Annotated in this window: 50 protein-coding genes and 2 pseudogenes (2 of these 52 only partly in view); 19 read left to right on the top strand and 33 right to left on the bottom strand. The window is 73.1% G+C overall.

The window, feature by feature from the left end:
* The 5 genes from ACBJ32_RS03775 to ACBJ32_RS03755 all read right to left on the bottom strand — a co-directional run.
* Nucleotides 1-203, bottom strand: the 5' end (the start) of a protein-coding gene (locus ACBJ32_RS03775) for a helix-turn-helix transcriptional regulator (RefSeq protein ID WP_375125422.1). The gene continues 262 nt to the left of window position 1, outside the view; the window shows 203 of its 465 coding nt (coding positions 1-203); it begins with the start codon at nucleotides 201-203; the stop codon falls past the left edge of the window.
* Nucleotides 204-509: 306 nt separating this feature from the next.
* Nucleotides 510-1,550 carry a LacI family DNA-binding transcriptional regulator gene (locus ACBJ32_RS03770; RefSeq protein WP_375125421.1) on the bottom strand — a complete coding sequence of 347 codons (1,041 nt, stop codon included), beginning with the start codon at nucleotides 1,548-1,550 and terminating at the stop codon, nucleotides 510-512.
* A gap of 481 nt (nucleotides 1,551-2,031) precedes the next feature.
* On the bottom strand, nucleotides 2,032-3,564 hold the full coding sequence (locus tag ACBJ32_RS03765) for an FAD/NAD(P)-binding protein (protein ID WP_375125420.1): 1,533 nt from the start codon (nucleotides 3,562-3,564) through the stop codon (nucleotides 2,032-2,034).
* A 209-nt stretch (nucleotides 3,565-3,773) separates the two neighbouring features.
* Nucleotides 3,774-5,432 carry an ABC transporter ATP-binding protein gene (locus ACBJ32_RS03760; protein ID WP_375125419.1) on the bottom strand — a complete coding sequence of 553 codons (1,659 nt, stop codon included), beginning with the start codon at nucleotides 5,430-5,432 and terminating at the stop codon, nucleotides 3,774-3,776.
* Nucleotides 5,429-7,057 carry an ABC transporter ATP-binding protein/permease gene (locus ACBJ32_RS03755; RefSeq protein ID WP_375125418.1) on the bottom strand — a complete coding sequence of 543 codons (1,629 nt, stop codon included), beginning with the start codon at nucleotides 7,055-7,057 and terminating at the stop codon, nucleotides 5,429-5,431. Before ACBJ32_RS03755 ends, ACBJ32_RS03760 begins: the two co-directional genes overlap by 4 nt.
* 163 nt (nucleotides 7,058-7,220) lie before the next feature.
* Here ACBJ32_RS03755 and ACBJ32_RS03750 point away from each other — a divergent pair, with 163 nt between their 5' ends.
* From ACBJ32_RS03750 to ACBJ32_RS03735, 4 genes are read left to right on the top strand one after another with little or no spacing between them, the layout of a single operon-like run.
* The gene (locus ACBJ32_RS03750; protein ID WP_375125417.1) at nucleotides 7,221-8,183 is read left to right on the top strand and encodes an ABC transporter substrate-binding protein; all 963 of its coding nucleotides are present in this window, start codon (nucleotides 7,221-7,223) and stop codon (nucleotides 8,181-8,183) included.
* The gene (locus ACBJ32_RS03745) at nucleotides 8,180-9,193 is read left to right on the top strand and encodes a FecCD family ABC transporter permease (protein ID WP_375125416.1); all 1,014 of its coding nucleotides are present in this window, start codon (nucleotides 8,180-8,182) and stop codon (nucleotides 9,191-9,193) included. Before ACBJ32_RS03750 ends, ACBJ32_RS03745 begins: the two co-directional genes overlap by 4 nt.
* The gene (locus ACBJ32_RS03740; protein ID WP_375125415.1) at nucleotides 9,190-10,284 is read left to right on the top strand and encodes an iron chelate uptake ABC transporter family permease subunit; all 1,095 of its coding nucleotides are present in this window, start codon (nucleotides 9,190-9,192) and stop codon (nucleotides 10,282-10,284) included. The genes ACBJ32_RS03745 and ACBJ32_RS03740 overlap by 4 nt, the downstream gene beginning before the upstream one ends.
* Nucleotides 10,281-11,054 carry an ABC transporter ATP-binding protein gene (locus ACBJ32_RS03735; protein WP_357878795.1) on the top strand — a complete coding sequence of 258 codons (774 nt, stop codon included), beginning with the start codon at nucleotides 10,281-10,283 and terminating at the stop codon, nucleotides 11,052-11,054. Before ACBJ32_RS03740 ends, ACBJ32_RS03735 begins: the two co-directional genes overlap by 4 nt.
* Nucleotides 11,055-11,218: 164 nt before the next feature.
* Here the strand turns inward: ACBJ32_RS03735 and rpmF are convergent, their stop codons facing one another.
* From rpmF to rpmB, 3 genes are read right to left on the bottom strand one after another with little or no spacing between them, the layout of a single operon-like run.
* Complete coding sequence (rpmF, locus tag ACBJ32_RS03730; protein ID WP_357878798.1) at nucleotides 11,219-11,386, bottom strand: 50S ribosomal protein L32; 168 nt, start codon at nucleotides 11,384-11,386, stop codon at nucleotides 11,219-11,221.
* 2 nt (nucleotides 11,387-11,388) lie between these two features.
* The gene (rpsN, locus tag ACBJ32_RS03725; RefSeq protein ID WP_357878801.1) at nucleotides 11,389-11,688 is read right to left on the bottom strand and encodes a 30S ribosomal protein S14; all 300 of its coding nucleotides are present in this window, start codon (nucleotides 11,686-11,688) and stop codon (nucleotides 11,389-11,391) included.
* The gene (gene rpmB / locus ACBJ32_RS03720) at nucleotides 11,688-11,924 is read right to left on the bottom strand and encodes a 50S ribosomal protein L28 (protein ID WP_375125414.1); all 237 of its coding nucleotides are present in this window, start codon (nucleotides 11,922-11,924) and stop codon (nucleotides 11,688-11,690) included. Before rpmB ends, rpsN begins: the two co-directional genes overlap by 1 nt.
* A gap of 80 nt (nucleotides 11,925-12,004) precedes the next feature.
* Between rpmB and ACBJ32_RS03715 the strand changes: the two are divergent.
* Nucleotides 12,005-12,220, top strand: a pseudogene (locus tag ACBJ32_RS03715) (ATP-binding cassette domain-containing protein); the annotation flags it as partial.
* A gap of 92 nt (nucleotides 12,221-12,312) precedes the next feature.
* Here ACBJ32_RS03715 and ACBJ32_RS03710 read toward each other — a convergent pair.
* The 3 genes from ACBJ32_RS03710 to ACBJ32_RS03700 form a co-directional block, all read right to left on the bottom strand.
* A complete protein-coding gene (locus ACBJ32_RS03710) occupies nucleotides 12,313-12,582 on the bottom strand; it encodes a WGxxGxxG family protein (RefSeq protein WP_375125413.1) in 270 nt (89 codons plus the stop codon).
* A 131-nt stretch (nucleotides 12,583-12,713) separates the two neighbouring features.
* Entirely contained in the window at nucleotides 12,714-13,574 is an 861-nt protein-coding gene (locus tag ACBJ32_RS03705; protein WP_375125412.1) for a lysophospholipid acyltransferase family protein, read from the bottom strand.
* The gene (locus ACBJ32_RS03700) at nucleotides 13,571-14,287 is read right to left on the bottom strand and encodes a GNAT family N-acetyltransferase (protein WP_375125411.1); all 717 of its coding nucleotides are present in this window, start codon (nucleotides 14,285-14,287) and stop codon (nucleotides 13,571-13,573) included. The genes ACBJ32_RS03705 and ACBJ32_RS03700 overlap by 4 nt, the downstream gene beginning before the upstream one ends.
* A 369-nt stretch (nucleotides 14,288-14,656) precedes the next feature.
* Between ACBJ32_RS03700 and fusA the strand changes: the two genes are divergently transcribed.
* Nucleotides 14,657-16,666, top strand: a complete 2,010-nt coding sequence (gene fusA, locus ACBJ32_RS03695) for an elongation factor G (RefSeq protein WP_375125410.1) — start codon at nucleotides 14,657-14,659, stop codon at nucleotides 16,664-16,666.
* Here the strand turns inward: fusA and ACBJ32_RS03690 are convergent.
* The 6 genes from ACBJ32_RS03690 to ACBJ32_RS03665 form a co-directional block, all read right to left on the bottom strand.
* Entirely contained in the window at nucleotides 16,663-17,163 is a 501-nt protein-coding gene (locus tag ACBJ32_RS03690) for a GNAT family N-acetyltransferase (RefSeq protein ID WP_375125409.1), read from the bottom strand. The genes fusA and ACBJ32_RS03690 overlap by 4 nt on opposite strands.
* 59 nt (nucleotides 17,164-17,222) lie before the next feature.
* On the bottom strand, nucleotides 17,223-19,805 hold the full coding sequence (locus ACBJ32_RS03685; protein ID WP_375125408.1) for a M14 family zinc carboxypeptidase: 2,583 nt from the start codon (nucleotides 19,803-19,805) through the stop codon (nucleotides 17,223-17,225).
* The gene (locus ACBJ32_RS03680; protein ID WP_375125407.1) at nucleotides 19,805-21,841 is read right to left on the bottom strand and encodes a M14 family zinc carboxypeptidase; all 2,037 of its coding nucleotides are present in this window, start codon (nucleotides 21,839-21,841) and stop codon (nucleotides 19,805-19,807) included. Before ACBJ32_RS03680 ends, ACBJ32_RS03685 begins: the two co-directional genes overlap by 1 nt.
* Before the next feature lie 50 nt (nucleotides 21,842-21,891).
* Nucleotides 21,892-22,950 (bottom strand): alpha/beta hydrolase, encoded by a 1,059-nt coding sequence (locus ACBJ32_RS03675; RefSeq protein WP_375125406.1) that lies wholly within the window; start codon nucleotides 22,948-22,950, stop codon nucleotides 21,892-21,894.
* Nucleotides 22,951-23,045: 95 nt separating this feature from the next.
* Nucleotides 23,046-23,846, bottom strand: coding sequence for an IclR family transcriptional regulator C-terminal domain-containing protein (locus tag ACBJ32_RS03670; protein WP_375125405.1), 801 nt, complete (start codon nucleotides 23,844-23,846; stop codon nucleotides 23,046-23,048).
* A 49-nt stretch (nucleotides 23,847-23,895) separates the two neighbouring features.
* On the bottom strand, nucleotides 23,896-25,329 hold the full coding sequence (locus tag ACBJ32_RS03665; RefSeq protein WP_375125404.1) for an amidohydrolase family protein: 1,434 nt from the start codon (nucleotides 25,327-25,329) through the stop codon (nucleotides 23,896-23,898).
* Between the two features lie 157 nt (nucleotides 25,330-25,486).
* Here ACBJ32_RS03665 and ACBJ32_RS03660 point away from each other — a divergent pair, with 157 nt between their 5' ends.
* Genes ACBJ32_RS03660 through ACBJ32_RS03640 form a run of 5 tightly spaced genes read left to right on the top strand, consistent with a single transcriptional unit; the run spans nucleotide 25,487 to nucleotide 29,093 of the window.
* Nucleotides 25,487-26,638 carry a CaiB/BaiF CoA transferase family protein gene (locus tag ACBJ32_RS03660; protein WP_375125403.1) on the top strand — a complete coding sequence of 384 codons (1,152 nt, stop codon included), beginning with the start codon at nucleotides 25,487-25,489 and terminating at the stop codon, nucleotides 26,636-26,638.
* Nucleotides 26,631-27,572, top strand: a complete 942-nt coding sequence (locus tag ACBJ32_RS03655) for a citryl-CoA lyase (protein WP_375125402.1) — start codon at nucleotides 26,631-26,633, stop codon at nucleotides 27,570-27,572. Before ACBJ32_RS03660 ends, ACBJ32_RS03655 begins: the two co-directional genes overlap by 8 nt.
* A gap of 20 nt (nucleotides 27,573-27,592) precedes the next feature.
* A complete protein-coding gene (locus ACBJ32_RS03650; protein ID WP_357878845.1) occupies nucleotides 27,593-28,459 on the top strand; it encodes an extradiol ring-cleavage dioxygenase in 867 nt (288 codons plus the stop codon).
* The gene (locus tag ACBJ32_RS03645; RefSeq protein WP_375125401.1) at nucleotides 28,456-28,815 is read left to right on the top strand and encodes a hypothetical protein; all 360 of its coding nucleotides are present in this window, start codon (nucleotides 28,456-28,458) and stop codon (nucleotides 28,813-28,815) included. Before ACBJ32_RS03650 ends, ACBJ32_RS03645 begins: the two co-directional genes overlap by 4 nt.
* Nucleotides 28,815-29,093 carry a hypothetical protein gene (locus tag ACBJ32_RS03640; RefSeq protein ID WP_375125400.1) on the top strand — a complete coding sequence of 93 codons (279 nt, stop codon included), beginning with the start codon at nucleotides 28,815-28,817 and terminating at the stop codon, nucleotides 29,091-29,093. Before ACBJ32_RS03645 ends, ACBJ32_RS03640 begins: the two co-directional genes overlap by 1 nt.
* Nucleotides 29,094-29,101: 8 nt before the next feature.
* Here the strand turns inward: ACBJ32_RS03640 and ACBJ32_RS03635 are convergent, their stop codons facing one another.
* The gene (locus tag ACBJ32_RS03635; RefSeq protein WP_375125399.1) at nucleotides 29,102-29,965 is read right to left on the bottom strand and encodes an LLM class F420-dependent oxidoreductase; all 864 of its coding nucleotides are present in this window, start codon (nucleotides 29,963-29,965) and stop codon (nucleotides 29,102-29,104) included.
* 154 nt (nucleotides 29,966-30,119) lie between these two features.
* Between ACBJ32_RS03635 and ACBJ32_RS03630 the strand changes: the two genes are divergently transcribed.
* Nucleotides 30,120-30,605 carry a hypothetical protein gene (locus tag ACBJ32_RS03630; RefSeq protein ID WP_375125398.1) on the top strand — a complete coding sequence of 162 codons (486 nt, stop codon included), beginning with the start codon at nucleotides 30,120-30,122 and terminating at the stop codon, nucleotides 30,603-30,605.
* A gap of 77 nt (nucleotides 30,606-30,682) precedes the next feature.
* On the opposite strand, the gene ACBJ32_RS03625 is transcribed toward ACBJ32_RS03630, so the two are convergent.
* The 3 genes from ACBJ32_RS03625 to ACBJ32_RS03615 form a co-directional block, all read right to left on the bottom strand.
* Nucleotides 30,683-31,321: an aspartate/glutamate racemase family protein gene (locus tag ACBJ32_RS03625; RefSeq protein ID WP_375125397.1), complete on the bottom strand. Its 639-nt coding sequence runs from the start codon at nucleotides 31,319-31,321 to the stop codon at nucleotides 30,683-30,685.
* A gap of 77 nt (nucleotides 31,322-31,398) precedes the next feature.
* Entirely contained in the window at nucleotides 31,399-32,289 is an 891-nt protein-coding gene (locus tag ACBJ32_RS03620; protein WP_375125396.1) for a hypothetical protein, read from the bottom strand.
* Entirely contained in the window at nucleotides 32,286-33,866 is a 1,581-nt protein-coding gene (locus ACBJ32_RS03615; RefSeq protein WP_375125395.1) for an L-fuculokinase, read from the bottom strand. Before ACBJ32_RS03615 ends, ACBJ32_RS03620 begins: the two co-directional genes overlap by 4 nt.
* 61 nt (nucleotides 33,867-33,927) lie before the next feature.
* Here ACBJ32_RS03615 and ACBJ32_RS03610 point away from each other — a divergent pair, with 61 nt between their 5' ends.
* Nucleotides 33,928-34,701, top strand: coding sequence for a DeoR/GlpR family DNA-binding transcription regulator (locus ACBJ32_RS03610; RefSeq protein ID WP_375125394.1), 774 nt, complete (start codon nucleotides 33,928-33,930; stop codon nucleotides 34,699-34,701).
* Between the two features lie 221 nt (nucleotides 34,702-34,922).
* The gene (locus tag ACBJ32_RS03605; protein WP_375125393.1) at nucleotides 34,923-37,235 is read left to right on the top strand and encodes a rhamnogalacturonan lyase; all 2,313 of its coding nucleotides are present in this window, start codon (nucleotides 34,923-34,925) and stop codon (nucleotides 37,233-37,235) included.
* A 65-nt stretch (nucleotides 37,236-37,300) separates the two neighbouring features.
* Here ACBJ32_RS03605 and ACBJ32_RS03600 read toward each other — a convergent pair whose 3' ends face one another.
* The 4 genes from ACBJ32_RS03600 to ACBJ32_RS03585 all read right to left on the bottom strand — a co-directional run bounded on the left by ACBJ32_RS03600 (nucleotide 37,301) and on the right by ACBJ32_RS03585 (nucleotide 40,677).
* A complete protein-coding gene (locus ACBJ32_RS03600) occupies nucleotides 37,301-38,251 on the bottom strand; it encodes a phosphotransferase family protein (protein WP_375125966.1) in 951 nt (316 codons plus the stop codon).
* 109 nt (nucleotides 38,252-38,360) lie between these two features.
* A complete protein-coding gene (locus ACBJ32_RS03595) occupies nucleotides 38,361-38,933 on the bottom strand; it encodes a hypothetical protein (protein WP_375125392.1) in 573 nt (190 codons plus the stop codon).
* Nucleotides 38,934-39,193: 260 nt separating this feature from the next.
* A complete protein-coding gene (locus ACBJ32_RS03590; protein WP_357878877.1) occupies nucleotides 39,194-39,937 on the bottom strand; it encodes a hypothetical protein in 744 nt (247 codons plus the stop codon).
* A 26-nt stretch (nucleotides 39,938-39,963) separates the two neighbouring features.
* Nucleotides 39,964-40,677, bottom strand: coding sequence for an ABC transporter ATP-binding protein (locus tag ACBJ32_RS03585; protein ID WP_375125391.1), 714 nt, complete (start codon nucleotides 40,675-40,677; stop codon nucleotides 39,964-39,966).
* Between the two features lie 184 nt (nucleotides 40,678-40,861).
* Between ACBJ32_RS03585 and ACBJ32_RS03580 the strand changes: the two genes are divergently transcribed.
* Nucleotides 40,862-42,049 carry a sensor histidine kinase gene (locus tag ACBJ32_RS03580; RefSeq protein WP_375125390.1) on the top strand — a complete coding sequence of 396 codons (1,188 nt, stop codon included), beginning with the start codon at nucleotides 40,862-40,864 and terminating at the stop codon, nucleotides 42,047-42,049.
* 4 nt (nucleotides 42,050-42,053) lie between these two features.
* Entirely contained in the window at nucleotides 42,054-42,701 is a 648-nt protein-coding gene (locus ACBJ32_RS03575) for a response regulator transcription factor (RefSeq protein WP_357878886.1), read from the top strand.
* Between the two features lie 97 nt (nucleotides 42,702-42,798).
* Here the strand turns inward: ACBJ32_RS03575 and ACBJ32_RS03570 are convergent, their stop codons facing one another.
* Entirely contained in the window at nucleotides 42,799-43,824 is a 1,026-nt protein-coding gene (locus ACBJ32_RS03570) for a LacI family DNA-binding transcriptional regulator (RefSeq protein WP_375125389.1), read from the bottom strand.
* A 210-nt stretch (nucleotides 43,825-44,034) separates the two neighbouring features.
* Here ACBJ32_RS03570 and ACBJ32_RS03565 point away from each other — a divergent pair, with 210 nt between their 5' ends.
* A complete protein-coding gene (locus ACBJ32_RS03565) occupies nucleotides 44,035-46,344 on the top strand; it encodes a glycoside hydrolase family 3 N-terminal domain-containing protein (RefSeq protein ID WP_375125388.1) in 2,310 nt (769 codons plus the stop codon).
* A 13-nt stretch (nucleotides 46,345-46,357) separates the two neighbouring features.
* Complete coding sequence (locus ACBJ32_RS03560) at nucleotides 46,358-48,379, top strand: beta-galactosidase (protein WP_375125387.1); 2,022 nt, start codon at nucleotides 46,358-46,360, stop codon at nucleotides 48,377-48,379.
* Nucleotides 48,380-48,458: 79 nt separating this feature from the next.
* Here ACBJ32_RS03560 and ACBJ32_RS03555 read toward each other — a convergent pair whose 3' ends face one another.
* From ACBJ32_RS03555 to ACBJ32_RS03535, 5 genes and pseudogenes are all read right to left on the bottom strand, one after another.
* Nucleotides 48,459-48,827, bottom strand: a complete 369-nt coding sequence (locus tag ACBJ32_RS03555; RefSeq protein ID WP_375125386.1) for a hypothetical protein — start codon at nucleotides 48,825-48,827, stop codon at nucleotides 48,459-48,461.
* Between the two features lie 37 nt (nucleotides 48,828-48,864).
* The gene (locus tag ACBJ32_RS03550; protein WP_375125385.1) at nucleotides 48,865-49,206 is read right to left on the bottom strand and encodes a hypothetical protein; all 342 of its coding nucleotides are present in this window, start codon (nucleotides 49,204-49,206) and stop codon (nucleotides 48,865-48,867) included.
* Between the two features lie 87 nt (nucleotides 49,207-49,293).
* Nucleotides 49,294-50,253 (bottom strand): adenosine deaminase, encoded by a 960-nt coding sequence (add, locus tag ACBJ32_RS03545; protein WP_375125384.1) that lies wholly within the window; start codon nucleotides 50,251-50,253, stop codon nucleotides 49,294-49,296.
* Between the two features lie 91 nt (nucleotides 50,254-50,344).
* A complete protein-coding gene (locus ACBJ32_RS03540) occupies nucleotides 50,345-51,112 on the bottom strand; it encodes a class I SAM-dependent methyltransferase (protein ID WP_375125383.1) in 768 nt (255 codons plus the stop codon).
* Between the two features lie 274 nt (nucleotides 51,113-51,386).
* Nucleotides 51,387-52,349: pseudogene (locus ACBJ32_RS03535) on the bottom strand (RNA polymerase sigma factor); the annotation flags it as partial.
* Between the two features lie 149 nt (nucleotides 52,350-52,498).
* On the opposite strand from ACBJ32_RS03535, the gene ACBJ32_RS03530 reads away from it, so the two are divergent.
* Nucleotides 52,499-53,131, top strand: a complete 633-nt coding sequence (locus tag ACBJ32_RS03530) for a TetR/AcrR family transcriptional regulator (protein WP_375125382.1) — start codon at nucleotides 52,499-52,501, stop codon at nucleotides 53,129-53,131.
* Between the two features lie 127 nt (nucleotides 53,132-53,258).
* Here ACBJ32_RS03530 and ACBJ32_RS03525 read toward each other — a convergent pair whose 3' ends face one another.
* Together ACBJ32_RS03525 and ACBJ32_RS03520 are read right to left on the bottom strand one after the other, a co-directional pair.
* Nucleotides 53,259-54,362: a winged helix DNA-binding domain-containing protein gene (locus ACBJ32_RS03525; protein WP_375125381.1), complete on the bottom strand. Its 1,104-nt coding sequence runs from the start codon at nucleotides 54,360-54,362 to the stop codon at nucleotides 53,259-53,261.
* Nucleotides 54,363-54,378: 16 nt separating this feature from the next.
* Nucleotides 54,379-55,455, bottom strand: partial view of a wax ester/triacylglycerol synthase family O-acyltransferase gene (locus ACBJ32_RS03520; RefSeq protein ID WP_375125380.1) — the 3' portion only. Its footprint extends 354 nt past the window's final position; 1,077 of the gene's 1,431 nt are visible here — the last part of the coding sequence; its start codon lies off the right edge, out of view — the gene reads right to left on this strand; its stop codon occupies nucleotides 54,379-54,381.

The following is a 55,455-nucleotide window of genomic DNA, read 5'->3' as shown; positions in this document are numbered from 1 at the left end:
TACGCGTACGGCGACTCGCCGTACGCGCGCCGGAACTCGCGGCTGAGATGGCCGGCCGACATGTGCACGCCGCGGGCCAGCGCCTCGACATCCAGCGGCTGCGCGTACTCCCGGTCGATCCGGTCCCGTACGCGCCGCAGCCGCGCGAGGTCGTTCAGGTGGTGCGCCGTGGCCAGGGCGCGGCTCCACGAGGGGTGGCACATGGGACCTTCCTTTCGACCAGGTCCGCACGGGCGCCCGTGCGGTCACGCCGGCAGCCGGCTCACCGCGACGGTACGTCCGGACGCGTGATCTGCGCTTCTCGATTCCTGATCGCTCGCCAGGCACCGCCGGGCAGGAAGAAGGGAAGCCCAGGACATGGACGAGCAGTTGTACTCGCACGAAATGCCCCCTCCCGGGGCGCGCGGCCACCCCGCCGCCGACTGATCCTCCAGCCGTGCCGGCGACCGTGCCGACGGCGAAGGCGCCGGTGAGCGGCTCGCGGCGGGCAGCTCGCGGCCGGCGGCGGGCTACCGGGCCGCCGGAGGCGCTGTGGAGCGGCGGGCCACGAGGGTCGGCGTGACGGAGAAACGCACCGCGGCGGTGCGGCCGGCGATGCGTTCGAGCAGCAGCCGGCCGGCGGTCTTGCCCATGATGGCGCCGTCCTGGTCGATGCTGGTCAGCGCGACGTGCGCGAGGCCGGTGATGCGGGCGTTGTCGTAGCCGGCCACCGAGATGTCGCCGGGCACGGTCAGGCCCGCCTCGTGGATGGCGGCGAGGGCGCCGAAGGCGGCCTGGTCGGCGCCGGCGAAGACGGCGGTGGGGCGGGGGACGCGGGCCAGCAGCTCGCGGGTGCCCTCGTAGCCGCCCTCCTCGGTGTAGGAGGTGGCGGCGATGGCGATGTGCTCGGCCAGGCCGTGCTCGGTCATGACCCGCTCGTAGGTCGTGGCCCTGATCGTGTGCAGCAGGGTGGCGGTGCGGCCGCCGAGGGCGTCCTTCTGGGTGATGTGCGCGATGCGGCGATGGCCGAGCCCGATGAGGTGCTCGACCACCAGCTCGGCGCCGACCTCGTCGTCGTCGAGCACGCAGTCGTACAGGGCGGAGCGGTCATGGCGGCCGAGCACCACGAGGGGGGTGTCCTTGGCCAGCTTCTCCAGCTGCGCCCTGGGGCAGACCGGGGCGACCCAGAGCACGCCGTCCACCTGCCGGTCCACCAGCGCGTCGCTCGCCCGGCGCTCGTCGGCGGGGTCGCGGCCGCCGCTCTGCACCATGATGGCCTGGTAGCCGCTGGCGGAGATCTCCTCGGTCAGGCCGTCGATGATGTCGGCGAAGAACGGGTTGCGGATGTGCGGCAGCAGCACGCCGATGGTGAAGGTGCGCCCGCGCATGGCCCGGGCCGCGTGCTGCGGGCGGTAGCCGAGCTCGTCGATGGCGGCCTGCACCTTGGCCCGCATCGCCTCGCTGACGCCGTAGGCGTTGCGCAGCACCTTCGACACCGCGGTGGTGGACACCTGGGCGTGCCTGGCCACGTCCGTGATCGTCACCCTGCGCTGCCGGTCTCGTGTGACCATGTGCCGCCTCTCCTCGTCCCGACGTCGCCAGATTGTACGGATCCGCCGCTCCGAACGCGATGGGTAACGATACCCACCGCAGCCGGTCGGCACCCGTCCCTGTATCCCTCCCGGCGCGACCGACGATGGAAAACCGTTACCCATCGAACCTCGTGACGCTTGGCAGGTTACGCCACCACCCCCGCCGCGAAGGCCGGGGTTCGACCATCTGGCCGACGTGCACGCCAAGGGCTACACGCAGGAGGGCTTCGGTGCGGCCACCAACGACCAGGGCATCAAGATGCCGGCCGAGGGCAAGGGCGCGCACTACGCGATGCTCGGCTCCGAGCTGCCGCCGGTGATCGCCACGCTGCCGCGTCACCCCGCCGACGACCCGCTTGCGGGCGACACCGCCGTCAGCCCGCCCCTGTCGGCATGCGCCTCTCTCCAGGGTGTGCGTGAGGGCATGCCGGTCGCGGTTCGTGAAGGCCGGTCGCAGACGTCAGGCCGCCGCACGCACCAGCGCCCCGGAGACCTGGGACAGCACGGCCCGCGCCACCGCGTCGGCCCGGCGCGGCAGCGTCGCGGGGCGGTCGCCTCCCGTGCCGGCCGCGGCCAGGGCGCCCACGGCGAAGCGGCGGCCGTGGACGGAGCCGTCCCCGCCGACCAGCCGGCCGTCGGGGAGGCGCACGTCCAGCAGGCCCGCCGCTTCACGGCACTCGCCCCGCGCGTACAGGGCGGCGATCAGCGGGTCGGCGCAGCGGTCCAGGCGGGACCGGGGCCGCCGCGCCTCGATGAGCGTCCGTGCCGTCGTCGTGCCGGGAACGGTGGGGCCGCTCGCCCGCCAGCCGTCCTCGCCCTGCTCGATGCGCGGCTCGGCCCCGATGAAGGTGACGACCCCCGCCCTGGCCAGGGCGTGCAGCTCGGCCTGGCGGGCCAGGGACGGGCCGTCGGCCAGCAGGCCGAACAGCCCTTCGAACCAGGGATCGCCCGCCATGCGGAGGCGCGCGTCCAGCAGCGCGCGGACCAGCGCCAGGTCGGGGCTGAAGTTGGGGTCGGCCCGCCGCTCCAGGTCGGCCGCGAGGTAGCCGTGCATCCACCGTTGCAGCCCGGCCAGGTCGCCGAAGCGCATGCCGTGCAGCGGGCGTTCGAGCCGGTCCAGGTGGAGCCGGTCGGCGAAGCGCGGCACGGACCTGGTCACCAGGGCGCGCATCTCCTTGCCGCCCTGCTCGGCGCGGGCGAAGGCGGGCTCGAACGCCGCCCACGTCGTCCTCGTTCGGGACGGGTGGGCGGTGAACAGTTCCTGGTAGTAGGCGTACGCCAGCTCCTTGGCCGTCGCCTGCCGCGCGTCGCCTTCGTACGGGAACCTCCGTGGCCTGGATTCGCCGGTCAGGCGGTACCCGGGACGGGCGTGGCGGGGCACGCCGCGCCGCGAGCCCACGTACAGGAGGGGTTCGAAGCCGCCGGGCAGGTAGACCGGCTCGCCCCGGCGTCCCCGGGTGAAGCGGCCGCCGCGCCCGACGGTGAGCGGCGCCAGCAGGTCGGCGAACGCCCGTCCCGCACCGCGCACCAGCACCGGCTCGCCCGCGGGCACGTTCTCCAGGTCATGCTCCTGATCGGACCCACCGGGCAGGTGGAGCAGCCCGTGCCGGGCGGCGAAGGCCGCCTCCGGCTGCTGAGCGGGCTCGATCGGGACTCCGGGGCGGCCGTGGGCCAGCACCACGGCATCCGCCTCCAGGGTTCCGCCTCCCATGAGCCGTACGAGCTGCCTGCCGGCCGACTCGGTGAGCTCGATCGCCCGGTCACGGTGCACGCGCACCCGGACGCCGCACGGCGCGTCGCGCACGATCCGCTCCAACGCGTGCTCACCTGCCGGAGCGTCGCTCCCCGGCGGGCGTCCCGTCCCCGGCGGGCCCGGATCCACCACGTGGACCTCCATCGCCCGTCCCCTGCCCGGCGGTGCGGCGTTGGCGCAGATCCTGTCCACCACGCACGTCCCGGCCGGTCCCGCGCCGATCACCACGATCGCGCCCACCGCGCGTCCTCCCTGGATGAGTCCGTGTCGTCACTTCACCGGCGCGCCCCCTGCGGGCGTCCGGCGTCGCGCGCCCGCGGGGCGCCGGGCAGCGGTGACTTCATGATCATGACGCTACACACCGCCCTCCCGATAGTCAACTATCCCTACTGGATATACATGAATTACGGTGCGGGCGCCCCGGCCGTCCCGGCCGCTCACCACCGGCCTCACGGCCGGGGTGCGAACAGGTGGGACAGCCGCTCGCCGAGCTCGTCGTAGCAGCCTTCGGCGGCGACGCGTCCCTCTTCCAGCAGCACGATGTGGTCGGCCTGGCGGATGGTGGACAGGCGGTGGGCGATGACGAGCGTGGCCCGGCCCGCCGCGGCTTGCCGGAGCGCCTCGGTGAGGCGCTTCTCGTTGTCGGTGTCGAGGTTGGCCACCGCCTCGTCCAGCACGAGCACCGGCGCGCCCGTGGCGAGCGCCCGGGCGACGGCCACCCTGGCGCGCTGGCCACCGGACAGGGTGGCGCCTCGCTCGCCGACCGGCAGCTCGGGGTCGATGGCGAGCTGGGCGGTGCGCAGGGCGCCTGCCACCTCGGCGCCGGGGGCGCCGAGCCGGACGTTCTCCTCGATCGTGCCGGCGAACAGGCGCACGTCCTGCGGCACCACCGTGACGTGCCGGTGCGGTGCGGCGATCCGCGGCAGCGGCACGCCACCCACCAGGATGCGCCCGCCGTCCGGGTCCCAGTAGCGCAGCAGGAGCGACACGCAGGTGGACTTGCCCGCCCCCGAGGCCCCGACAAGGGCGACCGTCTTGCCGTACGGGATGCGGAAGGACACCCCGCGCAGCACTTCGGGCCCATCGGGGGTGTACCGGAAGCGCACGTCCTCGAAGACCACGTCCGGCCGGTCGGCCACCTGGAGCGGCTCGCGTGGCGGGGACACGTTGGCGGGCGCGGTGACCAGCGTGTGCACGCGGTCGGCCGCCGCGCGCAGCGTGCCGTACTCCTTGAGCAGCAGCGCCACCCGCGCCGCGGGGCCCAGCGCGCCGGCGGCCAGCACCATGGCCACCGGGGCGTCGGCCGGGGTGCGGATCACCGTGGCGACCAGGAGCAGCGTCCCGGCCGCCGCGACGGCGAGGAGCAGGTCGGTGAGGGCCGCCTCCACGCCGCCGCGGGCCGCGTTGGCCGCCTGGGCGCGGGCCAGCCGGCGGGTCTTGCGCGCCAGCAGGTCCCTTCGGCGTTCCAGCGCGCGGAAGGCGGTGAGCTCGGGCATGCCCTGGACGGTGTCGATGACGTCGGAGGTCAGCTCGGCGGTGGCGGCGCGCAGCTCGTCGCCCTGCCGGCGCGAGGCCTTGCGGAACCACAGCGGCACGGCCACCACGCACGCGGCCAGCGGCAGCGACACCGTCAGCAGCAGCGGATCGATCGTCGCCGCGGCCACACCGCCGGCGATCAGCACCGTGCCTGCCGTGATGAGCTGCGCCAGGGTGTGCGCGAACAGCCATTCCAGGGTCTCGATGTCCGACAGCACGGCCGCCGACAGGTCGCCGCTGCGGCGGCCGAGCAGGCGGGCCGGGGCGATCCTGGCGATCGCGTCGTACACCTGGCCTCTGAGCCTGGCCAGCACCAGGTACGCCAGGTCGTGCGCGACGTAGGTCTCCCACCAGGCGGCCAGCGTGGCTACGGCGACCAGCCCGCCGAGCACGGCCCCGGCCAGGTCGAGCGGCGCGCTCTGCCCGCTGATCGCCCGGCCGGCGAGCCAGGCGCCGGTGACGGCCGCGCCGAGCGCCGCGAGTTGCCCGAGCAGGTTCGAGACGAGGGTGGAGACGAAGGCGCGGCGGTGCGCGCCGACGGCGCCCGCGAGCCAGCGGATGGACGGGTTCATGCCACGGTCTCCAGAAGGGTGCCGTTCTCCAGGGTCACCACGTGGTCGGCCTGGCGGATGGTGTCGGGCCGGTGGGCGATCATCAGGCAGGTACGGCCGCGCCGCACCTCGGACAGGGCCTGCTCGGTGCGCGCGTCCACGTGCGAGGTGGCCTCGTCGAGCACCAGGACGGGGGCGCCGGCCAGCAGCGCCCGCGCGATGGCCAGGCGCTGCCGCTGCCCGCCCGACAGTGTCGCCCCGCGCTCCCCCAGCGGCGTGTCGTAGCCGTCGGGCAGCGCGGCGATGAAGTCGTGGGCGGCGGCCAGCCGGGCGGCGGCGACCAGGTCCTCGTCCGCGGCGTCCGGCCTGGCCAGGCGCAGGTTCTCGGCGACGGTGCCGTGGAAGAGGTAGGTGTCCTGCGCCACCACCGCGACCCCGCCGCGCAGGGTGTCGAGCGTGAGGTCGCGCACGTCGATCCCGCCGATCGTGATCCGCCCCTGGTCGGGGTCGTGGTGGCGGTGCAGGAGGGCGGCGAGCGTGCTCTTGCCCGCGCCGGACGGGCCGACCAGGGCGACGGTGCGGCCCGGCTCGACGGTGAAGGAGACGTCGCGGACGGCGGGCTGCCGGGAGCCCGGGTAGGTGAAGGTGACGTGCTCGAACGTGATGGCGGGCGCCGCGGGGAGGTCGCGCCGCGTGCCCCGGTCCTCGACAGCCGGAGACGCCGACAGCAGGGCCTCGATGCCGTCGACCGCCGTGATCCCGAGATATCCGGCGTGCCAGGCGTCGGAGAGCCCCTTCACCGGGCGGAAGCACTCCACGGCGATCACCAGGACCGCGAACACCTGCCACGCGCTGCCCGCGGTCGTGGCGGCGAGGATGGCCGCGGCCGTGCCCGCCTGGACGAAGAACGTGCTGATCCCGGTCTCCACCAGCGAGATCCTGAGCTGGCGCATGGTGGTCAGGTAGAGGTCGTGAGCCCGCCCGGCCAGCCGCGCGCCGAGCGTGCCGACGGCGCCGAACGCCCGCAGCGTCGCCATGCCCTGCATGGCCTCCAGGTAGTCGGAGGCGAGCGCGGCGAACGCGGCCCACCGGCCGCGCCCCCGCCGCAGCAGCGTCGCGTCCCAGAACCGCGGAACGATCAGGACCCCCGCCACCGCCACGGCCAGGACCGCCGCCGCCGGCACGTTGACCGTGAACAGCCAGCCGACCAGCGCCACCGGCACGCAGAAGGTGATGACGACCTGCGGCAGGTAGCGGCTGAAGTACGGGTCGAGCCCCTCCACGCCCTCGACCAGCGTGGTCTGCACGTTCCCGGTGCGGGCGCCGGCCAGGTGAGCGGGCCCCAGCCGGCCGAGGTGGACGATCAGCCGGTCGCGCAGCCTGGCCTTGATCAGCCCGCCGGCCCACATGGTCACGGCCTCCCTGGCCCACAGCAGCGCCGCCCGTGCCGCGATGACCGCCAGGGCCCAGGCCAGCAGGCGCACCGCGGCCATGGCGTCACCGCGCACCAGAGCCGCCAGGGCCGCGGTGAGCAGGAGGGCCTGGGCGACGTACGCGGCGCTGACGGCCAGGCCCAGCCCCACGCAGGCCGCGATGGGCCCGCTGACGCTGCCGGCCAGGTGCAGCAGCCGGCGATGAACGATCACGCGCTGTCCTTTCCGATCCGGCGGGAGGCACGAGCCGCCCTTGATGCGAAGGATCGTAAATGATAACTATTTTCACCGTCTAGGGTTGATAATGGTTTTCACAACTGGAGGTCCCATGCGCCGCGGCGCTCTCTCCCCCGGCGGGCAGCGATTCCGGCCGGCGATGAGGCGGTCCCTCATCGCCGTCGCCCTGCTCGCTCCGGTGGCGTCCTGTGGTCAGAGCGACCCCCCGACCGGCACCGCCGCCCCGGCGAGCCCGCGAGCCGCCGCGGTGACGGCCGCCCCGGTCAGCGCGGCTCTGACCGTCACCGATCCGCACGGCCGGGCGTTCACGCTGAAGAAGAAGCCCGAGCGCGTGGTGTGCCTGACCGGCCTGTGTGACGACGCCCTGGTCGAGCTGGGGCTGACCCCGGTGGCCACGACGACGCCCGAGCTGCTGGCGCGCCCCGACTACCTGGGCGCGAAGGGCGCCGAGGTCCCGGTCATCCCGGGCAGCTTCGGCGGCGAGGACGTCGCGAGGATCGCCGAGGCGGAGCCGGATCTGGTGATCGGCCTGGCCGGGGTGCACGACCAGCTCAGGACCGCCGTGGAGAAGTTCGCGCCGCTGTGGGTGGTCCAGGTGAAGTCGTACGACGACTCGATCGGCTACCTGCGCGCGCTCGCCCAGCTCACCGACCGGGGGCAGCAGCAGGCGGCGGCCGAGACGCGCTTCCGCGCCAAGCTCGCCGACGGGCTCACCCGGGCCAGGGCCGCGGGGCTGGACAAGAAGCCGGTCCTGGCGATGTACGGCGGGACCTCGGTCGGCGTGAACACCACCGAGGACGTGCTGGGCCACTTCATGTCGCAGTTCTTCGCCTACCCCTGGCCCAGCAAGGGCGGCGGCTTCGAGACCGCGCAGGCCTACAGCATCGAGGAGATCCTGGCCAAGGCCCCCCAGGTCATCTTCATCCAGTCCTTCGGCACCTCCGTCAGCGAGCACTACAAGGACAACCCGGTGTGGAAGCGCGTGCCCGCCGTGGCGGCGGGCAAGGTGCACGAGGTGCCGACCGAGCTGTGGGCGTCGGGCCGCGGCACCAGGGCGTTCGGCATCATCCTGGACCAGGCGCTGGCCAAGGCCGCGGCGTGAGCACGGTGCTCGACGGCCGCCCGGCGAGCACCGCCGGGCGGCCCTTCACGGTCGCGCCGTGGGCGGCCGGGCTCGGCCTCGCCGCGGTGGTGCTGGCCGGATTGTGCCTGGGCACGCCCTTCGTGTCCCCTCAGGGCCTCCTGTCGATCGCGCCGGACTCGATCGCGCACGTCGTGGTCTGGGAGCTGCGCGTGCCGCGCGTGCTGATCGGCCTGCTCGGTGGCGCGGCCATCGGCACGGCCGGGCTTCTCCTGCAGGAGTCGCTCAGGAACGCGCTCGCCGTCCCGGAGATGCTCGGCGTCTCGACGGGAGCCGCGCTGGCCGTGAGCGTGTGCGTGGTGTGGGCGCTGCCCGTGCCGCCCTCGCTGTACCCGCTGGCCGGCCTGCTCGGCGCCACGCTCGGCGGGCTGGCCACGCTGGCCGCCGCCCGGTCCGGGCGCAGCGCCGGCGGCGTCCTGCTGATCGGCGCCGCGGTCTCGACCGGCATCCAGGCGCTGCTGCTGGCCGTGATGGCCACCGCCGACCGGCTCCAGTACGACATGCTCTTCCGCTATCTCGTCGGCAGCCTGTCCGGCCTGATGTGGGAGCAGACCGCCAGGACGCTGCCGTGGTTCGCCGTCGCGATCCCGCTCGTCGTGCTCTGCGTCCCCGCGCTCGGCCTGCTGCGGCTCGGCGACGACGCGGCGGCCTCCCTCGGCAGCCGGGTGAACCGGGCCCGGCTGGGGGTGCTGGCGGTGGCGACCTTGCTGATCGGCGCCGTGACGGGTCCCTGCGGGCCGATCGCGTGGGTGGGGTTCCTGGCCCCGGTGGTGGCCAGGCGGCTGCGCCCGCACGCGGGCGTCCGGAGCTGGCTGCCGTGGTCGGCCGCGCTGGGCGCGCTGGTCACCCTGACCGCCGACGTCGCGGCACGGCTGGCGTTCTCCCCGGTGGAGACCCCTCTCGGCGCCTGGACGGCGCTGGCCGGCGTCCTGACGGGGTCCGTCCTGCTGCGAAGGCGGGCCTCCACATGACGCGCACGCCGCGCACGACGGGGCCGGCGCCCGGCGCACGCACGGCCCGGCTCGGCGCGGACACGGCCCGGCTCGGCGCACGCACGGCCGGGCTGGGCGGACGCGCGGCCGGGCTCGGCATGCCCACGGCCGGGATCGGCCGGGTGGCCACGGCGGCGGCGCTGCTCGTGGTGATCGCGGCCGTGCACCTGCTCGTCTCCGGGCAGCCGATCGGCGCCGTCGCGGGCCTGCTCGACGGCGCCGCCGACGGCCAGGCCGAGAAGATCGTGTGGGAGCTCGGCGTGCCCCGCCTGCTCACCGCGCTGCTCACCGGCGCGGCCCTGGGCGTCTCCGGCTACGTGCTCCAGGCGACGCTGCGCAACTCGCTGGCCGCGCCGGAGTTCTCCGGCGTGAACCCCGGCGCGGTGCTCGGCATCCTCGGCGGGCTCACCCTCGGCCTGTTCCCCGCCGACTCCGCGGCCGGGGCGCTGCTGGCCGCGCTCGCCGGAGGCGCGCTGGGCGGCGGGGTCACCTGGCTGCTCTCGGCGGGCCGTGACCCGGCGAACCTCGTGGTCCACGGCCTGCTCGGCAGCGCGCTGCTGGCCGGGCTGACCACGATGCTGCTGGCCTACCAGCCCAGCAGGTTCGGCAACGCGCTGCGCTGGCTGATCGGCTCGGTGGAGGGGCGGGTGTGGGAACACCTGGCCTTCGCCTCCTGGTGGATCGCCGGCGGCATCGCCCTGGCGTGGGCGTGCTCGGGCCTGCTGGCCGTGCTGACGCCCGGCGACGACCACGCCGCCTCGCTCGGCCTGCACCCCGGCCTCGGCCGGGCCATCGCGCTCGCCGTGGCGATCGCCCTGACCGCCGGCGCGGCCGCTCTGGCCGGGGCGATCGCCTTCGTCGGCCTGGTCGCCCCGCACGTCGCCCGCAGGCTGGGGGGCCGCGTCCTGACCGCCGCCGTCGTCGGGGCCGTCGCGCTCGCCGGCGCGGACAGCCTCGCCCAGCTCGCCGGGCACCTCCTCAACGGCACGCACCGGCTCGGCGTCCCGACCGGCGTGATCACCGCGCTGGCCGGCTCCGCCGTCCTGATCAGACTGGGAAGATCTCAATGAGCGTCGTGGTCCAGGACCTGCACTTCTCGTACGCCGCCCGCCCCGTCCTGGCCGGGATCGACCTCACCGTCGAGCCCGGCGAGTTCGTCGCCCTGGTGGGCGTGAACGGGTGCGGCAAGAGCACGCTGCTGCGCCTCATCGCGGGCCTGCTCAAACCGTCGGCCGGCCGGATCCTGCTCGGCGGGACGGAGCTGGCCTCCCTGTCGCGCCGGCAGGTGGCCCAGCGGCTGGCGGTCCTGCACCAGACGTTGCCGCCCGTCCCCGCGCTGACCGTCCGCGAGCTCGTGCGGCAGGGCCGTTATCCGCACCGGGGAGCGCTGGGGCTGCTGTGGGAGTCGGACTCCATGGACGAGGCGCTGGAGCTGGCCGGGGTCGCCCACCTCGCCGACCGCGTCCTCGACACGCTGTCCGGCGGCGAGCGCCAGCGCGTACGGCTCGCGCTCGCCGTGGCCCAGAACACCGGCATCCTGCTCCTGGACGAGCCGACCGCCCACCTGGACATCCGCCACCAGCTCGAGGTCCTCGAACTCGTGAGCGCCCTGCGCGAGGCCCGCGACCTCACCGTCGTGACCGTCCTGCACGAGCTGGACCACGCCGCCCGCTTCGCCGAGCGCATCGTCGCCCTCCATGAGGGACGCGTCCGGGCCGACGGCAAGCCGAAGGACGTGATCACACCGGCCTTGCTGGCCGACGTGTTCGGCGTGGCCGGGCGGGTGGTCATGGACGAACTGCACGGGACCCCTCGCTGCCTGCCGGACGCGGCGCTCTGACCCCTGCCGCACGCTCGCGGGCCTCCCGCACGGGTAGGCCGCGCAGGCGCCGCACGCGCCAGCCGCGCGGCTCCCCGCACACGCGGCCGCGGGGTTCCCGCACGCGCCGGCCGCAGGGCTTGGCGGGCTCACGTGCCCGCCGGTCGCCCTGCGGCCGGGTCACCTCATCCGGCCGTGATCAGCCCGCGCCGGTAGGCTCGGACGAGCCGGCGCGGGACGAGCAGCTCCCGCCCGCCGATCGTGATCGGCACCAGCTCCGGGACGGCGGCCTTCCACCGGCTGCGACGGTGCCTGGTGTTGCTGCGGGAGGTCCTGCGCTTGGGGACGGCCATGGCTACCAGCTCGCCTTCGTGATCCCGGGCAGCTCGCCGCGGTGCGCCATCTCGCGGAAGCGCACGCGGGAGAGCCCGAACTTGGTCAGATGCCCGCGGGGGCGGCCGTCGACGGAGTCGCGGTTGCGCACGCGGGTGGCGCTGGCGTCGCGCGGCTGGCGGGACAGCTCCCGCGCGGCGTCCGCGCGGTCCTGGGGCGTGCCGGTGCGGATGATCTCCTTCAGCTCGGCGCGCCGTTCGGCGTAGCGGGCCACGACGGCCTTGCGGCGCTCGTTGGCGGCGATCTTGCTCTTCTTCGCCATCAGATCCTCTCCCCCCGTGCCCGGATGCGCGCCACGGCCTGCTCGATGCCGATCTTGTCGACCGTCTTGATCGCGCGGGCGCTGAGCGTGAGCTTGACGAAGCGGCCCTCGCTGGGCAGCCAGAAACGGCGCTGCTGGACGTTGGGGTTCCAGCGGCGCCGGGTGCGCCGGTGGGAGTGGGAGACGTTGTTGCCGAAGACCGGCTTGAGGCCGGTGAGCTGGCAGTGCGCGGACATCAGGATCCTTTCGAGTTGCGGAGCGCTGCCATGATAATGACAATGGTTATCAATTCAAACACCGGCTGCCGAGGAGGGTCATGGGGATCAGCGATGCGGTCGTGCTCACGGTCGTCGGCCCGAACGGCTCGGGCAAGTCCACGCTGCTCGGCGTCCTGGCCGGAACCATCCGGCCGGTACGCGGCACGGTCGAGCTCGGCGGCGCCGGCCGGCCCGGGTACGTGGTACAGCGCGACGCCGTCTCCGACGCGCTGCCGATCACGGTGCGCGACACGGTGGCGATGGGCCGCTGGGCCTCAGATCGATCGATGTTGTGACACGGCTGACCTGCCGGCAGCCGTGTCACCTGGTGCGCTTCACCCCCGGCACGAGGCCGGGGCCGGCACCGTTACGGCCGCGTGGTGCGGTGCGGCATGTGCTCTGAGGTGCCGACGTGGTTGCGCTGCTTGCGCATGCCGGCGAAGCCCAGCAGGCCGAGCAGGCCCAGCAGGCCCCACAGACCGGCGTTGCCGCCGCCTTCGTCCCGGTTGTTGTCCTGCGGTGCCGGCGTCACCTGGCTCTGGGCGACCGGCTCGACGGGTGTGTCGGCCGTCGCCGCAGCGGCCGGGGCTAGCGTCAAGAAGAACGCCAGGCCCAGCCCGGTCAGGGTCTTGCGCATTGGGTTCCCCCGATCCGGCGGTCTCTGCAACCGCGGAGACCGCCTATCACGCCTTCTCCGACGAAGGCTTCCGATAGCGGGGCGATCTCCAGATCCCCTGCTAACAGCCCCCTACCATCGTCCAGGGCGCATCAAACGCCTTCTCCCGGCAGGTGGCGGCCGGACACGCCGGCACGTACGCGGGCCTCGGCGATCCCGGCCAGCTCCGCTCTCGCCCGCGGGCCGGCGGTGCCGGGCGCGGGCCGTACGGGAGCCAGCAGCCTCACCTCCACGACCAGGTCACGCGTGGCGGCCACCCGCAGCAGGGAGGCCAGCAGCGAGTCGTCGCCCACGAAGCAGGCACGGGTGGAGGGCGCCGGCCCCTCGCGGTAGCGCAGCGTGGCCGGCCGGACGGCGGCTCCCGCGTCGATCGCCGCCTGGAAGACCGCGGGCCGGAACCCGCCCATCCCCCGCCCGCACCAGGTGGTCCCCTCGGGGAAGGCGACGACCGTGTCGCCCGCCCTGAGCGCGCCGGCCACGGCGGCCACCGCCGACGGCAGCGCCATGAGCCGCTCCCTGTCGATGAACAGCGCCCCGGCCCCCGCCACCAGGGTGCCGATGAGCGGCCAGCCGGCGACCTCCCGCTTGGCCAGTGGCCTGGACGGCACCGTGGCGGCGATGACCAGCGGGTCGAGCCAGGAGATGTGGTTGGCCACCACCAGCGTGCCCGTCCCCGCGGCGATGCCGGCCCCGTGCGCCTCCAGGCGGATGCCGAGCGCGCGCAGCATCAGCCGCGCCCACAGCCGCGTGAGCCGCGCCTGCGTGAACGCGCGGGCGACCAGGGCCACGGGCACGCCGCCCAGCACCACGACGACGGCGGCCAGCAGGCGCGCGGCACGCCGGACGCCGCCCACCGCGGAGGCCGGGTCCCCGATGCAGGCGGCGGGCGTGCACGGCCCCAGGGGCCGCCAGGGGTTGAGCTGCGCCGCGGGTGGCGGCAGGACGGTGCTCACAGGGGCTCGCCGAGGAAGTGGCGCAGGTAGCGGGTGTTGACGTTGGCCATGGACAGCAGCATGAAGAAGTCGGCGGTGCCGAAGTCCCGGTCGTGCGCGGGCTCCCCGCACACCCACGAGCCCAGCCGCAGGTAGCCCCGCAGCAGCGGCGGCGGCACGAACCGGTCGGGCAGCGCCACCCGGCCGGGCCGCCACGGCGTGCGCGGGCGCACCCGGTGCTCCTCGGGGCCGAGCGGCACCCGCTCCATCACGGCGGCGGCCAGCGCGCCCCCGTCGCCGAGCGGCACCGAGCAGCAGCCCGCCAGCCACCGGTACCCGCCGGAGACCATGTAGCGGGCGATGCCCGCCCACATCAGGCCGACCACCGTGCCGTCCCGGTGGTCGGGGTGCACGCAGGTGCGGCCCGCCTCCACCAGCCCCTTCCTGAGGGGGGCGAGGCCGGTGAGGTCGAACTCGGCGTCCGAGTAGAGCCGCTCGGTGCGCCCGGGAGGCAGCAGCCGGTACGTCCCGACGACCTGGTCGCCGTCGCGGACGAGGAGGTGGTCGCAGTAGGCGTCGAACCGGTCGGCGTCGAGGCCGGAGACCGGGCTGTCGAGCCGCGCCCCCATCTCCCCGGCGAAGACCGCGTATCGCAGCCGCTGGGCCGCCTGCAGGTCGGCGGCGCTGGTGGCCATGCCGACCGTGTACCTGCCGGTGCCGAGAGAGATCGTCATGGGCGCGCGTCCTTCCCTGAAGGGTCCTCGCGCCTATGTCGACATGCCGAAATGACGTGCACGTCTCGCGCTGGGGGCAGCCAGGCGACCGAGAGAAAAAATCGTTTCCCCGCGCGTCGACCGGCTCACTACACTCACCACCTGACGCCGATGACGTGATCAAGGAAGGGAGCCGGCCGTGCGTGACCACAGCACCGCTGCCGCCGTCTCCCTGTCGCGTTACGAGGTGATCCTGGTGTCTTCGCGCGCCCGGTGCCGGCTGCGCGGCCGCCACTGGTTGCTGCCCTGACGAGACCTTCCCAAGGATCCTCCGCAGGCCATCGAATCGCGCCGTCCTGTCCGAAATGAGCCCCGAAAGGGTCATGGGCCGTGCGTGCTCACGTTTTCAACTCCCTGCAGACCGTCCGTAATCTCGGCATCCTCGCCCACGTCGACGCCGGCAAGACCACCGTCACCGAGCGGATGCTCTACCTGACCGGCGCCACCTACAAGCGCGGCGAGGTGCACGACGGCACCACCGTCACCGACTTCGACCCCCAGGAGCGCGACCGCGGCATCACGATCTTCGCCGCCGCGGTGAGCTGCGAGTGGGACGGGCACCGGATCAACCTGATCGACACCCCGGGTCACGTCGACTTCACCGACGAGGTGGAGCGTTCCCTGCGGGTGCTCGACGGCGCGATCGCGGTGTTCGACGGCGTGGCCGGGGTGGAGCCGCAGAGCGAGTCGGTGTGGCGGCGGGCCGACCGGCACGGGGTCCCGCGCATCGCGTTCGTGAACAAGCTGGACCGGGCGGGCGCCGACCTCGACGCGGCGGTGGAGTCGATCCGCCGCAGGCTGCATCCGGCGCCGCTGGTCGTGCAGCTCCCGATCGGACGCGAGGACGGCTTCGCCGGCGTGGTGGACCTGCTCGCCATGCGGGCCCTGATCTGGGACGGCGGCGTGCTGGAGACCGTGCCCGTGCCGGAGCACCTGCTGGCGGAGGCGCGGCGGCGGCGCCGGCTGCTGGAGGAGGCGGTCGCCGAGCTGCATCCGGGCGCGCTGGAGGAGTTCTGCGCCGAGCCGTCGGTCTCGGAGGCGACGCTGGTGGCCGCGCTGCGCGAGCTGACCGGCAGCGGTGCCGGCGTGGTGGTGCTGTGCGGCTCGGCGTACCGGGACCGCGGGATCGAGCCGCTGCTGGACGCCGCCGTCCGGTACCTGCCCTCGCCGCTGGACGTGCCCGCCGTGCGCGGGCAGGACGGGCAGTCCCGCCCGGCCGATCCGGCGGCGCCGCTGGCCGCGCTGGCGTTCAAGGTGAGCGCGACGGCGACCGGCCGGCTGACGTACCTGCGGATCTACTCGGGCACGATGCGGAAGGGGGACACCGTGCTGGACGCGGGCACGGGCCGGACCGAGCGGATCGGCCGGATCCTGCGGGTGCAGGCCGACCGGCACGCCGAGGCGGACCGGGCGGTGGCCGGCGACATCGTGGCCGTGGTCGGGCCGAAGGCGGCCCGCACGGGCACGACGCTGTGCGCGCCCGGCGCTCCGCTGCTGCTGGAGCCGCCGGGCGCGACCGAGCCGGTGGTGTCCGTGGCCGTCGAGGCGCGCGGGAGCGGCGACGCCGACCGGCTGGCGGCGGCGCTGGCCAGGCTGGCCGAGGAGGATCCCTCGCTGGCCGTGCGCGCCGACGCCGAGACCGGGCAGACCGTGCTGTCCGGGATGGGCGAGCTGCACCTGGAAGTGGCGGCGGAGAAGCTGCGGCGCGACCACCGGCTGGAGGTGAGCGTCGGGCGGCCGCAGGTCGCGTTCAGGGAGACGGTCGTGCGTGGCGTGTCCGGGCTGCTGTACCGGCACGTCAAGCAGGACGGCGGCGCCGGGCAGTTCGCCCACGTGGTGATCGACGTCGAGCCGCTGGAGGAGGGCTTCGCGTTCGCCTCGGCGGTGACCGGCGGCCGGGTGCCGCGCGAGTACGTGCGCGCGGTCGAGGCCGGCTGCCGGGACGCCTTGTCCGACGGCCCGCTCGCCGGTCACCCGGTGACCGGGCTGCGGGTCACGCTGACCGACGGGGCCACGCACGTCAAGGACTCCTCGGAGATGGCGTTCCGCACGGCCGGGCGGCTGGCGCTGCGCGAGGCGCTGCGCCGGTGCGCGATGGTGCTCCTGGAACCGGTGGTGGAGGTGACGGTGACGGTGCCCGACGAGATGGCCGGCGGGGTGCTGGGCGACCTGGCCGCGCGGCGGGGCCGCATCTCGGGCTCCGAGGCGCGGGCCGGCGCGGTGATGATCACCGCGGTGGTGCCGCTGGCCGAGGTGTTCGGGTACGCGACCCGGTTGCGCAGCCGTACGCAGGGGCGGGGCACGTTCACCACGCGCCCCGCCGGGTACGCCCCCGCCTAACCGGCGGTGAAGGAGATCCAGACGTCAGGGGGGACGTCGGGCCGGTTCGGCACGGCCAGGCGTTCCTCCGTCCACGCGGCGCCGGCGATCTCCGTGGCGACCCGCCGCCAGAACGCGACGGCCGTCGTGTTGGCGTCCTGGAAGGCGACCTTCCAGGGGCCGGGGTGACGCGAGATCACCTCCCGCACGACGGCCATCCCGATGCCGGCCCTGCGCGCGCCGCGGACCACGAAGAAGCTGTTCAGCACGCGCGCCGGGCCGGACAGCGCGCGCACGAACGCGAAGCCGACCGGCGACTCGCCGCTGGTGAACAGGTAGGGCGCCCAGTCGTCGTCCGCCAGCGCCGAGCGCAGCCGGTCGCTGTGGTAGGTGCCGTCGGGGCTGGGCAGGCCGCCCTGGAAGTCGGCCATGTCGTGGCGGAACATCAGCCAGAGCCGCTCGGCCGTGGGACGGTCGGCGGCCGTCATCGGCCGCACGGTCACATGTGGAGAAGTCATACAAAAACCTTCCGGCCGGGAGCAAACCCGACCGGAAGGGTAGAACATATCAGATCCGATCATGGAGTGGTGACGGCGGCCCCCGTGACCGAGGACGACCAGTACAGCGCCCCGGCCACCTGGGCGAACAGGCCCTTGGGATGGTTGCGGAACATCGGCTCGGTGCCGAACAGCACCACGGCCGCGCCCCGCTCGTCCCTGCCGCTCACCACGGCGGCCTGGCCTCTGGCCTGTTCCTGGCCGCCTCCCGAGCCGTCCTCCCTGGGCCGCCAGTGGCCCGCGACCAGCGGGCCGTCCGCCGCGTACGACTGCTCGACCGTGACCTCGGGCCCCAGGCCGGTGAACCAGAGCGGCGAGTACACGAACGAGTGGCCGGGCAGCCCGCTGTCGGCGGACACGGTGCGGACCACGCCGTTGCCGTCCGGGTTGCCGGCCACCGTGGTGGCGGTCAGCAGGCCGGCGGCGGCGTTGAAGGCGGCGCCCGTCCGGCCGCGGGTGATGACGCCGCCGGTGGCGAGGAACGCGTCGAGCGCCGTCCTGGCCGCCGCGTTGAGCGCCGCGTGGTTGAGGCCGCTGGAGACGTACAGGACGTCGGTGGCGCTCCAGTCGTAGCCGGCGTTCAGCACCGCGGTGGAGACCGGCGTGACGGGGAAGCCCAGCTCGCGCAGCGTGAACAGCTCGTCGGCGGACGCGGCGGCGGCGATGCGCACCCGGCCGAGGGGGACGCCGGTGGCCGTGCCCGCGGGGGTGAAGGCGACGCCGTAGCGGTCGGCCACCGTCCCGGCCGCCCGCCTGGCCGAGGCCGGGACGATCGCCGTGCCGTCGTCCCAGGTCACCGCGACGCCCTGGGCGAGCAGGTCGTTGAGCGCCCTGACCTCCTTGGCGTCGCCCACCTCCAGCGCGAGCGGGCCGGGGGTGCGCGGCACCGAGCCTGCCGGGGCGGCGGCCCTGACCGGCTCGGTACGCGCGCGCAGCGACTCGACCGGCTCCACCGTGGCGCCCCACAGCAGCGCGTGGCTCCAGCCGGAGATGTCGTACATGGCGCCGACCCTGGGCGAGATGTCCGCGCCCGGCTCCAGCATGACGTTGGCCAGGCCGCGCTTCGGCTGGCGCATGTCCACCACGTACGAGCCTGCCGGGTACGTCCTGCCGCCCGAGCGGAACGCCGACCTGGCCCGCTCGACCCGGACGTCGTTGGCGACCAGGTGGTCCACCAGGCGTGCGGCAGCGGTGGCCGAGCGCTGCCCGGACCCTGCCGGGATGACGTACGCGCGCGGGAACGTGGTGGTGTAGACGTCCTCGGGCCCGAAGCCCGGCACGATGCCGAGCGGCACGGCCTTCGCCGGCTCGCCCGCCGCGCCGCGCCGGAACACCTCGATCTGGTCGGCGATCAGCCGGTCATGCCGCGCCTGCACGAAGCCGTAGGTGGCGCGCACCGCCGCGGCGGCCACGTCGGTGTTGATGGCCGAGCGGCGGCGCAGCTCCTCCACCGGCTCGTTGCTGTAGGCGGGCTCGTTGACGTCGAGGGGGATCTCCACGGTGTGCGCGGCGACCGTGCCGTGGAACGGCGCGTACTGCGGGGTGAAGATGGGCGGCCAGTCGTCCCAGCCGTCCGCGGAGTCGCGGAACGGGATCTGCGCCGGCTCCACGCCGTCCTTGTCCGGGGTGTAGCCGAGCGCGTTGACCGCGGCCTCCATGCCGAGGCCGTTGGCGTAGGTGTTGGTGATGAACAGGTCGTACTCGTAGTTGGCGCCGTGCGGCGGGGTGGTCGGCTCGATGAGCGTGCCGTTGACGTAGCCGTGCAGGTCGACCAGGGCGACCGGCTGGGTGTCCATGATCGCCTGGCGCATGGCGCGCGCCTCGGGCTGGGAGGCGGTGACGAAGTCGCGGTTCAGGTCGAAGCCGGCGCCGTTCTGGCGCGCGCCGTTGACGCGTCCGTCGGGGTTGGCGGTGACGTTGAAGTACAGGCGGGTGCGGGCGAGCAGGCCCGCGACCGCCGGGTCCCTGCTGGTGGCGAGCTGCTCGATGGTGCGCAGGGACGCGTCGGTGCCCTCCCACTCGTTGCCGTGGATGTTGGCGTTGACGAAGACGGGCGCCTTGTACCGGGCGGCCAGCCCGCGCTCGCGGGCGGCTGCGGCCGGGTCGTTCTCGATGCGCTCGCGGATGCGCTCCTGCTCGCGCGCCCTGGCGGCGCTCTCCGGCTCGGTGACGGTGACGAGGTAGAGGTCGCGGCCCTGGTACGAGCGGCCGATGACCTCCACGCTCACCCGGTCGCTGCGCTGCTGCAGCTCGTTCAGCTTGGGCGCGATGCCGTGGTACGGCACCAGCCCCAGCTTGATCGAGGAGTCGGCCGGGTTCTCCGGCGGCAGCGGGAGCCTCGTCCGACGCGGGTAGCCGCGCTCGCGCGAGTGTCCGTACGGTTGCGCCTCGGGCATGGCCCTGGCGTCGAGGATGGCGGCCTGCTCGGGCACGCCCGCGGCGACCTCGTTCCGCTCGGGGCCGTTGCCGGAGTCCCGAACGGGGCCTCCGCCGGGGGACTGGGCGGCGCCGGCCTGGGGCGACGGCTGCGGGCCTGCCAGCGCGGCCGGTGCGGGGACGGCGAGGAGTGCGGCCGCGACGGTCACGGCCAGGAGGCGGCGCATCAACGCTCCCTGTAGTCGGCGGCGATCCCGATGAGCGAGATGAGGCCCGCGGCGAACTCCATCGCCTCCGCGTGGCCCTCCTCGAACGGCGGCTGGAAGCCCACGCCCTCCCAGGCGCGGGTCGCCGGGTTCCACAGGTCGGCGCCGACCTCGAAGTCCCAGCCGTAGATGCCGAAGTCGTACCAGAGCTCGTCGGCGGAGTTCCCGGCCGCCGAGTACAGCACGTCCGTCACCGGCCCGGTCTGCTGCGGCCAGATGACGGTGCCCCGCTCGGCGGCGATGGCCTGCTCGATCGTGCGGGCCGAGCGCAGGAAGTAGGCCAGCTCCTGCTGCGCGGGCCTGGGCAGGGTGACGCGGCCGTCGAGCTTGTACGCGCCCGGAGGCCACATGAAGAAGCCGCCGTAGCTGTGCACGTTCATGGCGAACTTGATGTTGCGGTACTTCTGCGCCAGCCAGATGACGTTGCGGCTCTCGGGCTCGGAGTGCTCGCCGGGGCCGGCGTACGTGCCGCTCTGGCAGTTGGCCGAGGCGCCGAAGTAGCCGTCGAACAGCGAGCCGGCGGCGTAGTTGCGGTTGACGTCCACGCCCCAGGTGTTGCGCAGCGCCGGGTCGGACTGCTGCGGCGGGCAGTGGTTCGTCATGTTCTTCCGCTGGGAGTTGAAGTCGTAGAAGCTGTAGTTCGCGCCGTCGGGGTTGACGGTCGGCACGATGAAGATGTCGGTGCGCTCCAGCAGCCGGCGCGTGGCCCTGTCACGGGCGTAGTTGCGCAGCAGCCGCTCGGCCGCCTCGATCGTGACCAGCGGCGTCACCCATTCCCTGGCGTGCTCCTGGGCGTAGGCGAGCACGCCGGTGCGCGAGCCGTCGCGGCGCTCGCCGATGCGCAGCGCGAGCACCGTCGCGGGCGCGCGGGAGACGTCGGCCGGGGCGTTGAGGAAGTCGTCGAGCTGGACCGGCGGCGCGGGCGCCATGACGCCCGCCCCCGGGTCGGTGCGGTAGAGGGCGGCCCTGACGGAGATGCCGGGCACGGCGTTGACGGCCGCGACGACCTGGGCGGCGGTGCTGGCCGGCGCGCCGGAGCCGTCGGTGGCCAGGCTGACGGTGATGAGCTTGCCGTTGACGGTGACCTGCAGCGGCCGGTCGGGCGTGCCCGGGGTGACCAGCTCGACGGACAGGTCGTTGCCGCCCTCGGAGCCGTACGCGGTCGAGGTGACGACGACGGCGGCGCCGGGCGGGGTGCCGATCAGCGCCTGGGCGTGCCTGCGGTACCCGTTCGTCCTGTACGGCAGCGCGATCAGGTCGGTGAGCTTGGGGAACTGCCGGTGCAGCGCCTTGATGCGCTCGTTGAGCTGGGCCGGCGGCATGTACTGGGTGACGAAGTCCTTCTGGTAGCCGCGGCCGGTGTGGTCGGGCCGCTCGCCGTCGGGCCATTCGCCGACGCGGGCCTCGGCCCTGCCGCCGCCGGTGGAGGTGACGGTGATCCGGTGCGGCCGGTCGTCCGCCGGGACGGGGGTGCTGAACTGGTGTCCCAGGTACGCGCCGGCGTCCACGTACGCGATCATCTCGGCCTGCCCGGTGGTGCCGCGCCTGCCCTGCCAGGTGACGGTGAGCGTGGCGGCCTGGGCGGCGCTGCTGCTGGCCTCGACGGACAGGAAGTACCCGTCGCGGGACCTGAACCAGACCGCCCGCTCGACCACGATCTGGTCCTGCTGCGTGGTGGCGGTGGTGGCCTTGCGGGCCGCCTGCGGCACGCTGCCGGACGCCCGGGTCACGCCCGCGGGCAGCGCGGCGAGCTGGCTCGGGGTGAGCACCGCGTCGATCCGGACGCTGCCGTCCGCCTGCGGGCGCACGCGTTCGGTGAGGTCGGCGCCGGAGGCGACGAGCCGCTCCATGGCGGCCGCGTCCGGCACGGACAGCGTGACCAGGGAGACCGGCTCCGGGTCGGCGGGTCCGGCGACCGCCGGGACCGATGGCGCAGGTGCCAGGAATGTCGTGACGACGGTCAGCAGAACGACCGCGGACGCCCGTAAGCCGTGCATGAGCCCCTCCAGGAAGATCCCTTCTGGGGCTCATTGAAAGCCGACAATCATCAACCGGCAAGACCCAGGAAATTCACAACCTCTCGGACAAAACGCTCCCTGCCGCGCTCGGCGCGGTCGAGATGCACGTAGTGCGTCGCCTCCGGCAGCTCCACGCTGCGCACCTCGCGGGCGTGCACGAGGTGCTCGCGCAGCCTCGTCACGTCCTCGCGGCGGCTCCAGAAGTCGCGCTGGCTGCGCACGATGAGCGTGCGGGCGGTGATCGTGCCGGCGTCCCAGAGCTGGCGGCCCGTGGCCAGGTAGAAGCTGTCCTCCATGGCGCCGGAGGGGGCGCGGAAGCTGGGCGGCGTACGGGTGCCGCTGGTGGGGTCGGAGGCCAGCGCGGCCTTGACGTAGGCGCCCACCACCGCCGGGTCGCGCCAGGCGGTCTTGTCCTCTGCCGGGATGCTGCTGTCCCACGACGGCAGGAGGCTGTCTCCGGTGGCCAGGCGGTAGGCGCCGTAGCGGGCGGCGTTGAAGCGGCCCGGGTGGGCCGGGTCCTCGGAGTCGCTGCCGCGGCCCAGGGTGGGGTGGCCGTCGACGGGGCCGTACAGGGTGTTGTAGAGGACGAGGTGGCTGACCCGGCCGGGGTCAGCGGCGGCGTACTGGCCCAGCCAGTGGGCTCCGGTCGCCCAGCCGAGCAGGGCCACCTTGCCCCTGGGGGCGATCCGGTCCACCACGGCGGCGATGTCGCGGACCACCTCGTCTGAGCGTACGGCGGGCCGGTTCTCCTGGGGCGGCCGGGACAGGGCCGGCGGGCGGGTGGAGGCGCCGTAGCCGCGGGCGTCCATGACGTAGACGCGGTGGCCGGCGCGGGCCAGGTCCTCGGCGAGCGAGCCGCCCGGGACGGGCAGGTCGAAGCTCGCCACGCCCGGGACGCGGGCGCCGTGCAGCAGCAGGACCGGCGGGCGCCCGCGCCCGGCACCCGGGGCGGTCACCTCGCGGACGGCGATCCGCACGCCGGGGTCGCTCGTGACGTGGAAGTCCGAGCGTTTCACCTGGTCGCGGGGCTCGGCCGTCAGGGAGACGGCGGTGACCAGGCTGATGACGGTGTTGAGGATCAGGCGCATGGGCCGATCCTGCCGCCGGCGGTGGCGGTGACCCGGGATTCATCTCCTCATCGCATGCGATTGATATGCGGAACCGACGTAATCGCGGGCGGCGCTCACGACGCGGTGACGTGCGGCACCGCGTCGTAGGCCGCCCAGTCGGCGCTGATCGCGCTCGCCGTCTTCAGCAGCAGCGGCAGGTGCTCCTCGGTGAGCTGCTCGATGGAGGTCTCGGCGGCGTGCGCGTTGACGTTCACCGCCGCGATGACGTTGCCGAGCCCGTCGCGCAGCGGGGCCGCCACCGACCGGATGCCCAGGGCGAGCTGCTCGTCGGTCACCGCCCACCCCTTGGCCCGCACCGTGCGCAGCGCCGCCTCGCGCTCCCTGGCGTCCGGCCGCCAGCGCGGCTCGATGCCGGAGCGGCTCGGCTCGGACAGCACCCGCTCCACCTCGGCCGGCGGCAGCGCGGCCAGCAGCACCTTGCCCAGGGACGTCTGCAGCGCCGGGAAGCGGGTGCCGATCTGCACCGACAGTGCGACGATCTTCGGGACGGAGACCCTGGCCACGTACACGATGTCGGAGCCGTCGAGCTGGGCGATCGAGGACGACTCGCGCGTCTGCGTGACCAGCCGCTCCAGGTGCGGGCGGGCCACCTCCCACAGGCCCATCGAGCGCACGTACGACACGCCCAGCTCCAGCACCCTCGGCGTGAGCGCGAACCCGCCCTGCTCCGGCCTGGCGTAACCCAGCTCCTGGAGGGTGAGCAGGATGCGCCGGGCCGTCGGGCGGGCCAGGCCGGCGGCCGTCGCCACCTCGGTCAGCGACATGACCGGGCGGCCCGGCTGGAAGGCCCTGATGACGTCGAGGCCGCGTGCCAGCGCCTCGATGAAGTCAGGTCCGGTCTCACCACGTGCCATGTACGCCCTCGCTCGCTTCTGGATCTGCTTGATCCGACTTTAGGGTCTCCTACAGGCGGTGGGTGGAGTCGCTGCGGTAGTCGGTGTAGGTGTACGGGTTGTCGAGGATCTTGGTGCTGGGGATGTCGGGGTTCATGCCCTTCTCCCAGGCCTCCTCCCCCATCTCCCCCTTGAGGTACTCGACCGTGCGCTCGGACTCGGCCCGCGCGGCGGCCAGGTCGATCCCGACCAGCCGGTGCTCGTGCTTGACGACCCGCCCGTTCACCAGCACGGTGTGCACGTCGCCGCGCTGCGCCTGGAACGCGACGTGCCCGAACGGGTTGAGCAGCGGGAACGACACGGGCGATGCGTCGTTCTTGATGAGCACGAGGTCCGCCTTCCGGCCGGGCGCGACGGTGCCGAGGTCGTCGCGGCCGATGGCGGCGGCGCCTCCCCGGGTGGCCCAGTCCACGACCTGGTCGGCGCGCAGCGCGCAGTGCGTGACCGTCTCGCTCTTGGCGTGCGCCTCCAGGTGCTCGCGGGAGCGGTCGGCGCCGAGCGTGGCGCGCATGGCGGAGAACAGGTCGCCGCTCCACCACACGCTGGTGTCCATGGACAGCGAGACCGGGATGCCGTGCGCGCGGACGGCCCAGGTGGGCGGGTAGCCCTGGCCCGCGCTCTGCTCGCTCTCCGTGGAGACCGAGATGGAGCCGCCGGTGGCCGCGATGCGGTGGTAGGAGTCGGCCGACAGCGAGGCGGCGTGCACGTAGACGGTGCCGGGGGTCATGAAGCCGTGCTCGTACATCAGCCGGATGCCGTCGTCGCCGGTGGCGCCCCACACGCCGGCGTGCGTGGTGACGGTCACGCCGAGGTCGCGGGCGACCTCGAAGGCGGGCTGCTCGGGGAAGGACGGGTCGCCGAGCACGTCGAAGGCCATCTGGAAGCCGAGCATGCCGTCGCCGGTGATCCTCCTGCGCACGAAGTCGCGGAACTCCGGCGCCGTCGCCCACTCGGCGGGCGGCTGCTGGATGTTGCCGTACGCGAGCACGTACCGGCCCGGCACCGACCGCAGCGCGTCGGCGGCGGCGTCGGCGTGGTCGGGGGTGCGCAGGCCGTGCGACCAGTCGACGACGGTGGTGACGCCGGCGTCGATAGCCTCGATCGCGGCCAGCGTGTTGCCGGCGTGCACGTCCTCGGGCCGGAACAGCTTGCCGTGCTCCAGGTAGAACCAGACGAAGTACTGGGTGAGCGTCCAGTCGGCGCCGTAGCCGCGCAGCGCGGTCTGCCACATGTGGCGGTGCGTGTCGATCATGCCGGGCATGACGATGCCGCCGGAGGCGTCGATCTCGGCGGCGCCCTCGGGGGCCTCCAGGCCGGGGCCGACGGCGGCGATCGTGTCCCCGGTGACGAGGACGTCCGTGTGGGGCAGCACGCGGCGGCCGTCCATGGGCAGCACGGTGCCGCCGCGCAGCACCAGGGGGCGTCCGGCCTCGAAGTCGTTCATGGCACGCTCCTCGTTTGCGAACGATTGTCCGCTCTACGGTCACCGTCACTGTGATGAGCCGGTGATGTGCTGTCAAGACGGTTGACGAGGGCGGCGGCACATGTTGTGATCACGTCGGCGGACATTCGTCCGTTACACGGACGCGAGGTGGAGCTGGATGACTGACGGGCCTTTGTCCGGCGTGCTGGTGGCCGACTTCTCCAGGATCCTGGCCGGGCCGTACGCCACGATGTTGCTCGCCGACCTGGGCGCCGACGTCGTCAAGGTGGAGGGGCCGCAGGGCGACGACACGCGGACGTGGACGCCGCCCGCGCGGGGCGAGGTGTCCACCTACTACCTCGGGGTCAACCGGGGCAAGCGGTCGATCGCGCTGGACCTGCGCGACGAGGGCGACGCGCGGCTGGCCAGGGAGCTGGCCCGGCGGGCCGACGTGCTGGTGGAGAACTTCCGGCCGGGCGGCCTGACCAGGTACGGGCTCGACTACGCGGCCGTCTCCTCCGGCAACCCCGGCGTGGTGTACGCGTCGATCAGCGGGTTCGGGTCGGGGGCCGGGGCGCGGGTGCCGGGTTACGACCTGATGGTGCAGGCCATGTCGGGGCTGATGAGCCTGACAGGGGAGCCGGACGGGCCGCCGTACCGGGCCGGGATCTCGGTGTTCGACGTGATGGCGGGCAACCACGCCGTCATCGGCGTGCTGGCCGCCCTGCGGCACCGCGACACGACCGGGCGGGGTCAGCACGTCGAGGTGAACCTGATGTCGTCCGCGCTGACGGGGCTGGTCAACCAGAGCTCCGCGTACGTGGCGGGGAACGTGGTGCCGTTCAGGATGGGGAACGCGCATCCGAGCGTCTTCCCGTACGAGCCGCTGCCCACCGCCGACCACGACCTGATCGTGGCCGCCGCCAACGACGGGCAGTTCAGGAAGTTGTGCGAGGTGCTCGGGATCCCCGAGGTGGCCGACGACCCGCGGTTCGCGCGCAACGCCGACCGTACGGCGCGGCGCGAGGAGCTGCGGCCGCTGCTCGTCGAGCGGCTGGTCACCCGGCCGGCGGACGAGTGGTTCGCCCTGCTGGTGGAGGCCGGGGTGCCGAGCGGGCCGATCAACACCATCGACGGCGGGTTCGCGGCGGCGGAGCGGTTCGGGCTGGAGCCGGTCGTGGTGGTGGGCGAGGGCGAGCGGGCGGTGCCGACGACGCGGCATCCGATCCGCTTCTCCGAGACGCCCGCCGGCTACGCGCTGCCGCCGCCCGAGCTGGACGAGCACGGCGCGGAGCTGCGCAAATGGCTGGAGGGCGGGACGCATGCCTGAGGACGCGGCGGGCGGACGGCCTCCTGCGGACGCTTCGGGCGGGCGGCAACCCGAGCACGCGGCAGGCGGGCGGCGGCCCGACGACGTGGCAGGCGGGCGGCGGCCCGAGGACGCGGCCGGTGTGCGGCGGCCCGAGTATCCGACCGCGCTCGGGGCGTCCTCCCGCAAGAAGATCACGCTGCTCGGGCAGGACCTGGCCGCGGACGTGATGGGCGAGGTGGGTTTCGGCGAGCTGGCGTTCTGGCTGGCCACGCAGCGCCGGCCCGCCCCCGGCGAGGTGCGGGTGTTCGAGGCCGTGCTGGCCGCGCTGGCCGATCACGGGTTCACGCCGACCGCGATCGTGACGCGGCTGACGTACCTGTCGGCGCCCGACTCCGTACAGGGAGCCCTGGCGGCCGGGCTGCTCGGCGGCGGCTCGCGCTTCCTCGGCGTCACCGAGGACTGCGGCCGGTTCCTGCACGAGATGATCGCCGGCCGCGACCCCCTGCCGTGCGACGACGCGGGCTGGGACGCGCTCGCCCTGGAGACCGTCCGGGCCCGGCGCGAGTCGGGGCTGCTCATCCCGGGGCTCGGCCACCACGTGCACAAGGACGGCGACCCGCGCACGCCGCGGCTGTTCGAGATCGCGGCCGAGGAAGGGCTGTTCGGGCCGCATCTGTCGCTGTTCGCGGCCATCGGACGGGTGCACCCGCGCGTGCTCGGCCGGACGCTGCCGCTGAACGGCGCCGGGGCCTGCGGGGCCGCGCTGGCCGACCTCGGGCTGCCGCTGGAGCTGCTGCGCGGGTTCGCGCTGCTGGCCAGGACCGCCGGGCTGATCGGGCAGCTCGCCGAGGAGCTGCGCCACCCGGTGGCCAACGAGATCTTCCTGTCCGTGGACCTGAACAACCGGTCCGTCCCGCCCGAGCCGTACCCCGATGGAGGCCCGCATGGCTGAGCTCGTCGATGGAGGTCCGCATGGCTGAGGTCGTCGCCGTCATCGCGTCCACGCACCACCCCTTCTACTACCGCGCCAGCACCGCGACCGGCGAGGACCGCCCGCCGTTCGCCGACGAGTGGGTGCGCAAGGTGATGGCGTTCCGGGAGACGCTGACCAGTGCCAGGCCGGACGTGCTGGTGATGGTCGGCTCCGACCACTTCCACCAGCTCTGGCTGGACAACATGCCGCAGTTCCTGATCGGCAAGGCGCCCTACTACGACGCGAACTTCTACAACGAGGAACGCGAGTTCGGGCTCCCCCGCATGGTGTGCCGGGGGCAGGAGGACCTGTCGGCGCACCTCCTGCGCGAGGGCCTGGACGCCGGGTTCGACCTGGCCTTCTCCAACGAGCTGCGGATCGACCACTCGATCACCTGCCCGATCATCACCCTGCGGCCGCAGAACGACCTGCCGATCGTGCCCGTCTACACCAACATCTTCGCCCCTCCCCTGCCGCGGCCGAAGCGGTTCGTGCAGCTCGGACGGACCATCAGGGAGCTGGTGGAGTCGTGGCCGTCCGAGCAGCGGGTCGCGATCATCGGCACCGGGCACCTGTCGCTCGAGCTCGGCGGGCCGCGCCAGTTCGGGCCGCACGGCCCCGACCCCGAGTTCGACCGCAAGGCCGTGGAGTGGATCTCCTCGGGGGACATCGAGAGCTGCCTGGCCGAGGTCACCCTCGACAGCCTGCACCTGCCGGGCAACGCCACCCACGGGTTCATGGACTTCATGCTCATGATGGGAGTGGCGGGCGACGGCCGTAAGGCCGACTACGTGGACACCTATGACCTGTTCCACACCATGGAGGCGTACTTCACCTGGTTCCCGGACGGAGGCGGCCGGTCGTGAGCAAGTACCTGCTGAACAAGTTCCTGTTCACCGTAGACCGCGATCCCGAGCTGGTGGAGCGCTACCGCGCCGAGCCGCGGGCCACGGTGGAGTGGTGGGAGTCCGCGTACGCGAACCGGATCCTGGGATGCCACGAGGGCGAGTCGTCCACGTGGCTGGGCTTCGACGACACCGAGCGGGAGGCGCTGGCCTCGCACGACTATCCGCGGCTGTTCGAGCTCGGGGCGCATCCGTTCCTGACGCTGACGCTGTTCATCGCGATGTTCGAGCGGGATCATCCGCCGCTGGGGTTCCAGACCGAGTACGCGCGACGGCTGGCGCACGTGCGGCTGCCGTACCCGGACATCGCCACCTGATGAACGACCACCCCGCCGACCACCCCGCCGACCCGCCCACTGACCCGCCTACCGACTCGCCCATCGGCCCGTCCCCTGGCCGGGCCGCCGGTCAGCCCGCCGGCCGGCGCTCCGGGCAGCCTCCCGGCCAGCGCTCCGGCCCGGCCTCGTGCACCGCTCCCGCCGCGGCGGTGATGGCTGCCGCCAGGATCGAGACCTGCGGGCAGCCGCCTGTCGCGGCCGGTCGGCCCTCCCCCGTGCCCGGCGCCGGTCGGGAGCGGACCGAGCCATGGGGCTGATCCGACGGTCAGTGCAGCGCGGCGGCGAGGGTGCGCCACTCCTTGCGCGGGAAGACGTCGGCATCGGCGGTGATCACCTGCACGCACACGTGATCGGCCCCGGCGGCGCGGTGCTCGTCCAGCCGTCGCAGGATCGCCTCCTCGTCCCCCCACGCGAACACGTCGTCGAACAGGCGGTCGCTCACCGAGGCCACCTCCTCGGGCGAGTAGCCGAGACGCAGCAGGTTGTTGGCGTAGTTCGGCAGGGCGAGGTAGCCCCGCAGCCAGCCGTCGCCGATCGCGCGCGCCTCCTCCCTGTCCGCGCACAGGATCACCGTCTGTTCCGGGAGCAGGAGCGGCCCCTCCCCCAGTGCCTCCCGCGCACGCCGGGTGTGCTCGGGGGTGACGAGGTAGGGGTGAGCGCCACGCGCCCGCTTGGCGGCCATGTCCAGCATCTTCGGGCCGAGCGCGGCCAGCACCCGGCTCTCGGCGGGAACCGGGTGATCCGCCCCGTCGAGCTCGTCGAGGAAGGCCGACATCGCCGCCAGCGGCTTGCGGTAGCGGCCCGGGTCCTGTTCGTTGTTGACCGCGACCGAGTGGCTCACGCCGATGCCCATCAGGAACCGGCCGTCGTGCTGCGCGGACAGCGACGCGAAGGAGGCGGCGACGCCGGCAGGGTCGTGCATCCAGAGGTTGAGAATGCCCGTGGCCACGACGATCTCGCGGGTCGCCGTCAGCAGGTTGCTGACCGCCTCGAAGATCGGCCCTCCGCCGTCCGGGAACCACAGGGCGCGAAATCCCAGCTCATCGAGCTCCGCGGCCGCGTCGGCGGCTTCGCCCGGATCGCCGTAACGCAGGTGGTGACTCCACACGCCCACACCGGAAAGATCCATGACAACCTCTCCCTCAGCCGGCACACGAGGTGACGGCCCAACCCTATCCATGAAGATCCCCTGCGCAGAAGCGGAGGGCTCTCCCCCGCGCGGGGGAGGTGTCTCCCCCGCGCACGGGAGTGCCGCCCGGCCGGCCGGTCCTACGGTCGGCGCCATGGTTGATTTCGATCGTCCGCGGCGCTGGCCGGCGTACGGGATGGCGCTGCTGCTGCTCGGGTATGCCGCGGGCAAGGCCGCCTTCGCCCTGCAGGCCCGGCTCGGGTTCCCCGGCGGGCCGCCGGTGCCGGCCGCCGAGGCCGCTGCCTACTTCCTGGATCCGGCGTTCGGGCAGTGGCTCGCGAGCGCGTCGGGGGTGCTGGGGGCGTGCGTCGCGCTGGCCACCGTCACGTCGCTCGGGCGCCGGGTGTCCAGGGCGCTGATGCTGGTCGTGCTGGCCGTGATGACGCTGGCCGTTCTCGGCGGCGGCGGGATCATGGTGCTGGACGGGTTCATCGGCATGGGGGTGGGATGGCGGTGGTACCACGGGATTCTCGGCCTCGTCGCGATCGCCTTGACCGTGGAGATGTCGCGGTCGTACCTGGTGGCGACGCGTCCGGCGCGGCGGCGCGGCGCCAGCGCGGTGTCTGGCGCCGGCGGGTGAAGCGGCCTTGGTAGCTGGTCGCCGCGCCGGCGAGGGCGGCGGCGCGGGTGGCTGGTCGCCGCGCCGGCGGGTGGGGCTCAGGTCTGGGCGAGCTGGGCCACTCCCGAGCGCGGCGACGACAGCACCGGGACGCCACCGCCCGCCTCCCCCACGATCCGGGCCATGGACGCCTGGGCCAGCACCACCACGTCCACCTTCGCCGCCAGCTCCCGGAACCCGTCGAGGACCAGCGTGTCGTGCCGGGCGGCGTCACCGGCCCGCAGCGCCTCGAACGCCCCCTCGCACAGCCGCGGCACGACCTCCCGTTCCGCCTCGCTCCGGGCTGCCGCCCGCTGGACCGCCCGGGTGGTGGGGCCGAGGGTGGTGGCGAGCGTGGCCAGCACGCCGATCCGGGCGCCTTCCCGTACGGCCTGCTCGGCCATCGGCTCGTCGATCCGCAGGATCGGCAGCGCGGCGAAGGGGCGCGCCCGCTCGGCCGCCTCGCCGATGGACGAGCAGGTCACCAGCAGCGTGCCCGCGCCGGACTCCTCGGCGTAGGCCGCGTACGCCACCACCCGGCGCAGCACGTGCGGCGGCGGGCCGCCGGCGGCGATGGTGTCCTGGAGCAGGCTCTCGTCCACGAAGTGCAGGATCCGGGCGTCCGGCCGCACCTCGGCGGCCAGCCCGGCGAGGGGGGCGGCGAGCGCCGGCACGGTGTGCAGCATCGCGATCGTCACGCCGGCGCCCCCCTCAGGCCGATCCGCGCCCGCCGCCAACCGGCTCGCCGGGCGCTCCGAACCCGTCTCGGGGCGGCTCATCGGGCGGTCCAGGGGCGGGCGTGCTCGTCCACGATCGCCGCCAGCCCCTGCAGGCGGGGCACGGAACGGGAGCGCAGCTCGGCGGCCACGTCCTCGGATCCGACCACGTCGCTCCAGATGGCCCGCCCGGCCAGCATGCCCGACGCCCCGGCCCGGCAGGCGGCCCGTACGGCGGCGGGGAAGTCGTCGCGCTCCACGCCCTGGGAGAGCACGACCCAGGGAACGGGGATCACCTCGTCGAGCCGCGCGCACTCCTCGGCCAGCCGCTCTTCCGGCGCCGCCCCGCCCAGCGGGACCTGCGCCTTGTACAGGCTCGGCCGCAGCCCGGCCAGTTCCCCGGCCGCCTCGCGGATCGCGGCGGGCCCGTCGAATCCGGTGGCTCCGGCGGCCGGCTTGGCGACGCCTTCGAGGACCGACAGCAGCCCGGCGTCCGCGCACCGCCGCACGAACTCGGCGGCGATCTCCAGCCGCCGCCCCCGCCGCTCGTCGTCACGCCAGATGAGCAGCAGCTTGGCCGCCACGGCTCCGGCCTCCCTGGCGGCGGCCAGGTCGACCCGCTCGTCGATCCCGGTGTCCTCCACCGGCCCGTCAGGCTCCTGGCGCAGGCTGTCCACGGCGACGATCAGCCCGCCTGGCACCATCCGCTCGGCGGCCACCTGCCCGAACCCGTAGTCCTGGTCGATGAGGAACCCGGACGCGTACGGCCCCACCTCCCGCGCCACCGCCAGCTTGAACGACGTCAGCCGGTCGTCCCCCACCCGCTCCCCGAGGGCCGCCGTGAACATCTGCCTGAGGCTCTCCCGCTGGTCCATCGCCACCATCGCGAACCCGCCGGACGGGCGGGCCAGCAGGTCGAGCGTCGGTGTGGTGGTCTGCTGGGCGGTCATGCGTGCTCCTGTCGTCGCGGTGCTCGGGCTGAGGTGCGAAATCGGTCGTAGAGGGGCAGGTAGGCGGCCTGGAGCTCGGGGTCGGGTGGCAACCGTTCCGCGGGCAGCACGGGTACGTCGTCCAGCGAGCCGCCCGCCTGCCCGGCGATGAGCGCGGCTCCCGCGCAGACGGCGTCGTCGGCCCGCACCACGTGGACGGGCACGGGCGAGACGGCCGCCTTGACCTGCATCCAGAGCGGGATCCTGACCTGGCCGCCGAAGACGGCCAGGCGCTGGGGGGCGGTGCCGGTCAGGGCGGTGAGCTCGTCGAGGGTCCAGCGGGTGTGCAGGCAGGTGCCCTCGATGGCGGCCGCGAGCAGGTCGCCGGCGCCGTGCCCGGCCGCGATCCCGGACCAGGTCATCCGCCGGTCCCGGTCGGGCGCGGGGGCCATGCGGCCGCGCAGGTACGGCTCGACGACGATCCCGGTCGGCAACCGCACGTCCGCCAGCAGCCCGGGCAGCGCCGCATACCCACCGTTCCCGCTCTCGCCCCGGACGTCATCGCCCCCGGACCCGCCACCCGCGCCCACGCCAACGGCGCCCGCCGACGCGGCGAGGGCAGCGGGAGTAGCCATGGTGACGGAGGTACCGAGTGGTGCAGTGGCCGGCGTGGCGTTGGCGGCGGGGGCGAACAGGCCGAGCAGCCAGTCCACCACCGCGCCGCTCGTCGCCAGCCCGCCCACCAGCACCGTGCGGGCCCCGTCCAGCGACGGATCCGCCGTCACCCCCAGTGCCGGCCCCGCACCCGGATCGGGCCGCTCCGCCGTCGGCATGATCACCGCCTCGGCCGTCCCCAGCGAGTCCGCCACGTCCCCCGGCCGCCGTATCCCTGCCGCCCACGCCCCCACCGCGTGATCGTGTCCCGCGATCAGCACCGGCGTGCCGGGCGGCACGCCGCTGATGCGCGCCACCACCCCGCCGACCGGCTCCACCGCCGGTTGGACGGCGGGCAGCCGCGCGCCGCTCAGGCCGGCCAGGGCGAGCAGCTCCGCGTCGTACTCGCCGAGCTCGACGTGGTAGCCCAGCGTGCGCGCCGCCAGCGTGGCATGCGTGCGCAGCACCCCCGTGAGCGCATACGCCACCGCGTCGGGCACGCTCGCCCACCACCGCATCGACCGGAGCACCTCCGGCGCCTGGCCCCGCAGCCACAGCCACTTGGCCAGCGGCGCCTTGGCGTCGGCCCACCGCCCGGTCCGCGCGTACAGGGTCCTGGCGTCCAGGTCGAGCCCCGCGATCTCCGCCGCGCCCCGGGGATCGTTCCACCACAGCAGCGGGGTGAGCGCGCGCCCGGACGCGTCGAGCGGCACGCCGGTCTCGGCCATGCCGGCGATCCCGATCGCCGCGGGCGCCCGCCCCGCCCGCTCCACGCACTCCTCGAGCCCCTGCGCCACGGCGGCCACGAGGGCGGGCAGGTCGCGGGGCGTGGCCCGGCGCACGGCGGCCACGCTGCCGCCCCGCTCGTCGAAGAAGCCCACCTTGACGTGGGTGGTGCCCACGTCGATCCCGGCGGTCAGTGCCCGCGGAGTCCCCGGCGTCATGTTGTCACTATAAGTCCAAAAGTTGGCGTAAATCTGCCAACCTTTGAGCCATAATGCTCACATGAGCAGCGAAGGCATCCTCCGCTACACCTCGGCCCCGCACCGCCGCGAGGCGATCCTGCGCCGCGTCGAGCTGGACGGGTACGTCGCCGCCGCAGACCTGGTCACCGACCTGGGCGTCTCCCCCAACACCGTCCGCCGCGACCTGCGCAGGCTGGCCGAGGACGGCCTGATCAGGGCCGTACGCGGCGGTGCCACGGGGGCGGACGCGACCGCCCCGCCCTTCGCCGACCGCTCCGCCCAGGCCGCCGCCGCCAAGCGCGCGATCGCGGCCGCGGCCGTCGAGCACGTCGAGCCGGGCACGGCCGTGGCGCTCGACTCGGGCACCACGACCCTGGAGATCGCCAAGCTGCTGCCCGCCGACGCCGGCCTCACGGTGATCACCCACTCGCTGCCCGCCATCGCCGTGCTGGCCCCCCGGCCGGACATCACGCTCATCGGCATCGGCGGCCAGTACGGCAGGGACACGCGCTCCTTCGGCGGGCCCGAGACCCTGGCGGCACTGGAGCACCTGAGCGTGCGCACGCTGTTCCTGGCCGCCACCGCGCTCGACGGCTCGGGCGTGTACGGGGCGACGCCGTACGAGGCCGAGACCAAGCGCCGCCTCATCTCCATCGCCCGCAGGACGGTCGTCGTGGGCGACGCGCGCAAGTTCGCGCTGAGCGCCCCCATCCGGGTGTGCGGCTGGGAGGCGGCCGAGCGCCTGGTGACGGACGGCGTCCCGGCGGGCTTCGCGGGCGTCAGGGTGCAGCTCGCGCCACAGGCCGGCCTGTGAGCGCTCACACGGGCTGACGCGGGCAACGCCGTCCCGGCGCGCCCGTGAACGCCGCAAGAGCGATCGCCTTTTCCCATAACGCATTCAATTCGGCCCCGCGAGAGGCGCGGCTCATTTCTGAATGCCAGGAAATCAGCAGGAAACAGGTCCTTGACAAACCTCACAGGCGGCCAATACTCTCCAGCCAAAATTTAATCGATTCAATCAGCGGAGCTCGTCACATGAGACCCCCCAGCAGCATCCGCCGCGCGTTAGCCTCGGGCCTGGCCGCCCTGCTCTGCCTGCCGCTCACGGCCCTGCCCGCGTCAGCCGACGCCGCGGGCGGCCACCGTGACGGCATCAGGCTCGAGCACCTCGACCGCGGCCTGGTCGCGGCCTCCACCAGCGAAGGCGTCTTCCTGAGCTGGCGTCTTCTCGGCGACGAGGTGACCGGCGCCGGCGCCACGGGCATGACGGGCGCCGACTTCCGCGTCTACCGCGACGGCCGCCCGATCGCCACGGTGACCGACAGCACCAACTACCGCGATCCCGCCGGCACGGCCGCCTCCGAGTACCGGGTCGCCCCGATCGTCAAGGGCCGTGAGGGCCGCCGCAGCGCCGTGGCGAAGCCTTGGCTTAAAACGTTTCATGACCTTCCGCTGAAGAAGCCGGCCGACGGGGTGACCCCGATGGGCGAGGCCTACACGTACGCGGCCAACGACCTGAGCGTGGGCGACGTGGACGGCGACGGCCAGTACGAGTACGTGGTCAAGTGGGACCCGTCGAACTCCAAGGACGTCTCGCAGCGCGGCTACACCGGCAACACGTACCTGGACACCTACGAGCTGGACGGCACCCTGCGCTGGCGGCTCGACCTGGGCGTGAACATCCGCTCCGGCGCCCACTACACGCAGTTCCTGGTCTACGACTTCGACGGCGACGGCCGCTCGGAGACGATGCTCAAGACCGCCCCCGGCACGAAGATCATCCGCTACGGCACCGACGGCCGGGTGGTGTCCGAGCGGTACGTCACGATGCCGCGCGAAGACCTCAAGGCCGGATACGCCAACACCGACGACTATCGAAAGAGTGCCGCAGACTATTTCGACCACGTTGTTGAAATGTTCGCGAAATGGCACGAGCACCCGGAGGTCGTCGCCGGGCGCTGGCCGGCCACGCTGGAAGAGGCGTTCGGCATCGAGAAGAAGTACGCCTACCCGCTCTCGCACGCCGACGCGACCGAGCTGGCGAACTACTTCATCGACGTCTACGCGCCGAGCCGCAGCGGCAACAACCGGCTGCGGGAGTTCAACGGGTTCGTCCTGACCGGCCCCGAGTACCTGTCGGTGTTCGACGGCGCCACCGGGCGCGAGCTGCAGACGATCCACTACAAGCCCGGACGGGGCGACGACGGCCTGCTGTGGGGCGACTACGCGATGGCCAGGGTCGAGCCCGGCAACCGGGTGGACCGCTTCCTGTCCTCGGTCGCCTACCTCGACGGCAAGCGGCCCTCGGCGATCTTCGCGCGCGGCTACTACACCCGTACCACCCTGGTCGCCTACGACTGGAACGGCAGGCGGCTCAAGGAGCGCTGGTACGTCGACAGCGGCCACGCCCCGATGTCCAACCCGTTCAACTCCGGACCGCACGGCGTGGACGGGACCGACCCCGAGTACGCCAAGCTCACCACCCAGGGCTTCCACTCGATGAGCGTCGCCGACGTGGACGCCGACGGCAAGCAGGAGATCGTCTACGGCGCCGCCACCATCGACGACGACGGCGACCTGCTGTACTCCTCCTTCGCCGAGGGCCCGCCGACCGGCAACTTCCCCGGCCAGTCCATCCGCCTCGGCCACGGCGACGCCATGCACGTCGGCGACTTCGACCCCGACCGGCCCGGCCTGGAGATCTGGACGGTGCACGAGGGCGGCCGCTCGGCCCCGTACGGCTGGGCGCTGCGCGACGCGGCCACCGGCCAGGTCATCCACGGCGGCTACAGCGGCGTGGACACCGGCCGCGGCATGGCCGGCGACATCGACCCCGCCGTCCGCGGTGTCGAGAGCTGGTCGTCGATGCCGCCCGACCAGGCCGTCCAGGCGGGCCTGTGGTCGGCGCGCGGCGAGTACCTGGGCCGCGACGCGCCCGGCACGAACATGAGCATCCGCTGGGCCGCCGACATGACCACCCAGCTCGTCAACGGCACCGCCACCACCGTCCTGCAGACGCCGACCATCGACGACCACAGGCGCGGCACGCTGCTGACGGCCGAGGGCACGCTGACCAACAACTGGACCAAGGGCAACCCCGGCCTGGTGGCCGACGTGTTCGGCGACTGGCGCGAGGAACTGCTGGTCCGGACGGCCGACAGCAGCGCGGTCCGGGTGTATCTCAGCACCGAGCTGACCGACCGCAAGCTGTACACGCTGATGCACGACCCGCAGTACCGGGTCGAGGTGGCCCGCCAGCAGACGGCCTACAACCAGCCCGCCTACCCGAGCTTCTACTTCGGCTCGGACATCGACTGGTCGAAGGTCCCCGTGCCCGGCCGCAGGTGACCCGGAGGGAGGGGCCGGCTCACGGGCCGGCCCCTCCCGAGGGCCGGCGCAGGCGTGGCCGCGTGTCAGCCGGCCACGCCGCCGGCGAACGGCATCGTCCGCCACTGGTCCACGGCCGGCTTCACGTACTCCGCCAGCACGGGCAGTTGCGGCACGAGCGCGTGGACGGCGACGACCCGCAGCATGCCGACGGCGTTCACGAAGGCCATGACGTCCTGGTTCAGCGGCCTCATGCCGTTGCGCTCGGCGCCGCGGTTGTAGGCGGACTCGCACTCGGCCCCCAGAGCGGCCAGGTCCCACTCGACGGGGCCCAGCGTGACCAGCTCGAAGTCGGAGTAGAGGTCACCGTCCACCCCGGCGAAGATGTTCGCGGGCGGGGAGTCGCCGTGGACGGGCTGGAGGTCGATCCCCGGGAAAGCGTTCTCGAACGCGGCGCGTGAGCGGACGAGAGGCTCCAGGACCTGCCACTCGCGGCGCGCGCGGTCCAGGTCGGCCGGATCGACGAGGCCGGGGTGCTCTTCGAGCAGGGCAAGGCTCTCCGTGACGAAGTGCGGCTCCGCCGCGGACAGGAACTCCAGCTCGCCCGGGTAGGCGCGCATCGCGGCGTGCAGATCGGCGACGCTCTCCGCGTTCGCCGCGTAGTCGGGCTCCTTGTCCTGCTTCTCCTCGACGAACTGCCAGAACGTCATCGAGAAGCCGTCACGCTGGACAGGCTCCCGCGGCACCAGCGGGCTGGGCGGGATCACGGGGGTTCCCCGGTCCGCCAGCCACTGGGACACCTCCAGCTCCGCCTGCTGGCGGCGGGCCAGGAAGGCGAGGTCCGTCCGGGGCGGCAGGACGGTGGGGACCCGGGCCACGACCGGTGCGGGCGCGAGGTGGACGACGACGGAGAACAGGTCATGGAGCACCCTGGCGCCGGTCACGGTGAGGCCGAGGTCGCGGCCCGCTGCGACGGCGGCGTCGAGCGCGGCGGCGGTGCGGCCGGCGAGGTGCGACGGTGTCAGGAAGTCGGTCATCATCCGATCGTTCCACAGAGCCCGACGTGCGATGACGGCTCACACGCCCGCGGGCGACGGACGCGCGAAGAGGGCGCCCCCCGAACGGGGAGCGCCCTCTTCGTCAACGTCAGTGGCCGGCGTTCTTGACCGACACCTGCTGGGTCATGGTGCTGTTGTCCTTCTCGGACCAGGCGCCGGTGGAGAAGGCCACCGGGAAGCTCTTCTTGCCGACACCGTCGCCCCACTTGGTCACGACATAGTCGATCTTGATGTGGCCCTCGCCGCCGACGCCGTCCACGCCCAGGGTGTCCGGGTTGAACGTGCCGCCGGTCAGCTCGGCGAAGGTCTTGGCGTCCAGGTCGAGCATGACCCCGCGGTTCGAGGGGTCGCCGGGGCCGCGGTCACCCACGAAGAAGGGCATCTTCTTGCCCTTGTAGATTACGTAGCCCTCGGTCATGAGCGGCCAGCTCGGGCTGGCGACCAGACCCTTCTGCATGGGCTTGCCGGCGGCCGGGAGGCCGGTGTCACCGGCGCGGCCCGAGGCGTCGTCCCAGAAGTAGGAGGCAGTGGTCGAGCCCTTCAGCAGGCCCTTGTTCTGGTCGGTGTGGCCAGAGTCGGCGTGCGCCGCGGTCGAGCCAATGGTCAGCGCCGTGGCAGCGGAGGCGGCGAGCATGGCAATGGCACGCAGGCGAGCAGACATAGTAAAATAAGGTCCTTTGTTAGGGGACGGGACATGCGCTCGCTGGACGGACGTAGCCGGGCAGCACGCCGTACGGTCGCTACGTGGAGCGCAGGAGAATCCATGGATCAGGATTCGGGACCCGGGAGGCCTGGCCTTCCTTCCAGAGGTAAGGCGAAGGTCACTCGCCGGTAACAGGTACTAAGTTACCTACTCAAACCGGACAAAGGCAAACGAAACCCCATGAAACCGGCAAAGATCTACCCTCGCCGGTAAAGCCCTCACTGCACGTCCCGCCGCAGCACGCGCAGAACCCCTACGGCCATGGGGATGACGACCCACACCGCCACCGACGCGGCCAGCCGCACGGCGTCACCGCCGCCCATGTTCCCGTCCATGAGCGCGTTGCTCGCGGTGTTCAGATCCAGCCATTCGGCCAGCGTCCCGCCCACCGGGCCGAGCTGGGTCACGAAACCCCACAGCATGGGCCTGACCAGGTAGATCACTATTGCCGCCGGCGCGTTCAGCAGCAGCATGCCCATCGCCAGCCCTTCGGCGGTCGACAGGACGGCCACCGCCGTCCAGCCCAGCAACCGGGCCGGATCGAGCCCCCAGGTGGCCTCCACGCCCCGCACCGCGGCGGAGACGGCCGTCATCGGCACCGCCACCAGCAGCGCCGCCAGGCACGCCAGCACGGCCGCGCCCAGCACGGGCAGGCACTTGGCCGCCAGCACCCGCCCCCGCCGCGGCTCCAGCGTGAACGTGGTCAGGGCGGTGCGATGGCTCCACTCGCCCGTGACGGTGAGGATGCCGAGCACCGGCAGCAGCACGCCCATCGCGATCCCCGCGGTGTTCGCCAGGGTGTTCAGGTCGGCCGGTCCTGCGAACAGGCCGCGGCCGGCGACGAGCGCGAGCGCCACGGCGGCCAGGATCCCTGTCATGATCATGCTGGTGCGGGTGTCCAGCAGCTTCCGGGTCTCGACCCGGAGCAGGGTGCTGAAGGGGATGCGGCGCTCGGTCGTCATGCTGCGCTCCGATCGGGGTGAAGGGCTCATGCGGGGCTCCGGTCCGTGTGGGAGGTGAGCTCCAGGAACGTCTGTTCGAGGCTGCGGCCGCGGCCGAGCTCGGCGAGCGTGCCCTGGGCCAGCACCCGGCCGCCGCCGATCATCACGAGGCGATCGGCCACCTGCTCCACCTCGTACAGCAGGTGCGAGCTGAGCAGCACCGCGCACCCCGACCCGGCCAGGCCGCGCAACAGCCCGCGCATCCACTGGATGCCCTGCGGGTCCAGGCCGTTGGCGGGCTCGTCGAGGACGAGCGCCCTGGGCTGCCCGAGCAGGGCGTGGCCGATGCCGAGGCGCTGCCGCATGCCCAGCGAGTAGCCGCCGACGGCCCGCCTGCCCTCCTTGCCTGTCAGGCCCACCAGCTCCAGCACCTCGTCCACGCGCGACCTGGGCAGGCCGAGCATCATGGCGCCCAGGGTGAGCGCCTCCCGCCCGCTGCGGCCGGGATGCTGGGCGCCGGCGTCCAGCAGCGTGCCGACGTCGTACCCGGGGCGCCGCAGCTCCGCGTACGGCCGCCCGAGCACGGTGGCCGACCCCGAGGTGGGGCGGCAGAGCCCGGCCAGGATGCGCATGGCCGTCGACTTACCCGCGCCGTTGGGCCCGAGGAATCCGGTCACGGTACCGGGCGGGACCGTGAAGGACACCTCGTCCAGCGCCTTGGCCCCGTTGTACGTCTTGGTGACGCGGTGGAATTCGATCACGAGGGCAAGTCCATCGGAAAGCGCCGCCAGGGCTCATCAAGCCTGGGGCGATGGTTTCCTTCCTCAGGGCGGCCCCGCCTTCCGCGAAGGTGGACCGTGGTCGCCACGGCGGTGGACCAGGGTCTGCGCAGGCGTGGCCCTGGGGAGCTAAAGCGCAGGCCAAGCGGTCTCTAGGCTGGAGCCCGTGCACGACCTCCATCACCGGTCACAGGCCGCCGCCGAAGGCCCCCGCCCCTTGCTCAGGTCTCCGGACACGCTCGGCACCGTGCTCCTCTACCTGTGTGCCTCCGCCCCGCTCCTGACCGCCGCCCTCCTGCTGATCACCTGGTCCGCCCGCGAGGGTGAGGCCGGCGACGATCTCCCGATGAGGCTCCTCGACCTGGCGCTCGGCGCTGCGGGCCTGGTGCTGCTGCGGTGGCGGGCGCGGTGGCCGTGGCAGGTGGCGCTGCTCACGGCGGTGCCGACGGTCGTCTCCTGGTGTCTCAACGGTCCGGCCATCGTCGCGTTCGCCTCGCTGGCCGCGCACCGCCGCCGGCGGCAGGTGCTGCCGGTCGGGGTGGTGTTCTGGCTGAGCACCATCGCCTCCACCCTCTGGTGGCAGAGCAACTGGCTGCTGACCGTTCTCTACGCGGTGGTCGGCGGCGTCGGGCTCACGGCGCTGGCGGTCTTCGGCCTCTACCTGCGCGGGCGGCGGGAGCTGGCCGAGGCGCAGCGGGCCGCCGAGGAGGCGGCGCAGGCGCAGCGGGTCGAGCAGGCCAAGCTGGCGGAACGGCTCAAGATCGCCCAGGAGATGCACGACGTCCTGGCGCACCGGATCTCGCTGCTGGCGATGCTCGCCGGCGGCCTCGCCTACCGCAAGGACCTGAGCCCCGAGCAGACGCGCGAGGCCGCGCTGGCCATCCAGGAGAACGCTCACCAGTCGCTCAACGAGCTGCGCGCCGTGCTCGGCACGCTGCGGCGCGGCAGCGGCGGCCCCGAGGCGCCACAGCCCACGCTGGACCACCTGGACGCCCTGTTCGCGGAGGTACGCGCCGCCGGTCAGCGGGTCGAGGTGGACGACTCGGTGGACCGCAGGGAGCTGCTGCCGGCGCAGACGGGGCGGCACGCGTACCGGATCGTCCAGGAGGCCCTCACCAACGCGCGCAAGCACGCCCCCGGCAGCTCCGTGCACGCCGAGATCGGCGGGCGGCCCGGGGCGGGGCTGCGGATCCGGGTGAGCAACCCGGCGCCCGCCGGCGCGCCTGCCGGGCCTGGCGGGCGGCTCGGACTGGTCGGCCTGGCCGAACGCACCCGGATGGCCGGCGGCACCATCACCCACGACGTGCGTGACGGGCGCTTCGTCCTGGACGCCCTGCTGCCGTGGGAGGCTTGACCCCGTGATCAGAGTGGTGATCGTCGATGACGACCCGATGGTGCGCACGGGGCTGCGCCTCATCCTGGGCGGCGAGCCCGACCTGGAGCTGGCCGGCGAGGCGGGCGACGGGAAGCAGGCCATGGCGGTGATCCGCGACCTGCGGCCCGACGTGGTGCTGATGGACATCCGGATGCCGGAGCAGGACGGCCTGACCACCACCGAGCTGCTGCTGGGCCGCCGCGACGCGCCCCGGATCCTGGTGCTGACCACGTTCGACGCCGACGACATGGTGCTGCGGGCGCTGCAGCTCGGGGCGAGCGGCTTCCTGCTGAAGGACACGCCGCCGCCGAAGATGATCGAGGCGGTGCGGGCCGTGGCGCGGGGCGAGCCGGTGCTGTCGCCGAGCGTCGCCCAGCAGGTGATCGCGGCGGCCACCGGCCGCTACGAGCCGCTGCGGCCGGAGGCGGCGCGGGAGCTGGAGGCGCTGACCGAGCGGGAGCGGGAGGTCGCGGTGGAGGTGGCCAGGGGGAGCTCCAACGCGGAGATCGCGCGGGATCTGTCGGTGAGCGTGGCCACGGTGAAGGCGAACATCACGCGCATCTTCGCCAAGCTGGGGACCGACAACCGGGTGGTCGTGGCCATGAAGGTGCGCGACGCGGGCCTGCTCTGAGCCGGAAGGCGGGCCGCTCCCCCGGCCGCCGGCGGGCAGCGCCCGCGCAGGCGTGCGCCACCCCGTCGGGCCGGACGCGCACCGGAAACGGATTCGCCTACGCACGCACCGGTTTCTGGCCGTGCGGCGCGGTGCTGCGGCGGACGATGAGGGTGGTGGCCAGCTCGATGCGGGTGCCGGCGGGGCCCTTCGGGTGGGTGAGCTCCTCGTACACGAGCCGGACCGCCTCGTTGGCCATGTCGTCGAGCGGCTGGCGGACGGTGGTGAGCGGCGGCGAGAGCGTCTCGCACAGCAGCGAGTCGTCGAAGCCGACGACGGACAGGTCGTCGGGCACGCGCAGGCCGCGCTCGGTGGCCGCCTGGTAGACGCCGGCGGCCTGCAGGTCGTTGCCGGCGAAGACGGCGGTGGGCGGGTCGTCGCGGTCGAGCAGCTCGCCGCCGTAGCTCTTGCCGCTGCCGACCAGGAAGTCGCCGTAGCGGGTGAGCGCGGGGTCGGAGTCGATCCCGAACGTGCGGTGCGCGGCCAGGTAACCCTCGTACCGGTCGAGCGTGCACTGCGTGTCGAGCGGCCCGCCGATGAAGGCGATCCTGGTGTGGCCGAGCTCCAGCAGGTGGGTGGTGGCCATGACGCCGCCCAGCCAGTTGGTGGCGCCGACGGTGGACAGGCGCGGGTCGCGCTGGCCGACCGGGTCGAGCAGGACGAGCGGCACGTGCAGCAGCTCCTCGATGGCGGCGATCTCGCGCTGGTCGGCGCGGGAGAGCACCAGGACGATGCCGTCGGTGTTGCGCTTGCGCACCATCCCGATCCAGCGCCGCAGGTCGAAGTCGGCGCGCGCGGAGGAGGTCACGACGAGCGAGAAGCCCCACCGGGCCGCCGCCTTCTCCGCGCCGCTGATGAGCACCTGGGCCCACGGGGAGCCGAGCCCGTCGATGAGCAGGTCGACGACGCCGACGCGGGGCGCGGTGGGCGGGCGCGGGGCCTCGTAGCCGGAGGTCCTGACCGCTTCGAGGACCTTGTCCCTGGTGGCGGCGGAGACGTGTTTCTTGCCGCTCAGCACCTTGGACACCGTCGGCACCGAGACTCCGGCGGCGGCCGCGACGTCGGCCAGCGTGGCTCGAGGCACAGGACCTCCCGTGTGTTGAAACTTTCGGAAAACCCACCTGAAACTAGGCAGCGCCTTCACCAGGGAAATTGGGAAGCCGCCGCCATTTGGTACGCGCTGTTGACAGGGTTGCGAGCAGGACCCTACCGTACTTGATCGGTAATGTCACGATAATCTTTCGGAAATCTGAACAGAAACTTTCTGGCCTCAGATATGCATGAACGAGGGTGTATGCCTGCACGTGTTGAGCAGCCGGACCTCGCCGAACGCCGGTCGCGGCGGGTCGAGGAACTGCTTGAGGAGATGACGCTCGACGAGAAGCTCGCGCAACTCGTGGGCGTGTGGCTGAACGTCAATCGCGAGGAGGGCGTGGTCGCGCCGCTGCAGGACTCGATGCAGGGCGAGGACGTGAAGTTCGAGGCGTTCGCCGAGCACGGCGTCGGCCAGATCACCCGCCATTTCGGCACCCGGCCCGTCGAGCCGGAGTGGGCCCGCTCCGCGCTGGCCGCGCGGCAGCACTGGCTGCGGGAGAACACGCGGCTCGGCATCCCCGCGCTCGCGCACGAGGAGTGCCTGACGGGGCTGGCGGCGTGGCAGGCCACCACCTACCCGGTGCCGCCGGCGTGGGGCGCGTCGTTCGACCCCGCCCTGGTCGAGGAGATGGGCCGCAGGATCGGGGAGAGCATGCGCTCGCTCGGCGTGCACCAGGGCCTGGCACCCGTGCTCGACGTGATCCGCGACCAGCGGTGGGGCCGGGTCGAGGAGTGCGTCTCCGAGGACCCGTACGAGGTGGCCACGATCGGCGCCGCCTACGTGCGCGGCGTGCAGTCCACGGGCGTGATCGCCACCCTGAAGCACTTCGTCGGCTACTCCAACTCCCGGGCCGGCCGCAACCTCGCCCCCGTGCACGCGGGCGCCCGCGAGGTGGCCGACACGCTGCTGTTCCCGTTCGAGGTCGCGGTGCGCGACGCGGGCGCCGGCTCGGTGATGAACTCCTACGCCGAGATCGACGGCATCCCGATCGCCGCCGACGACCACTACCTCACCGGGATCCTGCGCGACCGGTGGGGCTTCGAGGGCACGGTCGTCGCCGACTACTTCGCGGTGGCGTTCCTGCACACCCTGCACGCGGTCGCCGAGGACGCCGGCGACGCCGCCGTCCAGGCGCTGACCGCCGGCATCGACGTCGAGCTGCCGACCGGCGTGACCTACCTGGAGCCGCTTCGGCAGGCGATCGCCGAGGGCCGGATCGAGGAGTCGCTGATCGACCGGGCGCTGCGCCGCGTGCTGCGGCAGAAAGCGGAGCTCGGGCTGCTCGACGACGACTACGACCCCGAGCCGTCCGGCCCCGTGGACCTCGACGACCCCGGCTCCCGCGACCTGGCCCGGCGGCTGGCCGAGGAGTCGATCATCCTGCTGACCAACGACGGCGTGCTCCCCCTCCAGGCCGAGGGGAAGAAGATCGCGGTCGTCGGGCCGAACGCCGACGACGTGGCCGCGCTGTTCGGCTGCTACTCCTTCGTCCAGCACGTGCTGCCGCACTTCCCCGGCGTCGAGACCGGCATCGCCGCCCCGACCGTGCTGGAGGCGCTGCGCGCTGAGCTGCCCGGAGCGCAGATCAGCACGGCGAAGGGCACCGGCGTGGACGACGGCGACCGCGAGGGCATCCCCGCCGCCGCCCGCCTGGCCGCCGGGTCCGACGTCGCGATCCTGGTGCTGGGCGACCGGTCGGGGCTGTTCGGCCGGGGCACCTCCGGCGAGGGCTGCGACGCCGAGAGCCTCGACCTGCCGGGCGCGCAGCAGGAGCTGGCCGAGGCGGTGCTGGCCACGGGCACGCCGACCGTGGTGGTGCTGATGACGGGCCGCGCGTACGCCGTGCCCGGCATCGTCGAGGGCGCCGCCGCGGTCGTGCAGGCGTACTTCCCCGGCGAGGAGGGCGCCGGGGCGATCGCCCGCGTGCTCAGCGGCGCCGTGAACCCCTCGGGCCGGCTGCCGATGAGCATGCCGCGCGGCACCGCCGGCCAGCCCTACAGCTACCTGCACCCGCGGCTCGGCGCGGCCAGCTCGGTCAGCAACCTCGACCCCGCCCCCCTCCTGGCCTTCGGGCACGGACTGAGCTACACCCGCTTCGAGTACGCCGGTCTCACCGTCGAGGCCGAGGTCCCGGCCGGGCAGCCGATCCGGTGCTCGGTGGTGGTGCGCAACACCGGCGACCGGGCCGGCGCGGAGGTCGTCCAGGTGTACGCCGCCGACCGGATCGCCTCGGTCACCCGCCCCCTCGCCCAGCTCGTCGGCTACGCCCGCGTCGAGCTGGCGCCCGGCGGCAGCGCGCGGGTCGCGTTCGACGTGCCGGCCCGGCTGCTGTCGTTCACCGGCAGGGACGGGCGGCGCGTGGTCGAGCCCGGCGAGGTCGGCCTGTCCGTACGCCGCTCCGTCGCGGACGTGGTGGACGAGCGGACGGTCACGCTGACCGGCCCGGTGTACGAGTTCACCGGCTCCGAGCGCCGCCTGACGGACGTTTCCATTGAAGATCACAACTGACGGGAGCAGTGGCATGTCGCGTATGGAGGGTTTCCGGCGGCGGGTGGGGGGATTCGCGTTCGGCGGCGACTACAACCCCGAGCAGTGGGACCGCGAGGTGTGGCAGGAGGACGTCCGGCTGATGCGCGAGGCCGGCGTGAACACCGTCAGCCTGGGCGTGTTCGCGTGGGCCTCGCTGGAGCCCGAGCCCGGCAGGTACGAGTTCGGCTGGATGGACGAGATCATGGATCTCCTCCACGACAACGGCATCAGCGTCAACCTGGCCACCCCCACGGCGGCGCCGCCCGTCTGGCTGACGCACCTGCACCCCGAGGTGTTCCCCATCAGGGAGGACGGGCACCCGTTCGGCTTCGGCAACCGCATGCAGTACGACCCGTCGTCGCCCATCTACCGCAAGTACGCGGCCCAGATCACCACCAAGCTGGCCGAGCGCTACTCCTTCCACCCTGCGCTGGCGATGTGGCACATCAGCAACGAGTACGGGCCCACCTCGTACGGCCCCGCCGCCGCCGCCAACTTCCGGACGTGGCTGAAGCGCAGGTACGGCACCCTGGACCGGCTGAACGAGGCGTGGACGACCCGCTTCTGGGGGCAGGTCTACACCGACTGGGAGCAGGTCGACGTCCCGCACATCCCCCGCACCTGGATGAACCCCACCCGCCGGCTCGACTTCAAGCGCTTCACCTCCGACGCGCTGCTGGAGTGCTACCTCGCCGAGCGGGACATCGTGCGCTCCTTCCGCGACGACATCCCGGTCATGACCAACTTCATGCGTTTCTTCCGGCACGCCGACTACTGGAAGTGGGCGCCGGAGGAGGACGCGGCCGCGCTCGACATCTACCCGAACCCGGCCGACCCCGACTCCCACGTGTCGGCGGCCTTCAACTACGACCTGTTCCGCTCGCTCAAGGGCGGGCAGCCGTGGATGCTGATGGAGCAGTCGAGCAGCGCGGTCAGCCAGTGGCAGCTCAACATCGTCAAGGAGCCCGGCCGGATGCGGCTCGGCTCGCTGCAGGCGGTGTCGCGGGCGGCCGACTCGGTGATGTTCTTCCAGTGGCGGGCCAGCCGGGGCGGCCAGGAGCGCTTCCACTCGGCGATGCTGCCGCACTCCGGGCCCGACTCGCGCACGTTCAGGGAGATCACCGACCTGGGCCGGGAGGTCAAGCTGCTCGCCCCGGTCGCCGGCACCCGGTCGCGGTCGGACATCGCGATCATGTTCGACTGGGACGGCTGGTGGGGCCTGGAGGAGGTCTTCGGCCTGCCGCGCTCCGACTTCAGCTACACCGACACGGTCATGCGGCACTACACGCCGCTGTGGGAGCGCCACCACGCCGTGGACGTGGTGGGCCACGCCTCGCCGCTGGACGGGTACAAGGTGCTGATCGTGCCGAACGCGTACCTGATCGACGACGAGGCCGTCGCGCGCATCCACGAGTTCGCCAGGAACGGCGGGACCGTGATCATGTCGTTCTTCTCCGGCGTCGTGGACGCCGACAACCGGGTCAGGCCGAACGGCTACCCGGGGGCGTTCCGCGAGCTCATCGGGGCGAAGATCGACGAGTACTGGCCGGCGCGGCCGCACGAGGAGTTCGCCGTGACGTTCGCCGACGGGCGGCGCGCGACGGCGACCTGGTGGCGCGACGACCTGCACCTGGAGACGGGCAAGGCGCTGGCCACGTACGCGGACGGGCTGCTGGAGGGGCGGGCCGCCGTGGTCGAGAACACCTACGGCGCCGGCCGCGTCGTCTACTTCGCGACCCTGCTGGAGCGGGAGGCGTTCGACGCCACCGTGGCGGAGGTCGTCGAGGAGGCGGGCGTGCGCTCGCGCTTCGAGGGGGTTCCCGCGCACGTGGAGTGCACCGTGCGGGGCGACGACGCCTACGACTACGTGTTCCTGCTCAACCACAGCGCCGAGGCGGGCGCGTCCGTCCCCGTGGGAGGGGAGGGGACGGACCTGCTCACCGGCCAGGCGGTGGCGGGCGAGGTCGCGCTGGCGCCGCTCGGCGCGGCGGTCATCCAGATCGCTCGCGCGTGACGTCCTGAGCGGGGGCGCCGGTCGCGCCCCCGCTCAGAGCGCGGGATCCCGGGGTCCGGGGCTTCTGGTGCCCCTGTCGTCACGCCTGCGAGGCCAGCGCCAGGGACACCAGGAACGGGACGGGGATGAACACGGCCGCTCCGAGCCAGGCCGACAGCCGCCGCCCGTGCCAGAGCGGAAGGGCCACATCGAGCACGATCACCTGCGTTAAGGTCAGCAGACCGGTTACCACCAGGAGAACGGTGAGGACGAACCCGTTGTCGAGGGTCTCGTAGTTGCAGTTGGCGGGCTCGGCGAGGGCGCAGTCCATCGGCAGGTACTCGGTCAGCAGCCACCACGCCAGGTGGAGCGGCACCATGGCGGGCACGCCGAGCCCGAGGTTCGTCAGAGCGGGACCCCACAGGGCGCTTCTTGCTCGCCCTTCGCGGCCGACACGCGTATCAGTCAATGGTCACGCTCTCACTCCGTTTCCCTGCCTGACTCGTTCAGTACCAGCCCTGGCCACGGACGTCAGTGGACGTCCGGGATCTTGATACACGTACTCCGTACGAGGGTATGGGACGGGGCACCCGGAAGGCTGGCGAGCCGGGCAGGGCGGCGAGGACCTCGGCCCGCCAGAGGGTTTCCGGCAGGAACGCGGTCCGCTTGAGCACCAGGGGCCCGGCCCGCCACGCGCCTCCCATCCAGACCGGCTCGGCCGCGGCCACCCCGTAGGCGGCCAGGACGCCGGCAGGCGGCGGCCCGTCCCCGGGGGCAGAGGGGCCGGAGGGGGCCGCCGGAGGCGGTGCGGCGTTCATGGCGAGGCCGCGGTGGCGAGCGAAGGGCATGGCGGTCACGAGGGACGGGCGGGGTCGCCGTCCGACGGCGCGGCGGTCACGAGGAGACGGGCGAGGTCCCCGCCCGGAGCGCGGCGGTCACGAGGGGACGGGCGGGGTCGCGAGCCAGGCGGCGATGTCCGCCCTGAGCCGCGCCTTCGTCTCCGCAGGCGCGAACGACGCGTCGATCGACGCCCTGGCGAACCCGGCGAGCTCCGCGTCCCCGTAGCCGAAGACGTCCCGCAACCGCACGTACTCCGCCGCCAGCGCCGTCTCCCCGTCCGTGTTGACCGTGACGGCCAGCCCCGCCTCCCGCAGCCGGGGCAGCGGATGCTCGGCCAGCGACGGCACGAGCCCGAGCAGCACGTTCGAGAACGGGCAGACCTCCAGCGGAAGCCCGCGCTCGCGCACCTCGGCCACCAGCGTGGCGTCGTCGAGCACCCGGATGCCGTGCCCGAGCCGCTCGGTGTGCCCCAGCTCGATGGCCTCCCGGATGCTGCCGGCCCCCGCCGCCTCCCCCGCGTGGTGCACCAGGTGCAGCCCGGCCTCCCTGGCCGCGTCGCACACCTGCGCGAACGGCGCAAGCGGGTAGCTCTCGTCCCCCGCCAGGCCGATGCCGATCACCCGCTCGTGGCGCAGGGCCAGCTTGTACGTCTGCCACATCCGCTCCACCGGCCGCCGCCTGGAGTGGTCGAGCAGCACCCGGCACTCGATCCCGTACCTGGCCTGCCCCTCGGCCAGCCCGTCGAGCACCGCCTCCAGCGGCATCTCCGGATCACCGACGCGCTCGCCGTGCGACGCGGCCGTGAACGTGACCTCGACGTACCGGGTGCCCTGGGCCGCCTCGTCGGCGCAGAACTCCACGGCGACCCGGCGGAACCGATCGGCCGTGGTCAGCAGCTCGCGCACCTTGGCCCGCTGGTCGGCGAACTGCCTGAAGGTCGCGAACCCTCCCTCGGGCTCCGGCGGGCCGCCCCACTCGCGCACGGTCGCCGGCCGTACGGTGCTCTCCAGGTGAACGTGCAGGTGGGCCTTCGGCAACGTCCGTACGTCTCTCACGTGTGACCACCCTATGGGCCCGCCGAATTGCCCGCAGCTCAATTTCCGGACGTACCGTCACAGACAGGGCCTTCGCGGGAGGAACGGATGTCTAAGCAGGTGACCGCTTGGTGAGGCGGAGCTTCGACTGCTTGTGGGGCAGCCGTTCCCAGTCGTCCATGAACGTCGCGTTGAAACCGTACCTGCCGGCCAGCGCGACGAGCGTCTCGGTGCGGTAGTAGAAGTCCTCCCGCAGGACCTGGTGCTCCCTGCCCTCGGTGCGGTCGAAGGTGAAGTCGAACCACGCGCCGGGCTTCATGACCCTGCCCACGTGGGCGAAGCACTCCTCGATCACCTCCAGCGGGGAGTGCGAGAAGACGCTGTGCGCGTGAACGACGTCGAAGTGCTCGTCGGGCAGGAAGGCGAAGCGCAGGTCGCGTACGGGAGTGAGGTGCGGCAGCTTGTCCGCCAGGCCGTGCTGGACGAGCGTGTTCTGGGCGGCCATGAGGATGTCGGGCGAGATGTCGATGCCGTAGTAGTTGCCGGTGTGCAGGTAGTCGATGAACAGGTGGCCGGCCCGCAGGTTGCCGCAGCCGATCTCCAGCATCCGGCATTCGGGCTTCAGACCGTGCTCCACCAGGTAGTCGAACTGCATGCGGCCCAGGGCCAGCCACCGCTTGTGGGTGTGCGAGCCGACGGCGCCCTCGGGGTCGCGGGCCGTGTCGGACTTCATGACGGCCCTGTAGTAGCCGATGTGGTCCCGCGTACGCAGCCTGAACCACGTGTCGCGGGCCAGGCGCCGCAGGTGGGGGATGATCTTGTGTGGGTTCTTGACGGCGTACGTCGCTTGGTGGACGAGGCTCGATCGGGAGCGTTTCACGCCTTGGAATCTAGGCCAGGGGTGTGGTCGTCCATAGGGCTGTCGCGACACTCTTGATTTCCCGTTTGCGCAGCCTTTCTGTCACCCACCGCCCGCCCTCCTCCTCCGCCGCCCTGCGGGGGCTTGAGGAGGGGCCATGGCGAAGGCCGCGGCGGGCAGGCAACGCTGCGCCCCGGCTCGGGCCACCGCCTGGCTCGGGCAGCGGCCTGGCTCGGGCAGCGGCCTGGCTCGGCTGACCGCCCAGCTCAAGTAACAGCCTGGTTGGGGTGGTCGCCTAGCTCAGGTAGTCGCGCAGGGCCAGGGAGCGGGACGGGTGGCGGAGCTTGGACATGGTCTTGGCCTCGATCTGGCGGATGCGCTCGCGGGTGACGCCGTAGATGCGGCCGATCTCGTCGAGCGTCATGGGCTTGCCGTCCGTGAGGCCGTACCGCATGCTGATCACGCCCGCCTCGCGCTCGGAGAGCTGGTCGAGCAGGGCCCGCAGCTGCTGCTGGAGCAGCGTGAACGAGACCGCGTCCGCCGGCGAGACCGCCTCGGTGTCCTCGATGAGGTCGCCGAACTCGCTGTCGCCCTCCTCTCCCAGCGGCGTGTGCAGGGAGATCGGCTCGCGCCCGTACCGCTGGACCTCGATGACGCGGTCGACCTCGAGCTCGCTCTCCTTGGCCACCTCCTCGGGGGTGGGCTCGCGCCCGAGTTCGCTCTGCAGCCGCCGCTGCACCCGCGCGACCTTGTTGATCAGCTCCACCATGTGGACGGGGATGCGGATCGTCCGGGCCTGGTCGGCCATGGCGCGGGTGATGGCCTGCTTGATCCACCAGGTGGCGTACGTGGAGAACTTGTAGCCGAGCTGGTAGTCGAACTTCTCGATCGTCCGGATCAGCCCCAGGTTCCCTTCCTGGATCAGGTCCAGGAAGAGCATGCCGCGACCGGTGTAGCGCTTGGCGATGGAGACCACCAGCCGCAGGTTGGCCTCCAGCATGCGGCGCTTGGCGCGCAGGCCGTCGTCGGCGATCCACTCGAGTTCGGTGCGCAGCTCGCCCGACAGGTTCGGCTCCGTGTCGAGCCGTTCCCTGGCGAACAGCCCCGCCTCGATGCGCTTGGCGAGGTCGATCTCCTGCTCGGCGGTGAGCAGGGGCACGCGGCCGATCTCCTTCAGGTAGGCCTTGACCGAGTCGGCGCCGACGGCCGCGCCACCGTCGGCGCCGGCCTCGGCGCTGGTGTCGTCCAGTTCGAGAACCTCTGCTGCTTGGGACAAGACTCTCTCCTCGCTCGCTTTGGATGATGGACGGCGGCCTAAATTTAGGTCGCACCTAACTTTAGGTACCCTCCAGTGGAGGGTCAACCTAAAATAAGGTCGAACCTAACTTTTTGTGGAAGACTGGGGCCATGAGCACCGACACCTTGGGGTTGAGGGAACAGAAGAAGCGAGAGACCCGGCAGGCCATCTCTGACCACGCTACCCAACTGTTCCTGGAACGTGGCTTCGACCGGACGACGATCGCCGACATCGCCGCCGCGGCCCGGGTCGCCAAGATGACCGTGACCAACTACTTCCCGCGCAAGGAGGACCTGGCCCTCGACCACCACGAGGAGTTCGCGGCGGGCCTGGCGGAGACGGTCGCGCGCCGCCCGGCCGGGGAGTCGGCGCTCGGGGCCGTGCGGGGGGCGTATCTGGCGGCGCTGGAGCGGCGCGACCCGGTCATCGGCTTCACCGGGCTGGACTTCGCCCGGATGATCGCCGACAGCCCCACCCTGGTGGCCCGCCTGCGCGACCTGCACGACCAGCGCGAGGAGGCCCTGGCCCGGCACCTCGTGCAGGAGGCCCCGGGGGATCCGGTCGCCGCGCGGGCCGTGGCGGCGCAGCTCGCGGCGGCGGACCGGCTGCTCTTCCGGGAGCTGCAGGCCCGCATGCTGGCGGGCGAGGCCGATGAGGACGGCATCGCCGCCACGCTGGGCGAGATGGCGCGCCGGGTCTTCGACCTGCTGGAGCCCGCCATCGGCGAATACGCCATCCGCTGAACGCCCCCGCCACCGCCGTGTCACGTGCCCGCCGGGCAATAGGTCAAGGCCCACTCTGCCCGGCGCACAAGTCACGCCACCCCTGCCGGTGAGCGGGACACGCATACGACAGCCTCCCCGCTCCCCCTCATGGGGCCGTCACGGAGCTCCCGGGCGGTGACCATACGATCTCCCCTTCCTCCACCCCGGCGAACGCCATCAATCGTGCCCCCTCGGCGGCCAGCTCCCCCATCACCTCGTCCGGCAGCGGCTGGAAGGGCTCGACCGTGAGCACACCGTCCTTAAGGTCCCACACGCCACCGACAGTTCCGCCGACGAGGAAGGTGGGATGGACGACCGCCCCCACGCACACCGCCTTGCGCTGCTCGGCGGTCATCATCCGGCTCCGGTCGGCGAAGGCGACGATGAGGTTGTCGAACCAGGGCAGGAAGCGTACGGGCGCGGGCACGTCGCCGGCGGCGAGCGGCGCGTCCGCCAGGTCGTAGAGGACGCGCCCGGAGACATCGTGGTAGCGGCGGAGGCCGGGCATCGCCTCCATGACCCCGCGCAGCCGCGTCAGCCCCGACCACATCTGCACGTCCATCACGCTCGCCGGCCCGTACGCCGCCAGGTACCGCGCCACCAGCCGCTCCACCGCCGGCGCCGGCTCCAGCGGCCGTCCCAGCCACTCCTCCGCCAGCGTGAACGGCGTGGGCCCGCCCTTCCCCCAGATGCCGTTCGGCGGCGTGTGCACGATCGGCAGCAGCGCCTGCGCGGAGAAGCCCAGCGCCGTCGGGTCGACCTCGGGCCACCGCTCCCGCAGCAGGTCGCGGATCTGCGGGCGGGTGAGCGTGCGCCCGGCCAGGTGCCCGCGCGCCAGTGCCGCCAGCTCCTCCACGTCCACCCCGCGCATCAGCCGCCCGAACGCCCCCTGCCGGGTCCGGGAAAGGATCACCTGCACCAGCGGCCGGATCCAGACGTAGTCGTCGGCCAGCGTCAGGTGCTGGGTCCCGCGCAGCAGCGAGCCCCGCACCACCTGCCTGCCGTACAGGAGCGAGGCCAGGTCGTCCTGGGTGAAGGAGGCCAGGCGGGTCCACAGCCCGATGTACGGGGCGTCGATCTCCTGTCCCTGCACCGCGACCAGCCGCTCGACGGCCTGGGCGGCGGACAGCTCGGACCGGTTCAGCAGCAGTTGCCGCTCCAGCGTCGTACGGTTGAGCACTCGGAGGCCGAGCTCGCGGGTCAGCGTCATGTGCGCAGCGTACGAACTATTGCGGCAAGTTCCCTTCCGCATTGCGCAGCTCCTCCAGGGCGTCGCGCAGGTGCCCGGCCAGCTCCCAGGCGTCCGGCACCATCTCCCTGTCGGTGACGATCCCGATGTCGAGCGAGCCGTCGTAGGAGAAGGCCGTGATGTTCACGCCCCCGCTCACCTCGGTGATCACCGAGACGGGGAAGTGGCACAGCAGCCGCGCGCCGCACACGTACAGGGGGAACTGGGGGCCCGGCACGTTCGAGACGATCACGTTGATCGGCGGCGCGGCCTGCCCGACCAGCGCGAACGCCGAGCGGGAGGCCAGCCCCATGAGGGCGGCCGGCATCGACTCGCTGAACTCGCGCAGCCACCGCGCGGGCGCCAGCGAGAACCTGTCCTTGATCCGGTGCATGGCGTGCCGGACGTGGTGCAGCCGCGCGACGGGGTCGGCGACGTGGACGGCCAGCGGCGCCGTCATGATCGCCACCTGGTTGCCGGGCCCCTCCTCCCCCACCGCACGCAGCGAGAACGGCACCCCGGCCACCAGCGGCTGCCGCGGCACCCCGCCGTGCCGGGCCAGCCACGCGCGCAGCCCGCCCGCGCACACGGTCATGACCACGTCGTTGACCGTGACGCCGAACGCCTTGCGCACCTGCTTGATCTCCTCCAGCGGCAGCGACACGAACGCGAAGCGCCGGTGCCCGGACAGCGGCCCGCTGAACGGCGTCCTGGGCGCGGGCAGCGCCGGCAGGTCCGGCGCCCGGCCGCTGCCGGCCAGGCGGCGGGCGAGCCCGGAGACGGCCGCGGTGCCGGGGATCCAGGACACGACGGGGATCTCGTCCAGGTGCGGCATGGCGCGGGCGGCGAACCGCAGGGCGCCGGCGGGGTTGCCCGCCAGCCTGGCCAGGCCGCGCGCCACCATGGCCAGCGGCGCGGGCGGCGGCTCGTCCCGCTCGGGCGGGTGCGGGGGCGGCGGCCCGGGCTCGGGGGTGAGGTCGAGCAGCGCGGCCAGCACGTCGGCGCCGCCGATGCCGTCCACGGCCGCGTGGTGGATCTTCGTGTAGAGGCCCATGCGGCCGCCGGACAGCCCGTG

It is taken from the genome of Nonomuraea sp. GTA35 (assembly GCF_041950525.1).
GTDB lineage: Bacteria > Actinomycetota > Actinomycetes > Streptosporangiales > Streptosporangiaceae > Nonomuraea.
The sequence above is the reverse complement of the archived record's forward strand: the minus strand, read 5'-3'. Positions and strand labels throughout refer to the sequence as shown.

Bases quoted from the DNA above. Each gene is read 5' to 3' on its own strand.
- ACBJ32_RS03770 (WP_375125421.1), bottom strand. From the start codon at position 1,550: ATGGTCACACGAGACCGGCAGCGCAGGGTGACGATCACGGACGTGGCC.
- ACBJ32_RS03760 (WP_375125419.1), bottom strand. From the start codon at position 5,432: ATGAACCCGTCCATCCGCTGGCTCGCGGGCGCCGTCGGCGCGCACCGC.
- ACBJ32_RS03750 (WP_375125417.1), top strand. From the start codon at position 7,221: ATGAGGCGGTCCCTCATCGCCGTCGCCCTGCTCGCTCCGGTGGCGTCC.
- ACBJ32_RS03740 (WP_375125415.1), top strand. From the start codon at position 9,190: ATGACGCGCACGCCGCGCACGACGGGGCCGGCGCCCGGCGCACGCACG.
- ACBJ32_RS03735 (WP_357878795.1), top strand. From the start codon at position 10,281: ATGAGCGTCGTGGTCCAGGACCTGCACTTCTCGTACGCCGCCCGCCCC.
- rpmF (WP_357878798.1), bottom strand. From the start codon at position 11,386: ATGGCCGTCCCCAAGCGCAGGACCTCCCGCAGCAACACCAGGCACCGT.
- rpsN (WP_357878801.1), bottom strand. From the start codon at position 11,688: ATGGCGAAGAAGAGCAAGATCGCCGCCAACGAGCGCCGCAAGGCCGTC.
- rpmB (WP_375125414.1), bottom strand. From the start codon at position 11,924: ATGTCCGCGCACTGCCAGCTCACCGGCCTCAAGCCGGTCTTCGGCAAC.
- ACBJ32_RS03710 (WP_375125413.1), bottom strand. From the start codon at position 12,582: ATGCGCAAGACCCTGACCGGGCTGGGCCTGGCGTTCTTCTTGACGCTA.
- ACBJ32_RS03700 (WP_375125411.1), bottom strand. From the start codon at position 14,287: ATGACGATCTCTCTCGGCACCGGCAGGTACACGGTCGGCATGGCCACC.
- ACBJ32_RS03690 (WP_375125409.1), bottom strand. From the start codon at position 17,163: ATGACTTCTCCACATGTGACCGTGCGGCCGATGACGGCCGCCGACCGT.
- ACBJ32_RS03685 (WP_375125408.1), bottom strand. From the start codon at position 19,805: ATGCGCCGCCTCCTGGCCGTGACCGTCGCGGCCGCACTCCTCGCCGTC.
- ACBJ32_RS03680 (WP_375125407.1), bottom strand. From the start codon at position 21,841: ATGCACGGCTTACGGGCGTCCGCGGTCGTTCTGCTGACCGTCGTCACG.
- ACBJ32_RS03675 (WP_375125406.1), bottom strand. From the start codon at position 22,950: ATGCGCCTGATCCTCAACACCGTCATCAGCCTGGTCACCGCCGTCTCC.
- ACBJ32_RS03670 (WP_375125405.1), bottom strand. From the start codon at position 23,846: ATGGCACGTGGTGAGACCGGACCTGACTTCATCGAGGCGCTGGCACGC.
- ACBJ32_RS03665 (WP_375125404.1), bottom strand. From the start codon at position 25,329: ATGAACGACTTCGAGGCCGGACGCCCCCTGGTGCTGCGCGGCGGCACC.
- ACBJ32_RS03660 (WP_375125403.1), top strand. From the start codon at position 25,487: ATGACTGACGGGCCTTTGTCCGGCGTGCTGGTGGCCGACTTCTCCAGG.
- ACBJ32_RS03655 (WP_375125402.1), top strand. From the start codon at position 26,631: ATGCCTGAGGACGCGGCGGGCGGACGGCCTCCTGCGGACGCTTCGGGC.
- ACBJ32_RS03650 (WP_357878845.1), top strand. From the start codon at position 27,593: ATGGCTGAGGTCGTCGCCGTCATCGCGTCCACGCACCACCCCTTCTAC.
- ACBJ32_RS03640 (WP_375125400.1), top strand. From the start codon at position 28,815: ATGAACGACCACCCCGCCGACCACCCCGCCGACCCGCCCACTGACCCG.
- ACBJ32_RS03635 (WP_375125399.1), bottom strand. From the start codon at position 29,965: ATGGATCTTTCCGGTGTGGGCGTGTGGAGTCACCACCTGCGTTACGGC.
- ACBJ32_RS03630 (WP_375125398.1), top strand. From the start codon at position 30,120: ATGGTTGATTTCGATCGTCCGCGGCGCTGGCCGGCGTACGGGATGGCG.
- ACBJ32_RS03620 (WP_375125396.1), bottom strand. From the start codon at position 32,289: ATGACCGCCCAGCAGACCACCACACCGACGCTCGACCTGCTGGCCCGC.
- ACBJ32_RS03615 (WP_375125395.1), bottom strand. From the start codon at position 33,866: ATGACGCCGGGGACTCCGCGGGCACTGACCGCCGGGATCGACGTGGGC.
- ACBJ32_RS03610 (WP_375125394.1), top strand. From the start codon at position 33,928: ATGAGCAGCGAAGGCATCCTCCGCTACACCTCGGCCCCGCACCGCCGC.
- ACBJ32_RS03605 (WP_375125393.1), top strand. From the start codon at position 34,923: ATGAGACCCCCCAGCAGCATCCGCCGCGCGTTAGCCTCGGGCCTGGCC.
- ACBJ32_RS03600 (WP_375125966.1), bottom strand. From the start codon at position 38,251: ATGACCGACTTCCTGACACCGTCGCACCTCGCCGGCCGCACCGCCGCC.
- ACBJ32_RS03595 (WP_375125392.1), bottom strand. From the start codon at position 38,933: ATGTCTGCTCGCCTGCGTGCCATTGCCATGCTCGCCGCCTCCGCTGCC.
- ACBJ32_RS03590 (WP_357878877.1), bottom strand. From the start codon at position 39,937: ATGACGACCGAGCGCCGCATCCCCTTCAGCACCCTGCTCCGGGTCGAG.
- ACBJ32_RS03565 (WP_375125388.1), top strand. From the start codon at position 44,035: ATGCCTGCACGTGTTGAGCAGCCGGACCTCGCCGAACGCCGGTCGCGG.
- ACBJ32_RS03560 (WP_375125387.1), top strand. From the start codon at position 46,358: ATGTCGCGTATGGAGGGTTTCCGGCGGCGGGTGGGGGGATTCGCGTTC.
- ACBJ32_RS03550 (WP_375125385.1), bottom strand. From the start codon at position 49,206: ATGCCCTTCGCTCGCCACCGCGGCCTCGCCATGAACGCCGCACCGCCT.
- ACBJ32_RS03530 (WP_375125382.1), top strand. From the start codon at position 52,499: ATGAGCACCGACACCTTGGGGTTGAGGGAACAGAAGAAGCGAGAGACC.
- ACBJ32_RS03525 (WP_375125381.1), bottom strand. From the start codon at position 54,362: ATGACGCTGACCCGCGAGCTCGGCCTCCGAGTGCTCAACCGTACGACG.